Here is a 57,671-nt window from a genome sequence, read left to right on the forward strand (position 1 = left end):
TATATTCTTCCTCAAAAATATTTTTAGCCTATGAAGTTAATATAAATAAAAAACGACGCTGGCGAGATTTGTCCACCAACGTCATTTATTGTACAACCGAATTTAAAAATACACACGCCATTCCAAAGTAGAAATGGCGTGTGTATAATATGCTAATTTGATATTTATTTCCAAAGGGATCGAGAGAAAGTCCTATATTTTATGCTCCAAATGACACACGAGAACCGTCCCCATGTTTCACTGTTTGTGCATATTGTGTTCGTTTATGATGTATGTTGCGTTGTATTCTGGTAGTAATAGTCGTCCGTTGTCTGGTACTAGGCGTTCTGGGTGGAAGCTGTGCAATGGAACGAGTATTTTTGGGTCTAACTTTTCTAATACGTATTTTAAATGTTGTGGCATTGCGTGTCCGCCTGTGCCAACGACGAAACGTTCTAGTCCGATGTATTTCAAAAGCTTTAATAAGTTATGATATGCTGGATCATAATCCCCAAGTGGTGTACCGTTTGCGTGGATATAAGCGCCATTTTCCACGTTCCAATCTAATAATTCCAGCGAGTTTTCATATGTTGTTTGTACAAAATAACCTGCAGGATTTGCATTCATATCTTTTGCTTCAACATGCTCGTATTTTTCAAGTAAAGCTTGTTTCCATTCTGGTAGCGTACCAGCAGCATGTTCCATTTTTGTATCAGCTGAAACATATACTGCAAAATCTTTCGAATCAAGTAATTGATCAGCAACATAAGCTGTTTCTAATTCGAAGACAACTTTTCTGCCAGACGTATTTTTTAAAGCAATAATATCCTGCACACGCTCGACATTACGATGATAAATATTAAATAGTCCAAGACCTGTAGTTTCCTGCAAAATAGCTTGCATTTTTTCAACTACTTCTTTTTCTTTCGTTAATTGATCCGGTAATGTTGCATCAGGAACGATAAGATTTTTACTTTCTTCAATATCTTGTAATGTTGTTCCTTCCATAATAAGTACATCAAACGCCAATTCTTTTGCTTTTGTAATCGCTTGTTCAATCAACTCTGGATGACGACCATGCAATCTGAAGTCACCTGTATAGAAAATCGCACCATCCGGTGTTGCGATATGAAAACCGCATGCTCCAATTACATCATGATCAATCGGGATTGGTGTAATTTTAATTTCGCCTACTTGAAATGTCTCATGAAAATGGCATTTCTTTAAGTTAGGTCGATGTCCAGGTACTTTTTCACCGATTGTTTCTAACGTTTCATACAAGTCTACTGTTTCATCTGTTAAATAAACCGGAATTTGTGGGGAAAGCATTCCCATGCCCCCCATATGATCGAGGTGTAGATGCGAGATGATTACTGCAGTTTCACGGTTATCTTCTTCTACAGACAACAGGCCATCCAACGCTGCAATATCAGACTTTTCATATACACCATCAATAGGTGGCACAAGTCCTAACTTCACATAATCGTGAACAGTGTTTACATTTCGTTCCTTAATTTTGCCATCAAAAATACTTGAAGCAGGGCTAAAAATTAAACCATAGTCAAAAATAACACGTGCGTCTTTATATTGTACTGAAATGATAGTCCCACCTATCGTTCGTAGACCACCCCAAAATTTTACCTCTGTATGTTCTAAATTCATTTGATCACTCCTGACAAAAAATATGTAATCTTGTTAATTAGTTGCTCAAAATCCCGTTTTATCACAGATTTTTTATAAATAGCAAGAAGGGAGCCCCTTAAAAGGTTCCCCCCTTACTTTAATCCTTATTTATTTGCTTTATCAACAGCAGATTGTGCAGTACTTTGTAAGTCTGCTAAACCTTTATCAACATCTTTTTGTTTTAAAAGAACTGCCTGGATTTCTTTTTTCAATGCTTCGTTAATACCTGATTTCCCTTTAATATGTGGATCATAGTAACCAGCATCAAATTGAGATGCAGCAACACCATATTCAGGGTTTTCTTTCACATAATCTTTCCATTCAGGTAAGTCTAAAGCAGATGTACGTACTGGCACATAACCAGTGTTTTTAGCCCAATGCACAGTTTGTTCAGGGCTAGCTAGAAATTTCATATATTCCCAAGCTGCTAATTTTTCTTCAGGTGTAGCAGAGTTATACATTACTAGGTTTGTGCCTTGGAATGCAGTTGCAGCTTCTTTCCCTTTTGGTAAAGGCGCAACATCCCAGTTTATTTTTCCTTCTGCTTCTGCACCAACAAAACCGATACCTGCTGATGATCCAACATATAATGCAACATCTCCACGACCAAATGGTCCGGACATAAAGCCATCTTCACCAGCTAAACGGGCTGTACCTTCTGTAACCATGTCATGTAAGAAAGTTAGTGCATCTTTAGATTCTGGTGTATCAAATGTTACTGATTTTAAATCTTCGCTAATTGTTGTTCCACCAGCTTGACGAACATAAGTAGGGAATGAAAGACCAATTGAGTTTTCTAGACCTAAACCAATCACTTTTTTGCCGCCTTCGTTTGTTGTTAATGCTGCAGCAGCTTTTTTATATTCATCCCAATTTGTTGGAACATCTAAGCCTTTATCTTTCAACATATCTGTGTTGTAATATAATACTTCTGTACTTTTATTAAATGGCACACCATACATTTTGTTGTCCCATGTGTTTGCATCACGGAAAACTTCGACGATATCATCAAGTTCTTCTTTTGTCCAACCATGATTTTTATCTTCAATATAAGGAGTTAAGTCAGTAATTAAATCATTTTCAACGTATTGTGTCATCCAGTCTTCATATGCTTGTGACATAACTGGAGAAGTTTTTGCTTTCGCAGATGCCATTAGTTTTTTAGATAAATCATCGTATGAACCTTGGCTTACTAGTTTAACTGTAATCTTATCTTGTGATTTATTAAATTCATCTGTCATTTCTTTTAATGTTTCTTCTAAACCACCAGTCATTGCATGCCAAAATTCAATTTCTACAGGTTTATCTAACTTCTCAGGAATGTCAGCAGCTGATTCCTGTTTATCATTTGATTTCGCTGCATCGTCCTTTTTACTTGCGTTTCCACAAGCTACAAGACCTACTGCAAGAACACTTGCTAAAATTAACAACAAAAATTTCTTCATCTTTCGTTCCCTCCACATGCTGTATGTTTTTTTATCTATAATAATCTCAAGTTTATACTTAAGAATTATTAACCTACGAAAAAATTTAACCTTTAATACCAGCTCTTGCAACACCTTCAATAATGTATTTTTGTAAGATGATATATAAAATAATCATCGGCAAAATAATCATCGTGGAAGCTGCCATTAATAATTCGTATACCGTACCTGTTTCCGTACTAAAAGCAGTTAAACCGACCGGTAGTGTACGCATATTTTCAGAATTCGTTACAATTAACGGCCATAAGAATGCATTCCAGCTACCGATCGCTTTTAATAGAGCAATCGTAATAAGTGCTGGTTTTGCTAATGGGACCATAATGGACCATAAGAATCGAAAATCACTACACCCGTCAATTTTTGCAGCATACGATAGTTCTTGTGGAATACCTAAGAAAAACTGACGTAATAAAAAGATTGAAAAAATACTTGCCAACCATGGAACAATTAATGCTTCATAATGGTCAATCCATCCGAGATTGGACAGTGTTACAAAGTTTGGAGTTAATAAAACTTCCCCAGGTACCATCATCGTTCCTAATAAAACTGCAAAAACAACATTCTTGCCATAAAAGTTAATTCTTGAAAAAGCATAAGCTGCCAGTATTGTCGTGATCAATTCTCCGATAGTACTTACAACTAATACAAAAATACTGTTAAATGCATATCTTCCAAATGGGGCAACTTCAATTGCTTTACTATAGTTATCCCATTGAAAAACCGATGGAATCCACTTTGGAGGCATGACCATCACTTCGTTTGAAGCTTTTAAGGATGTACTAATCATCCATACAAACGGAAGCAGCATTAAAATAGCACCAAGAGCTAACAAAATATAAATTGTACTTTTTGACAGTGCTTGTTTCGTCGTCATATTTCCAAGCCTCCTTTAGTAATTCACTTTTTTCTTTCCAACATAAAGTTGGATTAAAGTAAAGATAAAGATAACTAAAAACAACATATAAGCTGCAGCTGAGGCAACACCAAAATCCCAATCCCCATAAAAACGATTGAAGATATAATATACAATTGTTTGTGCACTACCAGCTGGGCCAGGTTGTCCACCAAATAAAGCAAATACTTCATCAAATACTTTAAAAGCATTAATGATTGAAATAATCGAGATAAAAAATGTTGTTGGTGAAATCAATGGTACTGTCACATGTTTAAATCTTTCCCACTTAGAAGCACCATCAATTTGCGCTGCCAAATAGTACTGCGGATTGACATTTTGTAACCCAGCTAAAAAGATAATGATGTTATAGCCGAGCCCTTTCCAAACCGCTAAAATAATTAATGCAGGCATCGCCCAATCTGGATCTGTTAACCATTGAATTGTATCGATACCAAAAAAGCCAAGGAAATAGTTCAAAATACCATAATCTGTATGGAAAATCCAACGCCATACAATGGAAACTGCTACAACAGACGTGACAAACGGAATAAAGTAAATCGTCCGAAATAGTCCGCGTAATTTAATATTTTGATTGAGCATAATGGCAATCAAAAGTGATAATATGATTGAAATTGGCACAACTCCTAATACAAAAATAAAAGTATTGTACATAGAATGCCAAAATTCTTCATCGTGAAAAATATAACTGTAATTATCTAAACCTCGTTCGTAGACAACATCATTAAAGAAGTCATAATCCGTATAAAAGCTCATAAAGAATGATTTGACAATCGGATATAAGTTAAAAACTCCTAAAACAAGTAATGCCGGTGCTAAATATAGAAAGGCTTTTAGCGTTTTTTTGGCGGTAGGCTTGTCGTTCAAGTTTCATCCTCTCCTTTTACATAAGAAGTCATATTTATCTTTGCAATAAACTCTCGCCATCACTTGCTTTAAATAAATGTAAATGACCTGGACGAATCGACAATTTTACATCATCACCATCATTCACTTTTGAATCTGGAGAAACAATCGCTCTCACTTTATTTTGTCCAACTTGTACATTTAATAGATAATCTCTGCCAATTCTTTCTACCATTATTGTCTTTCCTTGAATTCCTTCTTTTTCTGGATCTGTTTCGATAAACAAATCTTCTGGTCGGATACCAACGACAAAGGACTCATCTATATTCACTTCTGGTTTTACAGCTTTTGAAAGGTGAAGAATATCTCCTGTTTCCGTAATCTTCACTGTATCTGTTTGCCCAACAAATGTTGCTAGCAACGTATTAATAGGTGGGTTTCCTAAAAATTGTGCAACAAACTCGTTACGAGGATGATCATAGATCTCCTGTGGTGGACTAAATTGCTGATATTTTCCGTCTTTCATTAATAATATTTGATCTGAAATACTAAGTGCTTCTTCTTGGTCATGCGTTACAAAAATCGTCGTAATTCCAACTGCTTGTTGTATCCGTTTAATTTCTTCACGCATTTCCAAACGTAAACGCGCATCTAAATTTGATAATGGTTCATCAAGTAAAAGTAACTGAGGCTTTTTAACCAACGCCCTTGCAATTGCTACCCTTTGTTGTTGGCCCCCAGAAAGTTGTCCTGGTTTACGGTCCAATAAATGGTCAATATGTACTAATTTCGCCATTTCTGTTGCCCGATCAATTGCTTCTTGCTTCGGGACTTTCTCCATCTTTAGTGGAAACATAATGTTTTTTAAAACTGACATATGAGGATATAACGCATAATTTTGGAAAACCATTCCAATTCCGCGCTTTTCAGGTTCAACCTTATTTACCAATCGATCACCAAAATATAATTCACCAGATGTCGGTTGATAAAGTCCTGCCAGCATAAAAAGTGTCGTACTTTTTCCACAACCACTCGGACCTAACAACGATACTAAAGTCCCTTCTTCTATCGTTACATTTAAACGATCGACTGCTGTTACATCATCAAACTTCATCGTGAGATCTTTTAAAACAACCTTCACTATGGACCCTCCTTAAAGGTAAAATACGCAAAATATGACATTAACTGTCAATTTATATCGTTTTCTAATAAATCTATGTTGAATTGATAGATTTGTGTATAAAATTTCGATATAATTAAGGGCTATGGTAAATTATATCTATTTCATACCTTTTATATTATCTATGAATGTGAGCTAGAATGCAATACTATATTTGTAAAATAAACATTAAATTTGTCGATTTTAGTCATATTATGTTGACACTATCATGGAATGTTACATAACAATGAGGATAATTCAATGTAATTAACACTTGTATGACCTTATTTTGACTCTATCCGCATCATTTTATGTGATAATCGAATAGTTTGAATTGCGGGGTCAGACCCCAAATGCAAAAAAGGGGTCTGACCCCCTATGAGCCAGACCCTTAGCTAGTTTTAAATTTTTATGGTGTGTAGGTTACGATAAAGGATTCAAATCCTGCATTTTTTAAACGGGTTACTTGCTGTTCTGCGTTTGCACGACTTTGATAAGAACCTGTAATTACGCGGTAGTAAGTTGTACCTGATTGCTGATAAATTTCAATGAAACTTTCAAACCCTTTCGCTTTTAACGCATTCACTTGTATATCTGCATTTTGTCTTGTTACAAATGAACCAGTCACGACACGGTAGTAAGTACCGCTCCCAGATTTTTGTTTTAAACCAAGTGCTCGTGCCAATCCTTTTGCATGTCCACGTGCTATGCTCGTTAAAAATGCATCACTTTTCAACTTGCTTGCATCAGCACTATGATCAATGAAGCCATTTTCGGTAAGAACGGAATGCATATTAGATTCACGCAGCATATGAAAATTCGCTTCCTTTTTTCCACGATTTTGAAAGCCCGTTTCACTCACAATCGCGTCATGCACCAGTCCTCGTAAACGATTTGTTTCCGCTTTACCAGCATAACTTCCATTATAAATATACGATTCAAAGCCTGTTCCGCCCCCTGCATTAATATGAATCGACACGAGATAGTTTGCTCCCCAGTTGTTCGCCATTGTTGTACGTTCCCCTAATTGCAATGTTTTATCCGTTGTTCGCGACAGTAGGAGAGAATGCCCCTCATATTCGTTATTTAAAATATTACGGAGCTTGAGGGCAATACTTAACGTCAAATCCTTTTCCCTTAATCCATTCGCCTGTGCTCCTGGATCTGTACCACCATGACCTGGGTCAATAAAAATTTTTGTCATCCTTTTTCCTCCTCATTTTTTTGTAATCGTTCTTCACTATTACAATCGAATGAATGACAAAAGAGGAGGCGTCCACGCTTCATTTTATAGTCAACTAGCAGTTTCTCGATATCACTTTGTTTATGTATTGCCAATGTACAAAGCTTTTCCAAGCATGGCTTCCGTTTTGTGAAGCAAGATTATGCTAAAGGCCGAATAACAGCCCGCACTGGACTTCCGTCTGCACCTTTTATTTTTAATGGTAATGCAATTAATTCATAATCTCCTGGTGCTACATGTTCCAAAACTATATTTTCTAAAATATGTATGCCTTCAATTGCCAAAGCATGGTGTGCATCTAATGTTTTACTATCCAATGGATCGACAGATGGTGTATCTACACCAATAAGCCGCACACCTTTTTCTTGTAAATAACCCGCTACATCTACGTGTAGAACGGGATATTCCTCAGGAAACTTTCGTATATCTCTATTAGGTAACATCCGTAGCAATAAGCGTTCTACACCTTCTAGTTCAAATGATGTTAATACATCCCGATCAATCGTTTTAAATGTTGTTACATCCAAAACTTTTGCCTTTCCTATATAAACCCCAATGTCAATTTCGTCTATTTTCTTTCCTGTTTGATCAAAATGAAAAGGTGCATCTACATGTGTTCCTGTATGGACGCTAGTTGTTAGTTTTCCAATATTAACAGAAGTTGATTGCTCCTTCGTTACACTCAATCCAAATGAAAAAGGTGTGTCTCCTGGCCAAACTGCTATATCATTTGATAATGCTTGTGATATATCAATCCATTTCCTATCCATTTACTTCACCGTCCAAATTATAATTTTGTTCGCAAATCCCATAACTCTGGGAAAAATCGATGATCTAATACTTCACGTAAATAATTTACGCCCGATGAACCACCCGTTCCCATTTTAAAACCAATAATGCGCTCGACCGTTTTCATATGACGGAAACGCCATTGTTGTAACCAGTCTTCAATATCAACTAATTTTTCAGCAAGTTCATATAGCTCCCAATATGTATCAACATGTAAATACACTTCCTTCCAAGCAGCTGCGACCGTCTCATCCCCTTCATATACTTGAGAGAAATCACGTTTCAATAAAGCGGAACGAATAGGGAAACCTGCGCGTGCTAAAGCTGCAATTGCCGCATCATAAATACTCGGTTTATGAATTGCCTGCTGCAAAATATTTGAAACTTGTTCATCCTTTTCATAGATTTTTAAAACATGCGCTGTTTTATACCCTAACGCAAACTCAATTAATCGATATTGATAAGACTGAAATCCAGATGCCTGACCTAACTCATCTCAAAATTCCAAATATTCCGCTGGCGTTAAAGTGGAAAGTACATCCCAAGCTTGAATGATTTGCGTTTGTATTCGTGAAACACGCGCAAGCATTTTAAATGCAGCTTGTAATTCATCATTCGCGATTGCTTTTATTGCAGCTTGTAATTCATGCAAAATTAATTTCATCCACAACTCACTTACTTGATGAATAACAATAAATAACATTTCATCATGATGTGCTGATAAGCGATGTTGACTTGATAAAATTTTATCTAAATGTAAATAATCCCCATATGTCATATTATTTTTAAAATCTGTATGAATCCCAGTTTCTTTCTTTAGCTTTTCTTGCAGATCTGAAATAGATTTATTCATGAACATTCATCCCCCATCCCTTGTTATTATTCAACCTTCTACCTATGCAATGACATCCCTAGTATTGGTAAACTTCCTATATAATTCTTTATCCATAATAGTATGTAGCTTATCCACACAATCCCACACTTCGGAAAATGTATTGTACAAGGCAACAGGGGCTAAGCGGATACCACTTGGGGCTCGAAAGTCTGGTACAACATTCATATTTTTAAGTGCTTTACATATACTAGCCGCTTCTCTATGTTGTAAAAAAATATGTGCACCGCGTTGTGTGTCACCATATGGATTTGCAATTTGAAAGCCAAATTCACCTAATCTTTCCTCGACTAACATCATCATATATGCGGTAAGTTGTAACGACTTTTTCCGAATCCTTTCTATACCGATTTCTTGAAAAATAGTAAGTGAACCTAAGAGTGGTGCGGCACTTAATACATGTGGAGTACCAATTTGATATGCGCCAGCATCTGGTGCCGGTGACATCGTATGATCCATATCAAACTGTTTTTCTTTATGCGATCCAAACCAGCCTGCTAGCCCTGGCTTCATACCAAAGTGTTTTTCATTTACATACAATCCACCTACAGCTCCTGGTCCGCCATTTAAATGTTTATATGTACACCAGAAAGCAAAGTCCACATCCCAATCCGTTAGCGCATGAGGTATTGCGCCAATGGAATGGCATAAATCAAAGCCAATTAAAATACCTTTTTCATGCGCTGCCATTGTAAGCCTTTTCACATTTAATATCTGTCCACTACGGTATAACACACTCGGTAATACAATGAGGGCTACCTCTTCTGTCATTGCTGTAATAATTGCTTCCTCATCCAACAGATGACCGTCAGCACTTTTCACTTGGATAAGATGTTCTGCAGGGTCAAACCCATGTATCAAAAGCTGGCTCTTTAACGCATAAATATCTGATGGGAAATTTAATTCGTCCGCTAAAATTTTAGTTCTGTCTTTTACCGGTTGATAGAATGTTGCGACTAATTGATGTAAATTTGTTGTTGTTGACCCTGTTATGACAACCTCTTCATGCTTTGCACCAACAAGTGGTGCACACATTTCGCCCAGTCTTTCTGATAAATAAAACCATGGTTGATCACCTGACGTCCATCCGTCAATCGCATGTGATTTCCATGAATCTAATAACTCCATCGCCTTTGTTTCTGCCCGTTTTGATAATAAACCGAGTGAATTTCCATCAAAATATATGTGGTCTGGCTGAATATAAAATTCTTTTCGGTATGAATGAAGCTCATCCTGCTTATCTAATGTAAGTGCATATTTCTTTGTCACATCACGTGTAATTTCCAGCAATCCCCATCCCCCATTTATCTTATGATATGTAGATAAGTTCATCATATCATAATTTTGGAAATAATTTAGTTTACTTTTCCTTGCATTTGACGGAATTTGCACACGCACAAGAATTCATTCAAATTTATTATCATGTGAAATGTACCAGAGGGGGTCTGACCCCTCTAGTTAGCTTCCTACCCAAGTGAGCAGCCATTCATCTAGTTCTTTTTCATCTGTACGGTCGTGGATATGATTGTATTCTATAGTTAGGTTGGAGCAACCAACAACTAATTGAATATCTTCCAGTCCTTGGAGTTGTTCCCAATCTGCTTCTTCCCGTAATAATATCACTTTATCACCCTGCTGCTCTTTAAATCCTTCTGCTAATATTACATCCGGCTTACTTTGATGGGCCAACTCTATTAGTCTTGTAAAGTCAGGATTCTCATGGAGCATCATTTGAACTGTTCCTCCACCTGCAATAATAGACGAATCAGCCCCGTTCAAGAAAAATTGCATGGAATCTGTCTGTTCATCTGGCATTTTTAATTGACCGTTATGACGATGTTGTTTTAATCCAACAACGCAAAGTCCTTGTTCTTTCAACAATCGAATCCATCTCGAAACGAGGGTTGTTTTCCCGCTATTCTTATATCCAATAATATGTAGCCTTTTTATATGTTCCACGTACTCACTCCCTGCTCGGATCCGAGTAATAATAGTTTAACCTTTGCTCCTCTTTCATACCCATGTTCACCTGGTGGCAGCACAATGATACAATTCCCGCGTGCAATGGAGGAAACCGCATTTGTTTTATTAAACCCTGCTGGTCGAGCAGTTACTCCATCTGCACCGAACGTCCATAATCCACGCATAAATCTTATAAATGGATTGGCATCTGGAATCGCTTCGTCAAGCTCCGCTTCTATTTGTGGTAAATATGGCGCAAGGCTACCCATCATTTTCTCAATTGCTGGACGAACGTAAAGCTCAAATCCTGTAAAACAGGCGGATGGATTTCCTGATAATCCAAATAACAATTTTCCATTTAAAACGGATACCGTTGTGACACTGCCCGGACGCATTGCAATTTTATTAAATAATACAGTTGCGCCTAAGCGTTCATAGATGACAGGTAAATAATCATAATCCCCAACTGAAACACCACCTGTTGTAATCAAAAGATCTGTTTCAGCAAGTGCTTTTTCTACCATATGCTGACATGATTCCAAATTATCTTCTAACATACCGTATGATTGATACATCATGCCCATCCGTTTTAGCTGCGCTTCCACCATCGGACCGTTAGAATTACGGATTTTTCCTGGAGTGAGTTCGTCTCCTACATCTAACAATTCTGTCCCAGTCGATAAAATCCCTACTATTGGACGTTTGGACACTTTTACCTTTGCATAACCAAATGTTGCTAGTAAAGCAGTTGTCCCTGGATGGATTTTTGTTCCTGCTTCCATAAGTGTTTCTCCTTTTTGAGCATCTTCCCCTTGAAAAGAAAGATGCGCTCCAGGTTGTACAGATTCAGAAATGGTAAAACCTTTTGCAGTTTCTACTGTTTGTTCTAACATGATGACTGCATCCGCTTCAGCAGGTAGGATTGCCCCTGTCATAATACGATATGCCTGAAATTCCCCAATTGGTTGATTAGCAACATGACCTGCGCCTATTTCCCCTATAACATGAAAATGGATGGGATTCTCTGACGATGCTCCGATTGTATCAACAGCTCGAACTGCAAATCCATCATAAGCGGACCGATCAAATGGTGGAACATCGTGTTTCGCGATAATTGGCTCCGCTAAAATTCTTCCATAAGCCTCTTCAAGTGACACAGTTTCTGTTCCAAGCAATTCTACTACTTGCATGATACGTTCTAAAGCTTCATTCACTAAAATAGGTTTCCGTAATTCAACCATGTACATGCCCACTCCCCTCATATTCTTCTATCAATCTACTATATATTAACCAAACAATTGATGATACAATTTTCGTCCTGTTGCCATGTCTTTTAATCCATGTATGAGCATCCGGCCATTTTTAAATAGAATACAGCGATAATCTTCTATGTAAAACTCAACAAAAAACGGTGTAACACGATAATGTGTGCCTAATTGCTTTGCTACCCGTTCTCCATCTGTTATCGATATCGGCCGATTTTTATCTGGAATAATTTGTACCGTGTCTCGCCCACATAATACTGCATAATGTGTTCCTTCGTTAATTTGTAAAGCCGGATATGTTGCTTGTTCCGAACAAGTTTCACAATATTCCTTTTTAACACGTGAAAGACCGATTTCTACTTGGCTATTATGCCAAACGTCCATATGTAATAATTTTTTACGCATTGCCTTTTTGTTTCCCGTTAACCATTTGAGTGCTTCAGCTGTTTGGTTTGCAGCTGTCATTTGTACAGCAGGTGCGATAATCCCAACAGTATCACATGTTTGATTCACTGCAGGAAGTACTGGTAACAGACACCGAAAGCATGGTGTTTCTCCAGGTATAAATGGAAAAACAACACTTGTACTACTTACACAAGCACCATAGATCCACGGTATTTGATATTTCCAAGCAACATCATTTATGAGTAAGCGTGTTTCAAAGTTATCTGTTGCATCGATGATAATTTGTGCATGTGCGACAAGTTGTTCTAATAGAAGCCCATCAACATGATCTAAAATCGTATCAATTTCAACATCAGTACGAATTTCCTGTAAACGGCGTTTTGCCGCAATTACTTTTGGTATTTTTTCTCTTGCATCTTGTTCCGTAAAAAGTTGCTGTCGTTGTAAATTAGATGCTTCCACATAGTCACGATCTGCAATTGTCAACTTTCCGACACCTGCGCGAACAAGAGATTCTGACACAGCAGAACCTAATGCGCCACAGCCAATGATAACAACGTGAGCTTTGTGGAGCATCGCTTGCCCCGACACTCCAATTGGTTTAAATATTATTTGTCGTGAATAGCGTTCATCCACAAAACCACCCCATCCCCAATAACATCGTATGATTTATATATAGTCTTTTCTTTATCTTTCATGAACTACAAGTATATTTCCCGCAAAATTGGTGATACGTGTTGCTTACATGAGACGCATCTATAAACTACAGAAGTAAGCTGCTAATACATTTAAAAGGCGTTATACGAACTGTTCATGTGCTAACGATATACCCGGCTTATGCTAAGCATGCACGTACTAGACCACTTAATCCAGAATAAACCTCTCAAGATTTTAAAGTGCCTCTCATTCTGCAACAACACCCATACCCTGATTTCCCTTTCAAACTTGAACTAATCGATATTTGGCGTAATATCGCTAAATGTCCCTACATATCTTGTGACATCACCAGAATCATCTTTAACAGAACTAATTGTAAGTAATTGCAAATACTCGTTCCCATTTTTCTTCCGATTCCAAACTTCACCTTGCCACAGGCCTTGTTCGTGAATTTGCTTCCACATGGCATCATAGAATGAAGCATCTTGTTTACCAGAACTTAATACGTTTGGATTTTTCCCGATTACTTCCTCTTCAGTATACCCTGTTAAGCGCGTAAATGCAGGATTAACAGTGATAATATGACCCGAAGGATTTGTCACTAATATTCCTTGTCCCGTTGAATCGAACACATCTTTCGATAATGACAATTTATCCATATAATACAACCATAATACGAGCACAAAACTTGCTAGTGAAACTTGAGAAAAAGCCATAAATCCAATGGAGTAGGATCCTGTGAGTGAAAATATAGCCGATAGTAATAGCGGTGGAAAGAAACCACCTAAGCCACCCATCATCGACACAATGCCATTTGCGGTTCCGGCTTGTTTACTAAAATAGAAAGGAACTAACTTAAATATAACACCATTTCCAATTCCAGCAGTGAGCGCAATGAGCATCACGGCAATTGTATAAAATAACATCGTGGGCGAAAAAGCCAAAATGAAGGAACCTAATGTTAGCCCAATAAAAACGGCCATTAAAATAAATAATGGTTGAAACTTATCTGCTAAAAGTCCTCCAATTGGTCTTACTAAGGTTGCCACAACAATAAATCCGGCTGTACGAATCCCTGCATCCACTTTACTCAAATTAAAAAAGTCAACGAGAAAGTTTGGCAAAAAGACAGTGAAGGCAACAAAGGAGCCAAAGGTAATAAAATAAAACAATGAAAAGAACCAAAGCTTTTCATTTTTAAATACAATTTTCATTTGTCCTACAATCGGTTCTTTAGACTTCTGCTCTTTACGATCTCCAAGAAAAAAGTTTAATGCAGCGAAAATAAGTAATAAAATTAAATACAATTTAATCGTTGCAGACCAACCTATTTTCGTTGCAATAACAGGAGCCGCAAAAGTTGTCACCGCTGTACCAGCATTTCCCATTCCATAAATCCCATTAATTAACCCATGTTTTTCTTTTGGATAATATTTTGGTAGAGATGTGACACCGACTGAAAATATCGCGCCACCTATTCCTAAAAATGTTCCACCGATAATGAGATCGGAAAAGGAATTTGCTTCACTTAAATAGTACACTGGAAACAATAAAACAATAAAGCTAAGTAAAAACATGATCCTTGCACCAAAAACATTTGCATAATATCCCAATGGAATTCGTAATACAGATCCGAGTATAACCGGCACTGCTGTTACAATTGCTAATTTTTCCGTAGGTATTTCTACATCCGCACGAATAAACGGAAGTAGAGAGGAGATTATTACCCACACCATAAAACCAACAACAAGGTTTGCAGTTTGTAAAGGTAATTGTAATTTTCGTGTCATATTCAACCATCCATTTCTGTTTTATCTTTCCTAAATATGTTTTATAGTTTTTAGCACAACTATTGCGATTAACATGACCTTAAAAGAAGACTTTCATTACTCGAATTTGGTATCAACGTGTAAGTCATAGACATTAGACCGTGTCTATATTCCGCGATACCAAGTCTCAGTTAAGACATATAAAAATGTACATTTTTAGGATATGCAATCAAAACGGATACATACAATTTTTTATGAAAGTGGATATCTCCCTCTAAAATTTCCTTCAAGATGTAGTAAAGCTCACGTAAGACAGGCAATTTTCCAATATGATGGTATAATCAAAATAGTACTTATTACCTACAATAAGTATGAAATATCATTCGGGGAGTGTCAGCTGATGAAGCAAATCAAAACGATATGGTTGCTTGCTGTTTTATGTTTCATTCTTGTTGGATGTAAGCAACCTACTACTACGGATTTTAAAAATGATGACTCATTTACAGAAGAAACAGCAACTGAGGAAGTAAATCACAACTTTACAGAAGATGAAACAGCAGCCGAAGAAAATAATGAAGAGGATCACACCGCGCGACATACAGATAGCGCGCAGAACATCGGAAGCGAAACCAATCAAATAGCTTCTTCACAAGAAAAGGAAGAAGTAGAACAAAAGTATGAACCAGATAAAAAGGAAATGAGCACGACTGAAACAGGTAAACCAATCATATATCAAAATGAAAAATATCAATTTTCATTAACGCTACCATCTTCTTGGAAAGGCCATTACAAGGTGGAAGAAGTGCATTGGAATCCTTCTGCAGATGTCGTCATTGATTTCAATTTTACATATCAAGGCGAAGTGTTGAGTACATTATTTAGTATTCATATTTTGAGTGAAGAACTTGATGAAGAAGCGCCACTTACCTATATTGCTTCCAATGATGAGAAAACATTTGCATATACGAAAGCACTAGAGATTCCTGAAGCTTTTTATGAAAATGAACAATTAAAAGCTGAGCAAGATCAATTCTTACATATGATGAATCAAGATGTTCCACAAATTATCGAGAGCATGCAATTTGAATCATAATAAGTGGCAGATCCATTTTACATTGGGGCATTGCGGCCTGTAATATTTACGTTAAAATATTGCGATTGCAATTGTTCCATTATATGCACGGAAGAAAATGCAATGACTAGAAAATCAAATGAACAGTGTATTTTTTTATTTGCACATTATAATAACTCAGAACACTTGTTCAAATAAAGGTTATAACAGTACCTCAAACAGGTATTCTTGCCCATCATATAAATATGATTAATCTGGAATAGAATCGCCACTTTCATATTTAACATGATTTTTTGTTGTATAAACGAAGTAAATAACGATTGCCGTCATTGCAAGAACGACCCAAAAGTAGATGGATACCTTACCTAAAAATAAAGCTTGATATGTTAATCCACCGAGCGCTCCACCTAATAGCGGCCCAATAATAGGAATCCAAGCATACTGCCAATCTGAACCGCCCTTACCCGGAATTGGCAGTATGAAATGGGCAATTCTTGGTCCCAAATCACGCGCTGGGTTAATGGCATATCCTGTTGTTCCACCAAATGCCATCCCGATTGCAACAATTAATAAACCAACGATAAGCGGGTTTAATCCTTCTATATATTCATTTGCTCCAATAAACAACAATCCTAAAATTAAAAGGAATGTACCGATCAACTCTGACAATAAATTAGAATATGAATGTCTAATGGCGGGAATTGTTGCAAATACACCAAGCTTTGTCGCTTGATCCGATGTTGCTTTAAAATGAAGTAAATAATGCATTGACACAATGGATGCACCAATGATTGCACCAAGCATTTGCCCCAGAATGTAAGTCGGCACATCTACCCAAGAAAAAGTGCCAATCATTGCAAAGGAGACTGTCACTGCTGGATTGAGATGCGCACCACTATATGTTCCAACAGCATAAATTCCCATTGTTACAGCAAGACCCCAGGCAATGGTAACAACAACCCAACCACCACCATTTGCTTTTGACTTATTGAGTGAAACACCTGCCACAACGCCGCACCCAATCATAATTAAAATTGCCGTCCCAATTAATTCACCTAAAAATGCTGACATAAATGACGTATTCCTCCTTTTTTTATTTTTAGACAATGAAATCCAGTAAAAAAAGGACACATTATCCTTCCCTCATTCAAATGAAGGTAGTCTATGTATCCCCATTTTCCCCATAAATTATTTACTGATTTCCATCTCTTCCGCATGAAACATGAAGGATAATTTCAATCCGTATTGTGTACTATACTTCCTTATTAATAGTGGAGTGAATCCGGATTTTCTATTGACCGATTTCAAAATTCCATGTTTATACAATTTCAAGCCATTTGGTAGCAAAATAGCTGTTTATGGTGCCTCTTCCTAGCAAAAAATTAGTCAACAAAAAATTCCCCTTTAAAATAAACGAATAACGCCTACTTAAAGGGGAATGTAGTTCACTTATATTCTTTCTTTATTCTTCTTCCTCATCAACTAACTCTACACCATTTTCCTTCGCTAAACTTTCTAATTGCGCTTGATAATCACGCATTCCTCGTCTTGCTTCTTCAAGCATTTCATTTGCCTCTTCAATTATTGCAAAGTCCCCTTCTTCCAATGCCGACAGAATTTTTCCAAAAGCATTGAATTGTTTGTTTGCCGCACTTATGTACGTTTCATGGACTTCTCTTACTTCCGGGGTTTCTAACTTAATTGCCTCCAATTTATCTATGAAATCTCGATATTTCGGTAAAACAACTTCATCAATATGTGTATACGTTTCGTAATCATCTGTATGATTATCTCCAATTACACTATCGTATTCGGCAATTACTTCATCTTCCATATCAGCTAGTGGCTTTAAATCCTCATTTACATACCTTTCAATTTCCTTTGCAACAGGACTTGCGCAAGCAGCCAGTGCCAATAAACCAACCATCATAAAAATACCAATAATCTTCTTCATCTTCCCCATCTCCCTCATTTTTCTATACCCGATGTGCTGCACTTGATGAATATATCTACACAAATCGCAATTTTGCAACTTTATATTACAATCAGAGCGTCATAAATAGAAAAAGTAAAAGTCCATTCCATACGAACAGCAGCCACAGGCTATTATGATAATAGCAACTTTCTGTCATGATTACTATGGTACCTTAGGTTTATTTATTCGAATACTACTGCATAATAAGTCCCCATTATCTCCATCATATAACTATGTTAATAAACGTAAAATGTTACCTTTTACAAAAAACAAATTTATCTTTGTATCCCATTGATTGGAGGCTTACCCTTACAGCGTATGGCTTTCACATATATGATATGACTTTTATTATTCATTTTTCCTTACAGCACGCACTTCACTAGCTCATCATTTTTTAGTTGCGTTACATTATTTATTTCTTCTTTTGTCATGCGCCATCATTCCAGCATATTCCTCATGAACTTAACGAACGGACGAAGCAGCAATTACTATGCCTCTTCAAGGTCAAGTAACTTTTTGTAACATTAAATTTACATAAACTTTTTCATAAATACTTCACAAAGAAATAAAAAAGCCGATAAAAACGATAGGAAGAAAGGACTATCCAAGATGTAAAATAGTATAATTAGACTACTATACCGTATATCCAATCCATAAATCATCGCATAGTCTTTCGATATTCATGTTTTTCTACATTAGGAGGTTAACAAGTGACGGGATCTTCATCTAATCGAAATAAAACGATAACTGATTTATTAAACGCAACTTATGTATCACTAAAATCAGTTGTCCCTCTCCCATACCAAATTTCAAAACCAGCCTTATTAGGTAAATCCTTATTGATTGAATTTGGGGTCCTTATTGGAATTACTGGAGATATAAAAGGTAAGTTAATTTTAGGTGGGGAACAGGCTATTTTCCAAACCATTGGCGAGTCCATGTTTGGAATGGCTTTAGAAGGAGAAATGCTTACTTCCTTTAGTGGGGAATTAGGCAATATGTTAGCAGGAAATTTGGCTACCAATATCGTGAAAAGTGGTATTAATACTGATATTACTTCACCTACCATTATGGATGGTCAAACGTCGATTTCCGGATACAAACAAGCACTCCAACTCACTGCATTGTTTGAGCAGGCTGGAGATTTAAATATTTACTTATTAATGGATTAACTAGCAATTATCTATACCATAAGAGGTGAATCATAATGGAAAAATACATTGTATTTACGTTACAAGATCAGTCCTATGCGGTTCAAGTGCAACATGTCGTTTCAATTGAAAGGCAACTCAAAATAACACCACTGCCAAAAACTGCCGATTTCATAAAAGGAATTATTCAGCTGCGCGGCGAGACAATTCCCATTATCGATTTAAGTGAACGGTTAAGTATAAAAAATGCTAGTACAGACGATGACAAGCAGATTCTTATTTTAAACGTTGACTCTGTCGTTGTTGGATTTATTGTAGATACTGCAACAGACGTATTAGACCTTCGTCAAGAGGAAATCAATCCGGTTCCAACGTTGTTTAATGGAATTGATAAAAACTTTTTGCAAGGCATTGCCTACAAAGAGGATGATTTTATTTTATTGTTAGATTTACATTATATCATCGACCAAAACGAAAAGAATGCACTACTGCAAGTCATTCATGATTAGGGGTCTGACCCCCTATTGAAAAGGAAGTGAGGCGGATTCATCTACGGATGGCTGCCCTCACTTCCTTTTATAATTTCTATGTTATATACAGATTGTTTTTTCGCTGTTATATAAGATAAACTCTTGCTTCATATGGTTGGAGCGTTAATTTTTCTGTTTCATGGGCTGTTATTTCCGCATTATGAAGTAGTATATTTTCATTTTTTAACACAATACCATCGTATGAAAACATTACTTTTTCAGCAGAAATATTCGTAATAACAAGTACTTTCTCGTCTTGTAATGTACGTGTATAAGCAAATATATTCGGATCATCTTCTAAAATGAGTGCAAACGTTCCATAAACAAAGACTGGTTGCGCTTTACGAAGTTGAATCATTCGCTTATAAAAATGGTAAATAGATGTTTTATCGTGTAATTGATCTGCAACATTAATCGTTCGGTAATTTTCATTTACACGAAGCCACGGTTTGCCAGTTGTAAAACCAGCATGTTCTTCTGTACCAGACCATTGCATCGGTGTACGTGTATTGTCACGACTTGTTTTCCATATCGTTTCCATAATCTCTTCATGACTTTTACCAGCTTCACGCTCCAAATAATATTGATTCACTGTCTTTACGTCATTGTAATCCTCAATTGTTGAAAACTGGACATTCGTCATGCCAATTTCCTGCCCTTGATAAATAAATGGCGTTCCTTGCATAAAGAAATACATCGTCGCTAAAGCAGTCGCACTTTCTTTCCAATAACGCTTGTCATCTCCTAAAGCAGAGACGACACGAACTAAATCATGATTTTCAATAAACAATGCATTCCAGCCATTATTCTCCAAACCTTTTTGCCATTTCGCTAATATTTGTTTTAAACGAATGAGATCAATTGTATCGCTTGCGCCCGTATTCCATAAATCTAAATGTTCAAATTGGAAGATCATATTAAACTTTCCATGTGCCTCGCCAACCCATTCGTCCGCTTGCTCCAAACTTACACCATTTGCCTCGCCGACAGTCATAATATCATATTTGGCAAATGTATTTTCCTTTAATTCTTGTAAAAATGGTTGGATTCCTTCCACATTCATATGGTAAGGAAAAGAAGGTACATATTTTTCACCATTAGGATTAGGTAAGTCAGGTAAGCCTGGTTCTTTTTTAATATGGCTAATCGCATCTACGCGGAAACCATCAATACCTTTATCTAACCACCAATTTACCATATCATACAAAGCATGACGTACTGCTTTATTTTCCCAATTTAAATCTGGTTGTTTTTTAGAAAAGAGATGTAAGAAATATTGTGCTGTTTTCGCATCATATTTCCATGCCGAGCCACCGAAAATACTTTCCCAGTTATTCGGTTCTTTACCATCCTTCCCATCACGCCAAATATACCAATCCCGTTTCGGATTATTTTTTGAAGATCGCGATTCGATAAACCATGGGTGTTCATCGCTTGTATGGTTAATAACTAAATCAATAATTAATTTCATTCCACGTTTATGCACTTCGTCTAGCAATTCATTAAAATCAGCCATCGTTCCAAACTCAGCCATTATCGCCTGGTAGTCGCTAATATCATAGCCGTTATCGTCATTTGGCGATTGATACATTGGACAGATCCATATCACATCAATTCCTAAATCTTGTAGATAGTCTAGTCTTTTGATAACGCCTTGTAAATCACCTATACCATCACCATTTGAGTCCATAAAACTTCGTGGATATATCTGATAGGCAACCGCCTCTTTCCACCAAACTTTTTTCATCTGAAGACCTCTCTTCTCGCATTCTCTTGTTGCTAATATCCAATGTCCCACTTATGATATAGACAATTGATATACTCTTGCTTCATACGGTCTTAAATTAAACTTTTCTATGGATGCCGTTACAGGAACATCATAATTTGCAATGAGCAATGTTTGTGCTTTAAATTGCACTTCATCTGGTAATAAAAATGGAACTTCTGATGCTGTAAAGTTTAAAATAACAAGTAACTGTTCATTTTCTAATGTTCTCGTGTATGCATAAACTTTTTCAGATTCAGGCAATAATAAATCATATTTTCCATATACAACGACATCATTTGCTTTTCTTAACTGAATAAGCTTTTTATAATAATGAAAAATAGAGTCTTCTTCTTTTAATTGCTGTGCTACATTAATTTTAGGATAATTTGGATTTACTTGTATCCATGGTATACCTGTAGTAAAGCCAGCATGATTCTCATCATTCCATTGCATTGGTGTACGTGCATTATCACGACCCTTTGCATAAATTGCTTCCATCACCTTATCGTGATCAAGCCCCTGCTCTACAACTTTGTCCTTGTACATATTTAATGTTTCAATATCTTTATAATCATCGATGGACGGGAATTTTACATTCGTCATGCCAATTTCTTCACCTTGGTAAATATATGGTGTTCCTTTTAACATATGTAAAAAGGTAGCGAGCATTTTGGCTGATTCTTTCCAATACACGCCATCATCACCATATCGCGAAACAGCCCGTGGTTGGTCATGATTATTCAAATACAAACTATTCCATCCAACTTGATCAAGTCCATTTTGCCATTTTGTAAACACATGTTTTAAATCTAGTAAAGATAACGGCCGGAGATCCCACTTTCCATTTGGACCGGAATCTAAATCAACATGTTCAAATTGAAATACCATATTTAATTCATGTCGGTCTGCACCTGTGTATAATTTAGCATCTTCTACGTCGACATCAGGTGTTTCACCAACTGTCATCATATCGTAATGAGCAAGCACTTCACGGTTCATTTCTTGTAGAAACTCATGCACACGTGGGCCATTCATAAAATACGGTCCACCAGAAGCTAATGTTTTTCCAGCAGTTGCTTTTGCATCGGGGAGTTCTGGATGTTTGGAAATCATATTAATCACATCCATTCGAAATCCATCAATTCCTTTATCAAGCCAAAACTTCATCATTTCATAAACTTCTTGTCTTACTTTTTCATTTTCCCAATTTAAATCAGGTTGTTTTTCACTAAATAAATGTAAGTAATATGCTGCTGTTTGTTCATCATATTTCCAAGTCGACCCACTAAAGAAAGACTCCCAATTATTTGGCTCCTTCCCATTTTTAGCTGGTCGCCAATAATAATAATCACGATATGGACTGTCTTTAGATTCTCGCGATTTTTGGAACCATTCATGTTCATCTGACGTATGATTGACAACTAAGTCCATCATGACTTTCATTCCACGTGCGTGTAGTCCTGCTAGCAGTTCATCAAAGTCTGCCATCGTTCCGAAATCTTCCAAAATACGACGATAATCACGGATATCATAACCATTATCGTCATTTGGAGAATCATAGATTGGTGAAAGCCAAATAACATCCACACCGAGTTCTTGTAAATAATCTAGTTTTTCTATTATCCCTCGTAAGTCCCCCATACCATCCCCATTTGAATCACGGAAACTACGTGGATAGATTTGGTAGACCACAGCTTCTTTCCACCATGCATTACTTTTCATTCGTAACAGTCCTTTCCTCACAAATTGTTTCTATCTTCCAAACATAAAAAGCGAAACTTCAACAGTGGGGGTTTATAGCTCCCATATGATGTGTGTTAAACGAATCAGACTTTTACTAGTTGTCGCTCTCCCATTTATCATTTTATATCCCTATGAATTTTTAAAATGCGGTTCTGAAACGAGTTAACTGCGATAAATAGTCCAAGACTATACTTTTTCCTGACATGATTTGCGATAAATCATTTGTCCCGGAATTGTAATTCGCTTCGGTAATGTATCTGGATTTTTCAACATTTCAATTAAACAATTTGCTCCTTCTAAGCCTAATCGAAAGATATGAATATCTACAGATGTTAATGGTGGATGAGAATACTCACATAAAGTAATGTTATTAAACCCAACCATAGAAATATCTTCTGGAACACGGATACCGATTGAATTGAAAAAGCTAATGAACTGTATCGCTAGAAAATCATCTTTGATTACAAATGCGGTTGGCCGATTTGGCAATGCAAGTAACTGCTTCATCTTTTCTTCCGCTAATTGTTCATCTTGTAAAAAGGCATCCGGGATAATATAGTCCTCGTTAAATGCAATCTGAGCCTCTTCCAAAGCTTGTTTATAACCCTTTAAACGATCGATTGTAAAAACAAATTCCGTATTAGCACCTAAAAAAGCTATTTCTTTATGACCAAGATCTATTAAATGTGTTGTAACTTGTTTTGTTATCGATGTATTATCATTATCCACAAAAGTAATTCGCTCCGCATTTTCAAACGGACGCCCAACGACTGTAAAAGGAAATTTCTTTTCAAGTAAATATTTCATAATTTTATCGTCGGTTCGAGAGTATAGAAGTATAATTCCATCTACTCTACGTCCCTGTACCATTTGTACGACTTCATCATATATTTCTTTTTCCGTCGCACCTGTTGATAAATAAATACCAAACTGATGTTCACGTGCTTTCGTACTGATTCCCCGTAACACTTCCGGAAAAAAGGGATCTTCTAACACTTTACTTGCCGAATTTGGCATTACTACACCAATTGTCTCCGTACTTCTTACTACTAAGCTCCGTGCTTGTAAGTTAGGATGATACCCCAGTTCTTGCATCACTCCACGTACCCTATTTTTCGTTTCTTCGCTAATTCTTGGGTGATCGGAAATAACACGGGAAACAGTAGATGGCGAAACACCAGCAGCTTGGGCAACATCTTTAATCGTAATCGTCATCGTCATAATTCCTCCATAACCATATCTACTCTCATTATAGTGCTTTTAAGAGACTTCGCACCTATTTTACGGATCCTTCCGAAACCCCTTTGATAATATGCTTTTGGAGGAAGAAATATAAAATTATAACAGGAGTAATTGCAATCGTTAAACCTGCTAAAGCTAAATGCCACTGTTTCGTATATTCCCCAAAGAAGAAGAACATTTTTAGTGGAATGGTTTCCATACCTGCTTTATTAATAACAAGTGATGGTAATAGGTAATCATTCCAAATCCAGATGACGTTTAAAATAGCCACAGTCACCGTAATTGGCTTTAACATTGGGAAAATAATATACCAGAATACTTGAAGGCGATTTGCACCATCGATTGTCGCAGCTTCATCTAATGATTTCGGAATTCCCTTTAATGTTCCGTGGTATAAAAAGATTGATAAACTGGCACCAAATCCTAAGTACATAAAAATGATACCAATACGATTTAACATTCCAACCTTACCAAATATGGACACAAGTGGAATCATTACAGATTGAAACGGAATAAGCATAGCCGCTGCGAAAAGGAAAAAGATAAAACCACTCAGTTTTCCCCCGCGTCTTGACAATGCATAGGCTGCCATGGAGGAAAAAATGATGATGATAACAACACTAACGGATGTAATCAGGACAGAGTTAAAAAATGTTCTAACAAAATCTAATCGTTCAAATGCTACGGAATAGTTTTCGAACGTAAACACTTCAGGTAACTTTAGTACGTTTGTAAATATTTCCTTCTTTGTTTTAAATGAGTTTACAATCATCAAATAAAATGGGGATAACCAAACAAGCCCTAATATCACGCCAAATATGCCAATGAGTAGTTTACTCCGATGTTTTGCTTTCATTACATCTCCACCTCCCGTTTTTTATTGTAATAAACTTGCGTTAACGAAATTGCTGCTACTAATAAGAAGAAGATAACCGCTTTTGCTTGTGCATACGCCATTGTATTTTGCGTGAAGGCAGTTTTATAAATCTCCATCGCCACCATTTGTGTAGAATTAAATGGTCCCCCTGCTGTTAGTGATAAGTTCTGGTCATATAGTTTAAATGAGTTTGAAAGTGTTAAAAATAAACTAACAGTAAATGCAGGCGCTACAAGTGGAAATGTAATATTTCTAAAGCGTTGAAATGCATTTGCACCATCTATTTCAGCAGCTTCCAACAACTCCTGTGGAACACTCTCTAAGTAGGAAATATAAATAACCATAATGTAACCGGCCATTTGCCAACTCATCAAAATAACGAGCGCCCAAAAACCTGTAGTTGTTGTGGATAGCCAACCTTGTAAAGCTTCCATTCCAATTTGTTCACCAATCGCAGAAAATACTTTAATAAAAATAAATTGCCAAATAAAACCTAAAATAAGACCACCAATTAAGTTTGGCATAAAGAAAATAGTCCGTAAGAAATTACTTGTTTTTAACTTTTGTGTAACAAGTAACGCTAACGATAATCCAAGAAAATTAATCATAAATACCGATACTACAGAGAACTTCGCTGTAAACCATAAAGAATTCATAAAGTCCGTATCATGAAATAACTTCTTATAATGTTCAAAGCCAATTACCTCGGTGATTTGAATACCATTCCAATTTGTAAAAGAGTAATAAACCCCAAAAATAAGTGGTAAAATAACGACGATTAATAGTGCAATTACTGCCGGGCCTATAAATAACCAATACCATAGTTTGCGGCTTTCCATACATATACCTCCAATGTTTAAGCCTATTTTCATCTACCTTTAATACGATTAGGTGTGAGATCTTCATATATTAAAAAACTTGGTCATCCGCCAATCCTTTCATAGCGAATGGCCAAGTTCTACTGATGCTGAAACAACGTTAGCAGTGCAGTACATCCTATAAACAAAGCAACTTTTTAGAAGTTGCTTTGTTTACGGTTGTTGGTACTCATTATTTACGATCTGCTTCCCAATCTGCTTTCGTCTCTTTTATCAATTCATCCCATGTCATATTATCACTGAGGTATTTTTGGATGTTAACACCTAAACTTTCTTGGCCCCATCCAGTTGGATAACCCATGAATACCCAGCCGATTGTCTTTCCTTGTTCAGCGTATTCATAAACTGTTTTTGCAAGTGGATCTGTTAGTTTACTTGCATCATAACCTTCATATGCTGGTATAAATTTAAAGTCATTAATAACAGCATCTTTTCCTTCATCAGAAGTATACATCCAATCTAAGAATTCTTTTGCTGCCTTCACAACTTTTTCATCTTTATTACTATTAACAGCCCAGTACATTGGAACACCGACAGGTAAAGCATCTTCTTTAAACCCTTTTACCGGAATTGGAATCATTCCAACATTATTGCTTGCAAATTCTTCATCAATGTCTGCAATTGAACCGTATACCCAGTTCCCTTGTTGGATGATTGCTACTTTACCAAGTGAAAATAATTCTTCTACTTGTTGTGAATAATCTAAGCTAACAGTAGGTTGTACGGAATATTTATTTTGCAAATCAAGAATTGTTTTAAATGCATCACCATATTTAAAATCAACTGTATCCGCTTTATATGCATCTGCTACATTTTCATTAAACTCTGGAGATAAAAATGTATTTGATAAATGTAAACCTGTAACCCAAGTTTCTTTACCAGGTAGCGCAAATACAGCTTGTAAGCCTAATTCATCTTTCTTACTATCAAGCGTTTTCACCGCTTTTTCTAATGCATCTAGTGAAGTGATATCATCTGGATTAATACCAGCTTTTTCAAATACTTCTTTATTGTAAAGAAAACCATAACCTTCTTGGTTAAATGGAAGGCCTAAAGCTTTTCCATCTTCTGTAACACCATCTAACGTACCTTCAAGTGCTGCAGATGCTGCTTTCGTATCTGTTAGATCTGCAAGTTTACCTGTCCAATCTTCCACATCTTGTGGACCACCAATGTTATATATTGCTGGTTCCTCACCTGAAGCAAATTTTGAACGTAAAGATGCACCATAGTCTTCTCCACCACCGACGGTTGTAATATTAATTTTCACACCATCGTGAGATGCTTCATATTTTTTTGCAAGATCTTCAAACTGATCTTTAAATTCTACTTTAAATTGAAAAATATCTAATGTTACATCATCACCTGATGCCTCATTCCCACCAGATTTGTTTTTGTCATCATTACTGCCACCACACCCTGCAAGAACAAGACCAACAATCATAAGCATGATGAAGGCTACTGAAAACTTGTTTTTTAAACGCATGTTGAACCCTCCTATTTTCTATTTTTAATAAAAATCCGGCGAAAGTTATGCAAACGTTTTACTCGTTACAAACAAAATTACAGCTCATATTATCGTATATGTACACTTAAAAACAACATGAAACCGTATACATCTACTTCCTAACAATAAAACGAGACAAAACTCACGTATTAGTGTGCTTTCTTGTCACATTATTTAGTGCAATCGATTGCGCAACTTTCATTTTCAATATAACACGGTTTTCTTGAAAACGCAATCAGTAACTTTTTGATGTTGTAAACTCAACATATTGTATAGAGTTTACTTAACCTTAGTAAACGCCTCTATTATGCTCCTTTCGCCAGCTATGTGTAGATTTCCACACATTTTTAACATTTATGTACACTTTTGCTTTTTTAGTTTTGGTAAATATATCATGAGTTAATCATCAAGGTGCATAGCAAATGCATCTTGGAATAAAAGGGGATGATGAAGAATTTGTAAAGCTTAAAAGTATAAAGTGGACTCAAACATTTATTAAGCGGATTTTTGCATCTTCTCTACTGTGATAAAACAAACCTTCATATACATAGATGAGGATTGAGCTGCAGTACCACCCAATCCTCCATCTAGTTATTGCTGTAATTTTTCCTGTAAAACTTCATTTAAAACCTTGCGTAACTTTCTTTCTACTGTCCATTGTTCCATATTTTTTGTTTTACATATGATACGGATATCCATTTCTGATGCACCCAACGCTTGGACACCAATTACATCTGGTCCTTCTAAAATTGCTTCTTCATTTTGCGCTACATGATCACATGCTGTTTGTAAAACTTTAATTGTCTCATCAACATTTACTTCATTTGAAATTGTAATATCAACAAGTGCTTGCATATTCCCTCGTGAATGGTTACTTACACTCGTAATTTGCCGGTTCGGTATAAAATGTAAAGTACCATCAAACCCGCGTAATATTGTTGTCCGTAAGCCAATCTCTTCAATAATACCGTCGTAACCTGCAACAGTAACATAATCTTCTACATCAATTTGCTTTTCTAATAGAATGAAAAAGCCCGTTACAACGTCACTCACTAATCCTTGTGCACCAAAGCCTATCGCTAAACCAACAATTCCGGCTCCAGCTAGCAACGCTTTAATATCTAGTCCAAATAAATCAAAAACAATGCCTAGTAAGATAAACAGCAAGAAATATGAAAAAACATTTAATAGAATCGACTGTAATGTTTTTGTTCTTCCAGCGTGTACTTGATCTTTTTCTGCTTTTTTAGCAAATACTTTTTTTATCGCCTTATGTCCAATGGACTTCACAATAAAATAAACAGCAATCATCACGACGAGTTTTAATATCATTATTCCCCAATCTACAATCAGTTGTTCCCAATTAATTGCTTCCAACCATTTATACACTTTATCACCCTCCATATTTACAAATAAATACCCAATCACTATGTATATGTCATGTAATAATCTAGCGAGATTATCTTCTCTACTATTACCCTTTTTTCATCATGTCTAATCTTGTCGTTTTCTACCTTACTTGATGCATAATTATTTGACATGCCATGCAGTTTTTTACTTTAACATTTCTACTACATCTCGTAAACTTGGAACAACTTTATATGCTTTTGCTTTCATTTCTTCATTTGGTTCAATTAAATCTGGAACTAAAATACATGCAATATCCGCTCCATGCGCCGCACGTAAACCGTTTAATGAATCTTCAAGGACGAGGCTTGTTTCAGCTTCTTCACGTGCACGTCGGCATGCCTCGATAAATATATCTGGATTCGGCTTCCCTCTTTCCACTTCCTCACCACTCATATAAAAATCAAATCGATCACTTAAATGAGTCATTTGTAAATAGGATTGAATTGTAGATAGCGGACTTGATGATGCAATACATTTTTTAATTTGCTTTTGATCAAGTATGTCTAACAATTCATGAACTCCCGGCATCACACGGATACCTTCCGCTTTTATAATGTCGTCAAACTCCTTACTTAACGGTGCTTGAATTGAAGTTATTGTAAAGGTATCACCATACACACTTTGTAAAATCCGTTCATCTTCATCGCTCCCAGCACCGATAATTTTTCTATAAATGTCCATCGTAAATGGAAATCCCGCTTTATCCATTACTTTTTTCATTGCTCGGTAAGCGACTGTTTCTGTATCAAAAAGTAATCCATCCATATCAAAAATAACAAATTTTATTTGATCCATCCTACTCACTTCCTTATTCATCTTATCCATATGCTTCCCCTATTATTTTACCCGTTTCACTAGTTGAATTCTAATTATAACTAGATTTTGCCTAGACGGACGGCTGGGATGTTGCATTATTTTTTGAAAGACATCCTTTTTAACTTCTCATCTTCTAGCAGTACCTAAACAGTTCGCATCACTTTTACCAGTAATTCTCAATATACATTCACAATCTTTTTCATCTTTTTATAGATAGTTTCACTAGAGTAGTTTATGATATTAATAAGATAATAGATTTACGAACAATTAGGAGTTATTCACATGACAAACACACCAAGGAAACGACATCAATTAAATAGACGCGGTAAACGTGCATTACTATCATTAGCTGTAACACTACTTCTCATCATCATTCTTTTTAAAACGGGGAGTTCTACGCGGGATTTGGAAGTAAAGAATGCGCATCTACAAGATCCTCCACATTCCAATATGCAAAATTCACAGGACAAACAGATGACAACCGCACCAAATAAACAGAAAGATCGTAAAGCTAAACTAAATAGTGCAGAATCAACAAATCATGAGCAATTATTATCTAAACTAAATAGTAAGATGAAAGATGCAGTAAAGCCAAAAACGATTCATCCTGAAATTGGGAAAGTAGCATATTTAACATTTGATGATGGGCCACATACCACTGCTTCCGATGAAATATTACGTTTACTCGACAAATATCATGCAAAGGCAACCTTTTTTATGTTAGAACCACATATGATGCAAAATCAAAATATCGTGAAAAGAATGGTTGATAATGGGCATACCGTTGGCGTTCATGGTGTAACACATTCCGTTTCGAAAATTTATCAATCACCTGAGAGCTTTACACATGAAATGAAACAAGCCATTCAATCGATAAAAAAAATAACAGGTGTAGAAACGCATCTTATTAGAGCACCATATGGCTCAGTACCATACATTACACCTGCGTATAAAAAAGCAATCGATAAAGAAAAAATGATACTTTGGGATTGGAATATTGACTCAGAAGATTGGAAGGTTGCAAACAGTAGTTTCGTACAAAAGGTCATGCAACAAGTCCATAACCTCTCTGGTAATCGACCATTGGTTATACTTTTACATGAAAAGCCGAATACGGCAGCCCATTTAGAAAAACTACTACAATATTTACAGGCAAGTGGATATGAAATGAAAGCTATTCAAGAATATATACGCCCCATTCAGTTTCGATAAACCGATTGGAAACATCGTGATAAATGAACTGTGACACCTGTAATACATTCATTAGCTTTAGTATCATTGTGAAACATAAAACCACATGAATTCAACAACATATGAGTTGATTTCATGTGGTTTATTTTCATAAACTTATAAATAAATCATTTCCGCATACATGCTAGTAGCTCATTCGACATACAATCATTCCTGAATAGGAGTCGTGTCTATTAATTTATTCACGACATATCCATCATCTACTTTTTTTAAGTGGACGATCGTGCGATACGTTTTCTGTTCGGAACGGTCTGGCCAATGGATTTGAAATGTATCTTTAACTGTAACTTTCATTATATGATCATCGACCTTTTCAACTTTCTCTAATTCTAAAGAAACAAGGTCTTCAAAAAGATCCTTTGAATCAGCATAATCTATATAGTTCATCGCATCTTTTTTACGCGGGCCATCTTCGTCGATATAATCTTGTACAAAATCATAATCACGATAATTAATTGCATCTACATTTGCTGCGGTATAATCATACATAAATTGTTCAATCGTTTCTTCCAAATCTTGTTGTTTAGCATTTGCAATAGCTTGTTTACTTGGACCATATAATTTCTTCGTTCCATCTAATTCATCAGTTGGATCAATAGCTTCCCATGGTCCTTCATCCATTGAACCTACAATCCACTTTTCTTTGTCCTCATTGTAAGATAAACCAATTGTCCATCGTCTCGTCGTTTCCAAAAGCTCTGGTTTCCCCGTCAATTCGTGATACGCTTCTTCAAATCCATATTCCGCATAAAGAAGAATGCTCGCTTTATCGGATTGATTTGTTGAAATTGATTGACGATCGACTTTAATCGTATTTAATTTACCTGAGTAGAAATCACTGTTAGAAATTTCATCCGTTAGATCTTCTTTTACAGCTTTATTTGCTACCGTTAATGGCTTCGTACTTTTGTCTGCCAGCACTTGTACATATTGTTCACCAAAGTCTTTTAGAACATCTAATACACCTTTATATTGTTCATCTGTTAAAAGATTAGCATAAATTCCCATATACGGATTCGTTACAACAATTGGCTCAGACGTAACTTCACCCCACGGCATCGTCACCACTACTTTTACCTTTTGATCCCCTTCAAGGAGTAATGGACCGATTTCTTTTGTTTCTCCAGCTTCATCTAATGGTAGTTTTTCATCATTAATTAAAATATATGCTTGATCCGTGTCAAGCTCTTCATAGTTATTTACAAAGAAAGTAACAAGGGATATCGGTAAATCAATATCCATTACCGTATCGTTTTGTTCTTCATCGGCAAATGTGATTGTCGCTTTTTTTGACGTTTCTCCATATTTCCCAGTAAAAATTGCTTCAACCTGATACACTCCTGGTGCAAATGGACCATATACAATCGTTTCATTTTCAGTGATCTTTTCCGTTAACTTTACCCCATTAAACGTAAAATGCAATCCTTCCATGATGTCATAGGTGGCAAATTGATTCATCACTTTTATTTTATGTGCATCAAAGATTCCAATAAATTTCCCCTTTTGTACAGTTGTATACAAGCTTTTTATATTTTTCAATCCATCACGCTTGGCAAGTTGTAAAAAAGCTTTTGCTTCAAAATCTTTCATGCTTGTTCCATCTTCATGTACTACTAATTTAGTTAATGCTTTTTCATCTTGCTTATCAATTGCGGTCTCAAAACGCTTATGTACAGATTCTGCGGATTCATAAGACTTTGCCCATATGCTAAATCCAATGACGCAGATAACAAGTCCAGCAAGCAGTCCCCAAACTATTTTCTTCTTTTTACTTAATGGCTTTTTTGACTTATTTGGAATATGTCGCTGTTCTGTTTTACTAACACGCGTATCCTTTTTACTATGAATCCCTTCTTTTTCTTTTATCTCTGACGTCGTTTCTACCTCGTGTATTTCTATTTCCTCGATTTTTTCTACATGATTCGTACTACCTTGTATTTCTTTTTCTTCTACAATTGGTGTTCCACAATGAACACAAAATTTCTTTGTTTTTTCCAATTCGCTACCACAATTTGGGCAAAAGTTCACTAGATTATCCCCCTAGTCCATGTCATTTTCATTTTTTGTAAAAGCGACTGTGTTATAAAATGTAGTATGCATCATTCCCTTTAGGCACGTATTGCTATGTCTGAAGTCTATGACAGACTTGCAATGAAAGGACTTGACTGATTTATCCATGGTTGAAAAGAGCCCTGCATGATAAAAACGCGTTCATTCATGCTCAACTATTTAACATACATAAGAAAATTATCCTTCCGACCTAAATTTTATCATAAAATAGGTCTTTTCTCACAGTTTTTTTAGACTTATTTCTTTCCAATAATGACTTTATTTCATTTCATTCGGATGTTGGAGATTCGGGCTCTCGGGTCGAACTTTGCCGGTCCGATGTTGAAGTTCGCGTGGCCCATGTTGAAGTTCACGCGACCCGGGTTGAAGTTCGCGCACTCCATGTTGAAGTTTATTTTCTATCTATCATGACAGCAAAACACACTGTCAGGGGGGACTTCACTCTCCCGACAGTGTGTTTATATTTTTTACCTATTTCTTCATTACATCAGTGATATTTATAGGCTTGCCACTTTATCGTCAACATCTTCTTCCACGTATTCTACTTTCGGTGCCTTCGTTATAAACCCAAGGCCCGCTGCAACGAGTAAGAGGATTGCTGATACAATATAAACCATATCATATCCGCCTGTTGCATCAATAATTCTTCCTGCCATTAACGGTCCGACAAGTCCACCTACACCCCATGCTGTAAACATCAATCCATAGTTTGTTCCGGAGTTTTTAAGTCCAAACCAATCCCAAGTTGTTGCTGGGAATAATGCTAAAAGCGCACCATAGGTTGCACCTGTGACAATTGCTCCGAATGTGAGCATCGGTCCGGATGTATAGGTAATAAATGCAAACATATTAATAGCTTGTAAAATAAACACTAAAATCAATGTAGCTGATCGGCCAATTTTATCTGATACTGCACCTGTGACAATACGTCCACCCGCATTACCAATTGCCAATAATGCCGCAAATAGGAAACCTGTTTCAAGCCCACCCTGTGTCTGGGCAATTTTAGCTACGTGTCCAATAATGATAAGTCCCGCGGAAGCAGAAAATGCATACATGACCCACAATGACCAAAACTGAAATGTCTTCATCATTTCACCTGGTGAATAATCCTTTCTTACTACTTCCTTTTCTTGCTCTCCGTTTGCCTTTATCTTCGGTTTAGGAGGTTCCCCACCAACTGGCTTCCATCCTTCTGGTGGCGACTTCATAAACATGGAAGCGATTACAATTAAAATAGTAAAAAAGGCACCAAGATAATAAAAGGCGTTTGCAACTCCAAATCCTTGAATCAGATAATCTGCTAATGGTGAAACGTATACAGCCGCAAGTCCATATCCTGATACAACAATTCCCGTAATTGTTCCTCGTAAATGGGGTTTAAACCATTTTGCTGCAACTGGTGTTGGTGCTGCGTACCCAAACCCCATTGCCGCACCAGCAACGATTCCAAATCCAATTACAAGTCCAACAACATTTAATGTAAGACCCGCGATTACAAAACCGATTCCGATTAAAAATCCAGATAATAGTAACAGTAAACGCGGCCCTAAGCGGTCAAGCATAATGCCAGCTGGAACCATAAAAAAAGCAAATAGTGCAATGGCCACACTATATGGTAACGATGTCTCTGTTGCTGTCATTCCTAACTGATCTTGGAGTTCCTTGGAAAAAACACTCCATGCATAAAGTACACCGAGACAAAGATTTATTACTGTTCCAGATACGGCAACCATATAGGCTTGTGAATTATTTTGATGTTGTAATTCAGTCACTAAATGATCCCTCCCAATTATTTTGATTCCTGCATGCAACTCTCGTTTTATACACATATACCATATTAGCTAGGTCCAACAACTGCGAAATATAAATTAACATATTATACTTATCTATTAACTATGTTTTTTATACGTCAAGCCGTAGAAAACATGCTTAGATTCTTTATAATCAAACAATAGTATGCTAATGGAAATTGAGAAATCCCCGCTACAATGCATGGACGGGGATTTTCTCATCTTCTAGTTATATGTTGGAATCAGCGATAGTTTCTTTCGCTTCAAGATGAACCTTGCAGCAAATCCACCATTCTATTATTCTTCGTCACTACCACGGTAACGATTATAAGGTAATGCGTTCCACGTCCGGTATGCTAAATCCTCTTCACGGAATGGCTTAGGAATATCATCTAAGATTTTCTTTGCAACTTCTAGTTCACGTCCAGACTCTTCCTTATCTTGATACATAAATTCATCTGAGGCTTTGTCGAGTGCATTTTCAACTTTCCCCTCAATATATTCCACAACCATTTCTTGTTGTGAACGAATGGATTCGCGTGTATCTGCCACCCATTCAGGTTGAACGGAACGCTTTGTATCTGCCAAATAACTAAACTCATCAAAGATATCTTTATAGATTCGTGTCGCATTTTCCCGCGTATCTAGAACAGCTCGCTCTAAATCTTGGATTGTTAGCTCCTCAATTGCTAATGGTTGTTCACGCTTTCTTCCGCCTAATCTCGTATGGCTTAAATAGAATGGAAAGACACTCTTAATAGTTTTTCCAACAGGTAAAACTGCTTCACCATTTTCATCCACACCTTTTGGCTGTACACCTTGCATCGCGATACGAGCCGATTCTGGACGGACAATTTCTTTTGGTGGTAAAATTCCATGTCGTAAGAGTTCTCTAATTCCAGTACCAGAAATATTAATTCTAAAGCGCTCATCGTGTGGGCACGTTTGCTGTGTTGCCTGGCTGTCACAACGTGTGCAATAAAACACTTCATAATATAAGCGAACGTCGATTCCTAATTCTTCTGGAGTAAACTCATCAAAAATGGTGTGGCTTGCGTATTTGTCATAATAATCACCAATCCCTGCATGGTCACGCCCAATTAATGCATGTGTACACCCATAGTTTTTCATAATTAAAGCATGTAGTACCGTCTCGCGTGGTCCAGCAAATATATAGGTTACGCGAAGTGGCGCCATAACAGAACGCTCTTTTGGATAGTACGTATCGAGTACACTACGGTAAGCTAACATGCGAAACTCGTGACGTGTATATTCCCGTTTAGCCATTTCAACAAGTGGTTGCACTAATAGCCCATCTAACTCTTCTAGCGCATTACGATGAATATATTCGTGTCCACGGTGAAGTGGATTTGCCCCAGTAATAAAACCTCCAACAGAACGGAACTTCTTATCCTCATAAAAGAGCTTCCAAGTTTGTTTTGGTTCCAAGCGCAAGCTTTCAAATGGCCCCCAATTTACACGGCGAAGCAAAGTAATAGGCCCACCTAATGCGGTATCTCCCATACGTCGGTAAATGGCATCTACACCTGGATGGTTCCGGTCATTCGTACCAAAAAGATGCTTGGCACGAAATGCCTTATCATATTCGAAAATATCATCAATTTTCAAGATTGCTACTGGTTCCTTTGTTTCATCAGTAAGTGCAACCTCATCCCCAACGGAAAGTGATTGAATAATTTGGCTATTTCGATCCCCAATAGGTGCAAAACTTAAAGGCACAGGCCAAACTAAACCATTTTCCAAACGTCCTGTCGTTAAAACAGATTTGTAATCAGCCTCATTCATGAAACCCTCATTAGGTGACAATACACCAGTAGCAATCATTTCCAGTGTAATAACTGCTTCTAAGTCTACCATAATCATTGGCAGTTGCTTTGCTCTTTCTAGTTCCTTATCACGTTCTTCACCTGTTAATACACGATCAACCAACTTTCCCCCATGTGGTTGTTGTGGGTAACTTGCAAGTTTTTCCTTATCCAGTACTAAATTTTGAGTCATCATATCTTCCTCCCTATATATACTTTGCTTTTTTAATCCATCTTTGTTTATACAAAAAAACAGCAATAAGTTTTCGTTTAATAGATACGTTGTAAGTTTCGTAATTATGTCCTTTTTGTGACCCATAATGTTATATTCATAAGAGTCAGTCTATTTAAGAGAGAGGTATGCTCTCTTTAATTTGGATTATGAATACACGATAAAATAATCACTAACAATACCAGAAAACAATTCCCTCCTTTACGCAATAACAATACTGATCATGTATAAAAATCAACTTTCATCATGGAACAATACAGTTCCTCGTGTTGAAAACGCTATCATTCCTTTGCATAAACGTTCAACAAGCTCTGCCCTTTTGCATGTTTATACGTTTTATTCGATAGCTCTTTCATTATTTACTTGGTGCATGTGGGTGTAAACGTTTCCATTACTACCAAATTAAACGAAAACTTATTTAAAACCTACAAAATTAATTGTAGTTTAAATTATGAATATTACTATATACATAATTTATAGAAAAGTCAAATCTGTATTTATAGTATGCTATGCGTTGTCTTGTTTTATATTACTAAAAACAAATAAGAACTATGCTATACTAACAATGTTTGATAGATTTTAATTCGTGGAGGGTTGTAACTTGATTGAAGTGTATACAGATGGTGCTACTAGTGGTAACCCTGGTAAAAGTGGTGCTGGTATTTATATCAAGGCGAACGCAGTACATGATGAATACGCGTTTCCGTTGGGAATCATGACGAACCATGAAGCAGAATTTCATGCTGTGATTCAAGCATTAAAAGTGTGCAAAACTGCATTTCCAGGTGAGATTCTTTCCTTTCGTTCCGATTCACGTACTGTTGTAGATGTAATCAACAAGGACTTCACTAAAAATCCAGTTTTCCTTCCTTTACTTGAGGAAATTCGGGAATTAACAAGCGCATTTCCATATTTTTTTATCAAGTGGATTCCAGAAAAGGAAAATCTCCACGCAGATCAATTAGCAAAGAAAGCATTAAGAATGTTATGAACTTGATATTTTTGTTAACTTTAAAACTACTTGCATAAAATCATGTTAAAACACTAATAAGCAGGAATTTGAATACTTACAAGTTTTCAATAATCAACAGTTGGTAGATACAACTGTTCCATGAGTACTTCTATGATTCCATAAAAATTGGTTCTGCTCATCGCATACTGGTGATCAGAACCAATTTTTAAGTTTAATGATTCCTTAAAAAGTTTCTTTTAACAAAACAACGAACAATCTATATCATGTTCTTTTTACTTTGAACGTATTTCTTCCCGCATCCTTCGCCTCATATAAGGCTAAATCTACATGTTTCATTAGCAAGCGAATATCTGTTGTCGCAATTGTCGCGTTGACTATTCCAATACTAGTGGAAATAATTGTATCCTCCCCTTCAATTAGCCAAGGTTTGTGGACCGCACTTATAATATTCTTTGCTAATTGAATGGATTCATCTTGAGAACGAGCCTCTGGAATCAAGATAACAAATTCATCTCCACCAAGTCTTGCTGCTACATAGTCAGGCTTGATAACTTGCTGTAAACGACGTGCAAACTCTCTTAATACAACATCACCTATATCATGACCTTTTTCATCATTAATTGATTTAAAATGATCGATATCCATCATGAGTATGGCAGGATATCGATCGTGCTGTGATTTTCCGCCTAGTGACTTTTTTAACTGCAATTGAAAATAACGTCGATTTGGTAACCCCGTTAAAATATCATGGTTTGCCAAATATTCTAGCTTATCTTCATACTGTTTACGATAAGTAATATCTCTTGCAACAGCAACCATATGTGAAAATTGATTTTGCTCATCATATGTCGGCCGCCCATTTAACTCAATCCAAATCCATCCCCGTGTTCGGTGTTTTTGTTGAAACTTGATGTCCCATGGTTCCCCATTTTCGACTGACTTCCAAAATGTATCTTGTATAACTTTTTGATATGCTTCGTGTAAATGTGTTTTGAAATGATTGCCAATATATTCACGGAATGAATACCCTAGTATCCTCTCACATGATGGCGAAACATAACTTATCATACCTTTTTCGTCAATGAGAAGAATTAAATCTGAGGAGTTTTCCGCAATAATACGAAATCTGTTTTCGCTTTCTATATTTTTCAAAATTAATTTATATTCTTCCGTTATATCTTTGAAAACACCATACACACCGACAATTTCATCTTGGACAATAATTGGCGAAAACTTAATGGTGATTTTGATAATATCCCCATCTCTTCTATAGAATGAAACATCACAGTTTGTCGCTTTCCCCGCTACAGCTTGTTTAAAATGACTTTTTATTTCCTCATTATCCTCCGATATGACAAATGTATCATAAAGTGTATCTGATAATTCTTGTATATTATATCCTGTAATCACTTCTGCCATATGATTGCCAGTCAGTCTTTTACCTGTTAAATCATACCGATAAATGCCATCAGGATTATGTTCGTAAAGGGACTCATATGTGTCTTTACTTTCACGAATGACTTGAGATGACGCTTCCGAGGAAATTTCCGCTTGACGGCGCAATGTAATGTCTTCTACAACTGCGACAATATGTGTACACACATTATTTTCATCCATCAAAGGTGTTAATATTGTTCTAGTATAGTATGTTTTTCCTAACCGCCTTTTATAAGAATCCTCGTATTCAATCTGTTCCTTTGATACTGCCGCTTCCCGATACTTTTCCAACATAAACTGGACCATATCTGCCGGCACTACATCTTCAATTCTTTTTCCAATATCATGATTTCCAACTGTTGTACGGTTTCTAGCTTCTTTATTTATAAATTCATATGTAAAAATTGTCCCTTCTTCTACCTTGACAATAATTACAATATCACGTATCCCATTTGCTAGTGCATCATAAAATAGGCGATTCTCCTTCAAAATTTATCACCTTCCTGTAAAAGATCAACGGTAAACGCTAGCATACAACATATTATCATGAACCACCTAACGTAACTGTATCCTCTATTTTAGTAGGAGAACATCTTCATTTCAATAGAATATAATAAAATATCTTCTACCTTTATGATACCGATACTTTATTATATTTATAGCTATATATACCTATTTTTCATTGAAAGTTTGATAGGAAGTTGTCATAATGGTAAAAGGAGGGACTTATAGACTATGCTGTCGTCATCCCTTTTAAGAAATAAAGAGGGGAAAAGAAAAACATGTCAGAATCAAACATCACATTACAGAATTTCACTAATTCTGATCAAAGAGTAGGTATTTTTATATTAGATGTAAACCATGATTCTCTTACTTTTTCATTTGCAAACGACCATTTCCTCCAATATATGCAAGTTCATGAAACACATGTTATCCATCATAGATTAGAGGATGTTTTACCAAAAGAACACATGCCAATATTTCTTGCAAAATGTAACCAGGCCATCAAATGGAATAAAGAGCTCTCCTTTACACATGACATCACACAGATTATTTTGCTACCTATTCAAAATGGGCAGCAAATCGTCGGTGTTTTATTTGCAGGCTCAAATAACGCTGTTTCTCATAATCTACCATCAAACATTAGCAAGGAATTTATCATGCAAGCTATCGATAATATGCCATTAGCGATGAGTATTACAGATAAAAATAATAACCTGTTATACGTAAATGAGGCATTCACAACATTGACCGGCTACAAAACGAAGGAAGTCATTGGAAAAAAGCCGAATATTTTACGTTCGGATACATATAGGCAGGAATTTTTTGAAAATATGTGGACTAGTTTGCGAGAAAGCGGAAATTGGTCAGGAGAAATGTGGCATAAAAAGAAGGATGGCAGTTATGCTTTAGTAGATATTTCCATTCAAGGGCTTCGAGATGAAAATGGTCTAATCCAAAATCATCTTTCAATCTTTCGTGATATTACAGATAGAAAGAACTTGGAAGAAAAAGTAATGTTTCAAGCTTATTTCGATGAATTAACGAAATTACCTAATCGGAATTCATTGTTCAAATATGTAAAGCATGATATTCAAGAAAGTAAGGATCGTAATTTTGCTCTTATGCTACTTGATTTAGACAATTTTAAAGATATTAATGACTCCCTTAGCCACAGCATTGGGGATCAATTGTTACTTGCTACAACAAAACGACTGCAAAAACACCTCCCAGAAAGTGCATACATTACGCGCTATGGTGGGGATGAATTCGCGATACTATTTCAAAACATAGAAGATACATCTGCATGTATACCGATTGCCAATCAGATTATGGAAATATTCGAGGCTCCTTTTCAATTGGATAACTATGAACTATATATTACTGCAAGTATTGGTATCGTGTTGTTTCCACAGGATGGCCCAGATGATGAAACATTACTCAGAAATGTGGAGACTACGATGTATCAAGCAAAACGAAATGGTAGAAATACATTTATGTTTTATGATAAAGCATATAATCACCACGCCAAGGAAAAACTTTTATTAGCGAGTGATATACGTAATGCAATCACGCATAATGAGTTCGAATTATACTATCAACCACAAATTTGCCTTGTTACAAATCAAGTGATTGGATTAGAAGCGTTACTACGCTGGAATCATCCAGAAAAAGGAATGATTTCTCCAGGAACCTTTATTCCAATAGCAGAAGAAACTGGGCTTATTCAAAATATTGATAAATGGGTCTTATTACATGCGTGTTTACAGCAAAAACAGTGGCAGGAATTGGGGTATCTTCCTATCAAGGTGAGTGTCAATCTTTCTATGATTCAGTTTCAGCAGCCTGATCTTTTTGATGTCATACAGTCAACGTTAAAACAGACAGGGATAGCCGGTCAATATTTAGAAATTGAATTAACCGAGAGCGTCATGATGAATAATCCTAAATTAACTTTAAATAATATTGAGAAGTTAAATTCCATCGGTGTGGAAGTATCATTAGATGACTTTGGAACGCATTACTCATCCCTCAGTTACTTAAAAAAATTATCGCCAAATCGATTAAAAATCGATCAATCATTTATTCGCGATATGTTGCATGATACAGATGGGCAAGTCATTGTGCAAGCGATGATAAATCTCGCACATAATTTAAATTTAAAAGTAATTGCAGAAGGAGTAGAAAACAAGGAACAAGTCAAATTTCTACACTCCCAGCGATGTGACGAAGTCCAAGGTTATTACTTTTCGAAGCCTTTGCCTGTTGAAAAAATTAATACTTTTATCCATAAACGAGCACATCTACCTAACTAAACGTTCGTCATTTGATTTGCTATATGTTTACAATCGAGCCAGGGGTATATGTCGGAGGGGCTTTATCTCAGCCTATTTAATATCTATAGGGCTGAGATACCCTTACAGTCCATTTTCTGTCAAGCGCTGCATAACGCTTGCTAACAAACATGTTCTTTGTACAAGCGTCGGTATTTCTAAATATTCGTTTTCACTATGCGCATTACCACCTACTGGTCCAAGACCATCAATCGTCGGAATCTTTGAAGCTGTAAAGGACGCATCCGATCCACCACCTGTAGCTGTATCCGTTATTTTTAACCCCATCTCATTCCCAACCTGCTGAACAACATGTAATAATCTTTCAGTTTGCTCCGTTTTTTCCATTGGCGGTCGTTCGATACCACCTTCTAATGTAATGGTTGTTCCAAGCACATCAGGAGTAGTGCTCAATTCTCTCATCTTTTCCTCTAAAACCTGCGCTTGACTTTGATTACGAATACGTAAATCCACATGTGCTATTGCTTCCGAGGCAACGGTATTAACGGCTGTTCCACCTTCTATTAAACCGACATTCACATTTATTCCCTTTTCCTGACTGGAAAGCTCATGTAATTTAACAATCTTATGGCCTAATTCCTCAATGGCACTTTTCCCCCGCTCAGGTTCAATTCCCGAATGGGCTGACTTCCCTTTTACATAAATCGTATAACGTCCCCCACCCCATCTAGCAGTAACGACAGAGCCGTCCTTACGAGCAGGCTCCATAATTAGAGCATACTTACTTTTTGCTGCATATTTTTCGATTATATTTTTTGAGGTCGGCGAACCTATTTCCTCATCACTATTTAAAATAATTTGGATGTTTTTATATCCACACATTTGAAACGCTTGTAACGCCTTTACCGCAAAAATTAATGAAACAAGACTTGACTTCATATCAATGACACCCGGACCGTAAGCCCGATTTCCTTTTATTTTAAATGGTCTCGCGCTGGCAGTACCTTCAGGAAAAACTGTGTCCAAATGTGCAACGAGAAGGATTTCTGGGTCAACCGCATCCTGATGTCGTAAAATATAGTGATTGCCTACTTCCCCTTCTTCCACCACTTCCACGTAAAAATTCAGTTTTTCATATATTGATTTCAATATACTCCCGACTTGATCTACGCCATTTTTATCGTGCGACCCACTATCCATATTTACGAGACGCGCTAATAACGAAAGCATTTCTTCCTTTCTTTCATTCAAATAATCTTCCATTTCCTCATCATCCTAATTTCTAAGTTTTAGCTATGCTTCTATAAAGGGATTGTATCTATATTTATGATAATGGCATTAAAAAAATACCTCTGTGAATAAAGGTACATTTATCCGCGTGTGTCATCATAACAATATGTTAATATGATAAAGACAAGAATGGAAAGTTGTAGAAATAAAGAAGACTGGCAAATAACACAGCCGCGAGGTGTTAGCCAGTCTTTTTGGATTGCTTATATAACAGTGTAATACCAACTATCAAGCATATGATTGTCGCGATATTTACCCATATAGAAGGATAACGAAATACATCACTCATCACATGGCTTTCTTTTATGACAATAGACATTTGTATAAATAGTACGTATAGGCTTTTTACAATGAGAAAAAGGTATAAATATTTCCACTTACTCTTAGCATCCTGCCAAACACGCCAAAGTGCATACCATGAAAAAACAACGATAAACAAATCGATTATAAAATATGCCGTGAGTGACATGAGTATCAATACAAATATAGAAGGTAGAAATTCCAGTAAATTTAACAGTGATTGAAGCGTGTAACACAGTATCGCAATAAAGCAAAACATGAATCCGTACAAATGTGACGTTGCCTTATTTTTTATTTTTTGTGATAGCCGCTGTCGTTTAGCTTGAACTGGCATATCTGTTTGCTTTAAATGTCGGGACGCTTCCAAATATCTTTTATTGGAAATCAAATATAATAAAGTGAATAAATTATATAAAACAGCAAGTAAAACAGGCAGAGAGAATATACCAAAATGCTGCGCTATCCAAATAGCCATCAGCCCATACATAAATAGTGGAATAACCCAGCCTAAACTTCGTCGGTGCACAACATAATAAAATCCAATCCATTTTATTGCTTCAATCAGTATGGGGACAGCCCCTATTACTAAAAGAGACCAGACCTTGCTAGTTTGACTTGAACCACTCATTGCAGAAAATGCTAGTAAAATAAAGACCATATATAGTGTACCAACCGAAGCAAGGATGTTTAAAATAAAAAATACAATTGATTGCACCCTTTTTCCCATCATTTCAACCCTTTCCCTAATATTGCATTTATAGTTTGCATTTAGGATGAAAATATACCATCTCTACACTACTACAAATTGCTTTGTGTCACAATCATACAAAAGTCTCACATTGTGCAAAGGTATGTTAACGAGAATAGGGTTCGCAATTCGCTTACTTCGTCACGAAGTTTTCCGTATAATATGGAATAGACTCGTTGTCAAAAGCGACACCGACGGCTAAAACTTTGTAATCTTCTTTTAATATATTTTCACGGTGACCAAGTGAGTTCATGAGCCCTTCATGTGCAAATATACTACTTGATTGTCCTGTAGCTAGATTTTCCCCTGCAATTCGGTAAGTAATCCCATCTCTTTCCATGCGATCAAATGGAGAGAGTCCTTCTAAATTAGTATGACTAAAATAGTGATGTTCAGCCATATCTGCACTATGGTGACGCGCCGTATCCCTTACCGCATCATCCCAAGTTAAAGCGGAAAGTCCCCGCCTTACTCTTTCTGCATTTGTTAAATCAAACAACTGGTATTCAAATCCCTCTTTTAGTTGCGTGTTTGGGACACCAAAAAATCCGGTCTTTTTCTGTTCGAGATTACTAGAAATAATTTGTATAGCTGTTACAGTTTGTGCTTCATGTTTATCATAAAAAATAGTGACATACTGGTCATCGATTAAAAAGGTATCAAATTCATCCGTTTTTTCAAATTGATAATGAATAAATCCTTTCCGAATACTTGTCAATGGATCCTGTAATTGAGCACGTACCGATTCCCTGGTTGTTCCCATTTTTATATCATAAGTAGATGTCAGTAAGTCCTGGTTCGTATAGAGTCCAGCAACATGTTCTGCCTGATCATAAGCGACCATTATAAAATGATGATAGTTTTCATGATATGCTACCCAATCTACATCATATTCATTAAGGGAGGAGCGCTTCGGTTTTCCAACTTCCTTTTCCACATTCACACGCTTTTCACCTATTTCAATATTATGAATTGAAAACGACTCTCCTGTTGGTGCATGTAACGGAGGTTTTTCCGGCTCGGGAGATTGCGTTTCTTCACCTTCATTTTGTTTATCCATCAATCTAGCAAACAAAGTTTGTATGTCATGATTTATTGTTTCTATCGCTTTTTTTATCGTTTGATTTTCCTTTATATCCTGTACATCCGTACGTACTTTTTCCATGACACCGGTTATACCTGTTTGTTGGAACGTACTTCCATATGCAGACCAACATATCCACACAATTGCGATTAATATGATGAATTTACCCAACTTACGCATTTTTTCCAACCCCGTTTACCATTCTGATCTATTTCTATATTAGCCAATACACGTATCGCTTAATCAATGAAACTATTCTAGTTTATAACAGTATATTCACAATGACCATCTTTGATTTGCTTATCATACCTTTTGCAATGGACCCAAACTGTTCAGTAGTGAAAACTTGCCTTTAAACTTAATTAGCTCGCTGCATCGCTTCGGCAGAATACTTCGCTTTCCGCGGGCACGGCCTCAGCCTCCTCGCGGAAAACCACCGCTGTGGGGTCTTCAGACTCGTGCTGTTCCCGCAGGAGTCTACGTATTCTGCCTACGCTAAGTGACAGTATTTAATAAAGGGTAAATTCCCTACCAATGCATGCAAATCAATTGTACACAAGTATTTTCCCTTTGAAGTATGTTTCTTAAAAGACTTACAAAGATTGACTAGCATAATCACGGCGGTTGTTTGGAGCGGAGGACCGTTGACTCCTCATAAATGCAAAGTACGCATTTTAATGTGTAAAATCCGAATATCTAATTAATTAATGAGCAATAGATTTCACAATTTAAAATACAAATACTAGCGGAGAAAATACACGAAGACTCGAAAAAGATAAAACGTCTTTTCCTCGTACGATGTCATGTTGCCGAAGCATTCCTTGTCCTGTGGGAGGTCGGCTAAAAGCGGTCACGTCCTGTTGGCCCGAGGCTCATCAGCCACCCGCGGAAAGCGCAGTGTATTTTCGGAGCAAGTTATATGCTCCTCTACTAAAAAGATAGTTACGAGATAGTTTGGTTTTATTGTGTGAGATAAGGTCATTCGTTTGATGTAAAAAAAAGCCGCAAATATGCTTCGCGGCCATTACTTAATATTTTTGTAAATCTGCTATAGGCGTTTGCACAATGACCGGTTTTTTAGCAGGATTTAACCACTTTAATATTTTCTTCACATTCGCCTCAGATGTCGCAATACATCCCATTGTATAATGATCACTCACATGAAAGAAAATTGCACTTCCTTTTTTAGGAACACGTTTCGTATTATAATTAATAACAAATCCATACTTATACAAGCGATGATTCATACTTTCAGCGCTCTTCCATTTCCCTTTTGTTTTCTTTCTCGATTGCCATGTGTTGTATAACTTTGATTTTGAATCATCAACCCATACATCATCATTTGTAATCTTTCGAAAGGCTAATTTTGTACCTGGATTCCCTTTTTGACCAAACGCCGTTCCAATCGAATATTTACCTACCGGTGTTTTCCCATCACCTTCCCGTTTGTTTTTTGCAAATCCTTTTTTTCCAACATGCCCTTTTACTTTCATAACTGGAACCCATTTTCCCTTTGCGTTTTTTTCAAAGGTTTGAATATCCGCAGTTGTGCTATTATAATGTTTGGAAGTTACGAGAATTAATTGTTTATTTTTCCCTACCTTTTTTAATTGGTCCGCAATATTTTTCTTTGATGTTGTAGACTTTTTCTTTTTTGTACTTTTTGGTTTCTTCGTAGTTAAATATTTACTAGATACCCAGCCCGTCTTTTTACTTAGTTTTACTTTACTCCATGCGCCCTTTTTCTGTATAACTTTTATGGATTGGTTCTTTTTCACTGTCGTTATAACTTTATATTTTGTACTTGGGCCAGTACGAACATTCAATTTACTTGCTGTTACATATTTCGTTTGGCTTGCTGCATGTACAACATGCATGTTACCTATGCCTGCAACAATCAATCCGACTACACTTAAAAGTAATAATACTCTTTTAAACATTTTTATCCACCTCTGTTATAAATATCCAATTATCAACAAGAAAAAGGACAGCAATTCCTCTGTCCTTCGTTTTCATTATCTATAATTTCTTACCAATAAAAATATCCATCTATTAAATTACCAATAGTTGAATCGATAATAATACTGAAGTAAATTAAAAATACAATACCGGCCATTACAATGTACACAATATAACCATAAAATGCATCAAGCGATTTTGATTGTTTCGTTAATAAACTTGCAATTAAATATAGCGGTACAGTTGTAAGAATAAAACCTAGTGAAACCATTAATAAAATGCCACCGAAACTATAAGAATTTAATAATATTAGTAAAAGAGATAATAATGCTATAACGATTACTGGAACCATATGTACACCATAAACACTGACCATTTCACGGAAAGTCACTTGTCCACCAAAAAATAAGTTAACAACAAATAATACCGCAATAACAAGAATCATGGAAATGGCCACAAACACGAAAATACTTGCAAATGTCGAAAAGAATGGGATACCAGACCAAGACATATCGTCTACCATAAAATAAAAACTCAAGGACATGATAACAGATAATAGGACGAGACTTATCATTCCATTTTGAAACTCATGACCCTTTTTAGAAAATATCTCCGATGGGTGTTTTAAATAATTAACAAAATATTGCCCAAACATTTTAGATGTTTCCTTCACTTTTTCGATTGATTCATTACTCGTATTGTTGCCATTAGCTTCTGTTCCAGCCTGAGTAGAAGATGTCACCAATACTTCTTGCGATTCAACAGAAGTTGCTGCTACTTCTTCTTGCGGCGTATTTTCAGTAACATGTACATTTTCTTCTAGTGGACCGCCACATTGACCACAAAACTTCCCTTCATTTTGCTCATTACCACAGTTTTTGCACTGCATAAGCATACCACCTTCTCTTTATATTTAGTACTATTATACTAGGTATTTAATACTAGAATAGCGTACCACAAATAAAGGCGGACGACAATATAGAAAAAAGGGGGATCATTCCCCCTTTTTTACGGTGTTAAAATAAGTTTCTTTCCGGATGGTTCTTTTATTCTCGTTACATGATAATTTCCTTCTACCCAATCTTCCATCTGGTCATGGTACCACTCACTTCGGAAATGTCCTGATTGGCCTGGGCCGACAATATGGTGTCCTACTTCAGTTTGATCCATATCAATAACAAAGCGCCAAGACGCGCCGTGATCGACTTCACCGGTATCTTTATCATATGCTGCAGCCATCGGTGTTACCGCACTCCCGCCGACAGGCATTGGTTTCTCACGGTTAAAAAAGAAAGCAAGGACGGGATGTACACTTGATAGCGGATGATAAAATTGAACTTGATGAAAATCGCCCCATTGCCATGTCTTCATATCTTTACCATATTCATCAACTAATTCGGTAATCGCCTTGGATAATGAAGTTTGCAGCACCTTTTCCAGTCCACCATTTTCCTCCATCCATACCGATTTTTCACCATTCATTGCCTTTCGAATTAGCATATCTGTTGACTGGCCACTTCCTTTAAAAAACTTCATCATCGATTCTGGTATCGCATCATCATATAAAATGCTGTCAATCTCCTCGAACCAACGATGGAAAATGAGTGGTTGCGCATCGTTTATTTCATCTCTATAATCCCAATCTTTTAGCAATGCTAATGCCTCTTTTTCATCGTCACCTCGTTTTTCATCTTTTATTATTTCTAAAAATGCTGGAACAAACTCCTGTGCCCGCATGTTCGTAGTATCCATTTGTAAGTTTTTCATATCTTCAACTGTTAAATCTTGACGAGACTCTAGCACGTCTGCAATCCGTTCGTACCGATACGGTTGTGCCCAATTATTGGAAATATGATAAGGATAATTGTCCCCAGCAACTTTATTATTAGCCGTTGCAATAAAACCTTTCTCTGGATTTACGACACGTGGTAATTCATCATATGGGATAAAATCTTTCCATTCGTATTTCGCTTCCCATCCTGGTAATGGTAAAAGCGCATCATCACCATTTTCATAGATTGGAATTCTACCATTCGCTTTAAATGCGATTGTTCCATTCTTGTCAGCAAACACAAAGTTCTGTGTTGGCACAAGGAATTTTTCTAAACCTTTCTCAAACGCTTCCCAGTTTTCTGCCTGGTTGATTTCAAGAATTGCCTCTAACTCTGTTGTTGCATCAAGTGCCGTCCAACGTAAAGACAATACTGTATCTGTGCCACTATCCCCAGCAAATTCAGAAATAACTGGTCCGTGACGCGTTTCCAATACTTGAAAGTCTACTGTCGCACCATCTTTTACTTTAATTGGCTCATGATGGATTGTTGCTCGTTCCCATTCCCCTTCAAACATAAACTCCTCATGATTATCTGGATTACGTTTTTCCATATATAATTGTTGCACATCAGGCCCTGTATTCGTTACACCCCATGCGACATTTTCATTATGACCAAGTATAATACCTGGCACTCCAGCAAATATAACCCCACTAACATTCATCTCCGCTGTTTCCAAATGCATCTGTAGCCATATGGATGGTGTAGCTAAACCTAGATGTGGGTCATCTGCTAATAATGGTAAACCAGATGCAGTTTTTTCCCCACTTACGACCCAGTTATTGCTTCCATTAAATGCATGAGGAATCACCGCATGGTCAAATAAACCGGCTATATCTATTTCATCATCCGTCATAATTGTCGGTTTATTTTCAGGATACGTAGGGAATAATTCCAATGCCTTTTCCTCAGGAAATTGTTCAAGCAAATAATAATTGAACGCCTGTCTTTCCCAGTGTCCACCTAGATCAAATGCCATAAACTTCCCAATTGTAAGTGAATCGATTGTCGTCCATTCTTCTGGTTTCACACCGAGTAATGTGTATTCAACTGGTAGTTTCTTCGATTCGATTGCTTCTTTCATATAGGCGTTCACACCTTCTGCAAACCAATCTAGCACTTGTATGCCATCTTCTGAATAAATATCATACGACTTCTCAGCAGCACGCCTTAATCCGAGCGCACGAAAATATTTGTCATTGTTAACTGCCTTTTCTCCAACTACTTCACTCAATGTTCCCGATGCTTGCCGTCTTGATAAATCCATTTGAAACAGTCGATTTTGCGCTTGCACATAGCCTTGCGCAATGTATAAATCGTGATTATTTTTCGCCTTTATATGTGGTACACCTTTGTCATCTGTTATGACAATGACTTCATCCTGTAACTGAGGTAGCACAATTTCCCCCTCAATTTGCGGTAAAGATTTGTTCACGTATGCGTTTACATAAAAGAATGCCCCAAGTCCTAAAATAAGAAGCACGAGCAAGACATAAAGTATGATTTTTTTCCATGGCTTCTTTCTTTTTGTAAGGACTTCTGCTTGCGGTAATGATTGTTCCATTCATTTCTCTCCCTCACCTGAGAAGTTTAAATACTATCTTTCGCCCCATTTTCTAACTAAATTATAAAATGAAACTACAATTAGTTGGGTTCTCATACTCTCCCTACTAATTGTAGTTGAAAGAATCGGTTTTTACTTTGCTGTTGCTCCACGTTTATTATTGTTGAATTTATTTTTGAATCCCCTTGAATACTTGAAATCGGGGATCTTACAGCTCTAGTTAACCTGCTTGTTATGATATAGGTGAATTGCTTCCTATAATAGGTGAATGAATACCTGCTAAAATTTGCTTGATTCTTTGAAGGCTACTTTCTAACAGTCTATCATTTCTTTCCCGTTTTTAAATAATGAACCGCTTTTCTTGTTTCATCAATATGCTTCACTGTTTCGTCGTATCTTGCTGAAGCCACACACATAAATAAAATATCAATCACATGCAATTGGGCCATTCTTGATAAAGTCGCAGCGCTTCTAAATGTAGGTTCTTTTGTAGCTGAAGTGTATAATTTAATTTCTGCTTGATCAGATACGATGGATTGCCCATACTTTGTAAGGCTAATGGTATGCGCTTGTTTTTCGTTCGCAATTTCAAGAACCTTAGCAATCTCTGGTGTCTCCCCAGAAAAGGAAATACCAACTACGACATCATTTGCCTTCGCAGTAGCGACAAGCGTAGTTGCCATATGTATATCCGCAAAGGCATATGCTGTCTTATTAATTCTCAAGAATTTTTGTTGCGCATCTTGGGCAATAATACTCGAGGCACCGACACCAATAAAATGAATCCGCTCTGCATTTATTAATACGTCAACTGCCTTTTCCAATTGTTCCTTACTTAGTAACTCGATAGTTTCACGGAGGGTTAATATGCTATTATTTGTCATCTTATTAATAATTGATGTAGCTGACTCATTTGGCTTAATATCATGGATTCCTTCCACTGTTGTTTTTTGTAAATCTCCCGCAAGGCGCAACTTCAATTCAGGAAATCCCTTTAAGTTTAATGATTTACATAGCCTAATCACAGCCGCTCCACTTGTGGCACTTCTTTTTCCGAGTTCATTTGCTGTTAAAGAAAGCGTCTCGTCTGGGTGACTGATAATATACGTGGCAATCTTCTTTTCTGAAGGTGGTAATGAGGACAACATTTCCTTTAACATCACAAGTCCACCAGTTGTGTTTGCCATATGTATCAACTCATTTCATTTTCAATGTATGTAGTAATTCGTACAAATTATATCATTTCTCGTCAAAATTACACGGCAGTACATACATTTTTTTCTAATCCGGTACACCGCCACAACTACAGATGAAAGTGAGCGTTGTAAAGCCGGTTAATCTGCGATAAATTCGCGATTTCTAACAACAAGCATTACTTTTCAAATTCTTTTATATAAGTTCGATAGCTCTTCCAAATATCATAACCTAATTTTTTATAAAAATCGACTAGTCCCGTCCAGTCAATTACAATTGTATTGATTCCTCGTCGACGTAAAAATGCAAGACCAGCTTCCACGATTGCTAAACCATACCCATGTCCACGTTCATTCGCATCGATCCCTAATGGCCCAGCTCCACCCATCGATTGTGTAAATAACGGTGACCAATACATATTTTGTGCAATGAATGGGGATTTCGCATCATTTATACGACAAAACCCAATTATTTTTCCTGCCTTTTTAGCAATTACAAATTCCCGACCAGTTCCACCCTTTTGGAAATAGTGCTTCGCTTCATACTCCCAACGTCCGGGGAAACAGCGTTTTAAAAAATGTAAGAGTTCATCTTTTTCCTGTGCATTTAATAGCGAAAATGACACATTCTCAATTGTAGGGAGTGCTGTACCTTCATCAACTTGATAATGGCGGATAAGGTCATACTCGGTAGTTTGATATTGATACCCTTTCTTTTCAAACCACCGCATTGTTTCTTCGTATTGCATCGGGATACCTGGAAAATAATGATACGTATCTTTTCCGAGCCATATTTGTTCCACTCCTGCTGCACGTAATGTTGTCTCCGCATGCTGAAGAAGCCTCGAACCAATACCTTGATTACGAAAATCCGAATCAACAACTAATACTTGAATCCAGCCAGTCTTTGGATTCATTGGCACATCCATTGTTTCCTGCCAGCGTTTCGCAATGATAAAACCAACAAGCTGATCATTCGAATCCATCGCCAAACAGGAACTCTTTTTACATATATTTTCATCATCGAAACTATTTTGTTCGAATAGAGATTGGCGCATCGGAAAATCTACTCCCATCTCTTTTTCCCATAAAGACAATAACCCTTCTAATCTACTTTTTTCTAACGGTATGAACTTGAACATGTACTCACCCTTTATTTAGATTGGAATGTATCATAAAGTAAAGCTTGCTATCCGGTAATCTACGGTACATTCTACTGTCATGCAATGATTGCACACAAAATAGGTCACACACATATGTCCCTGCATGCAATAGCATACGTTATTTCTCTACAAACGGTCCACTACATTACTTCTATCGTAGCCGTCGTTGTCTTTCCAACGATTGAAACTGTTACTTGCGTCGTTCCCTTTTCCTTGGCATATAAGACTCCACACATATCTACTGATGCAATATGCTCGTGACTAGATTTCCATTTCATTGTAATGGCTGGAAAATCTATTAAATCAACATCATATTGCACGTCTAACATTTGAAAATACCCCCGGACATGTAAGCGAAGCTTCTCTCCCTGTTTGATTTTGAAATAATTCATGGCAGCTGCATGTTTCGTGAAAATTTCCAAGCCCATTACGAAAGGTTTAAATTCATAAGTGATTCCCGACGGGGTAATGTGCAATATTCCGTAACCATGGATATTCCCACGCTCTTTTGTAACATAACCTTTTGGTGCCGCATTACCTGTAATTACATAATGCACGCCATCTTGTTCCCACATGTTTAATACATGAAGGTGACCAAAAAGAACTGTAATGGATACGTCTTGATTTTTCTGTTTAAAATCACGTAATAGATTTTTAAATTTGCCGGCATCTTCTTGCTCCATTTCATGTGCTGTGCCAAACGTATCTTTTACCGGGACATGGGTCGCGATCACAATACTTTTCTTATTTGTACGTGCTAGTAGCGTAGCCACATAATGCAATTGTGTTGCATCAGATTGACTCATACTTTGGTCATAAGCCGAATGAAGCACGATGAATAACGTATTTCCATATTCTAAATGGTATGTGGGGGATCCAAAATGCGACATAAATAAATCTAGATTCCCTTGAAATGCCTCATGATTTCCAGCAACAGCTAGTAATCTCTTATTTTGTAATAAGGAAGTTGCCTTGATAAATTGCTCATATTCTTCATTTATGCCGGCATCCACCATATCACCCATATGCATGACAAAAGAGACGTCTTCGTTTGCAATATGCTGAAAGACAAACGCTGCATACGCTACTGCATGTGTATCAGGTATCACTGCAATCCGGAAATTTTCCGTGTTAATAGGTGCTTGTATCTCACGTATAAAAAACCGTCTTTCGATTGGACTGCATGTATTTCCTGCTCGATCCTGCGCGGTAATCCGTAAAACATGTTCTCCATCACGCAACTTTTTTTCAGGAAGACTGTACCCCCACCCTGTTTTTTCATCATATGTAACGTGCAATCGTTCCCCATTTAAGGTAATTGTAATGTCATTTTCATCGATTCCACTTTGTTCATCTATCGCATGAAACGTAATTCGTGGTGTTGTCGTATAACATATTTCATATTGTGTCGGTGTCATTTGTGAGATGACGGGACTTTTCGTATCTGGACTTAAATCAATCCAAAGCTTTTTGTCCACACCCGGGAGGGAAATATTCCCTGCTTTATCTTTTGCAGTTATCATGATATGGAGCAATCCTTCATCCAAATCTCGAAAATGATATGAAACGATCCTTTCATTCGCATCATACGCATGTTTTACGAGTTTACCATTTACAAGCATACGAATGGTTGTCGGATCAACTCCAGATTTATCATCGCTAACTTGAACAGATAGTACAAATGCCCGTCGATACATCACATTTTCTTTCGGGTAAACATGATGAAATGTCGGTCCGGTTAAATCCTCATCATCTATGTATACGAAACGAATTTGTTGAAAATAAATGTCACCTTTGTAATCTGCATTTCCAACAAGTGACTTATCAATTTCCACTGCATATATTTTTTCTAGTGTGAATGGCAAGGGCCAAGTCGCATCTAATGGTGCATCAACATATTTCCAGCCAAACCAGTCAATGTTTCCATCCGTTAGATTGATTGTTTTTCGTTGACCCTCTCCATCCACAATCACGGCTCTTAACCATGGGGATTTTCCGTCTCCATGTACCCACATTCCTAGTTTTAATGGTCTAGATTTTGTTATAAGATTGTCCTTGAAAATGATATACATCGCACCATTTCCAGCAGTCCAACCACCAAAATGATAGCTTAATTGTAAACTTTTCCCACCCTTTACATGTGTGTCACTTATTGCTAACTGGTATGTGCGCACAAAAGTAGTATTCTTTTCATATCTTGATAAATCCCCATGTGTAAAATCATCCAATAGTAATTGCTTTTTTTCCATACAACAACTTCCTTTGAACGAATAATTCGTTTAGTCTAGAAGTAGGACCAGATTAATTTCTAATTACTTTTTTGTTTCATCAACTAAAGCAATGGCTTGATGAACAAAACCTTCTGCTTGCGCTATCAGTTGTCTCGCCTCGGCATAGGAAACGCCTGTTTTTAACATGACGATAGCAGGTTTTACTTCATGATTCGTTTCGTTCAACACCCTTTCCGCTTCCTCATTTGAAACAGATGTAATCGTACTAATGATACTTTTTGCCCGTTCTTTCAACTTATAATTACTCACTTTTACATCTACCATTAAATTTTCATATACTTTGCCAATTTTTATCATCGTTGTCGTTGTAATCATATTTAAAATCAACTTATGTGCAGAAGCAGCTTTTAATCTTGTAGATCCGGTTAATATTTCGGGTCCCGTTAACACTTCTATTTTGATATCAGCATAGCGACTTATTTTCGCATGTTTATTACTCGTTAAACTGACTGACGTAGCCCCGATCTCTTGCGCATGTTTCAGTGCGCCTACAACATAAGGTGTCCGACCACTCGCAGCAATACCAATGACAACATCGAGTTCTGTCACGCCTCTTTCTTGTAAATCCGCTGCTCCTTGCGCTTCATCATCTTCTGCACCTTCAACAGCCTGCCTAAATGCGCCATCACCACCAGCCATCACCGCTTGAATCAAATCCGGTGGCGTACTAAATGTAGGTGGACACTCTACAGCATCTAATATACCAATGCGACCACTCGTACCAGCTCCGACATAAAATAATTTACCGCCTTTTTTCATTGATTGACAAAGTACATCAATCGTTTTGCCGATTTCCGGTAATACTTCATGCACCTTCTCTGTCACGGTTCTATCCTCTTCATTTATTATTTTTAAAATATCCATCGTCGGTAAATGATCGATATGCATGGAACTTTCATTCCGCTGTTCCGTTGTTAAAGTTTTTAGTTTTTCCATTCTTTATCAACCTACTTGTATATGAGATATTGTTCTTTCCTATTGCTTAAAGCTACCAGCCTTTCTGTACATTCCGATAAAAGTATTTGCCTTTTTTCTCCATATCACATATCTTCATTTATCGTACTCGCAAGCAAAGAAATTTTATACTTCTACCTTTTCATATTTATAGATGACAAGCGAAGTGCCCCACATTAAAATATATGCTGTCACACTTCCACCAAAGAAAAATAACAATATCGGAATCGTAGCAAATGCAAAATATTGGATTGCAATTGTGATCCCTAGTAAGAAAATTGTTAAAATCGGGTGCCCAAAGCCAACCATGAATGCCCATTTTATATAGCCAGTAATTTTTAAATGAAAGTGAGAAAACATTGGAAATACATAGAGCAAAATAATGGCATACATAAGAAATAACCCAATCACACCGTAACTCGCGATTAAATATGTGACATGTTCTTGTGAGCGCAATATTTGAAACTCAATGGTTAACAAATATCCGATGATAAGGAGGATATAACCTAATACATTACTTTTCACAAACTCCTTCCGAAAAGCATGCCAGAAGGTTTGAAAAATCGGGATATCCGTTTCTTTATTCGTCCATTTTCTAACGACTGCAAACATTGCTGCAGTTGCCGGAAAAAATGTAACGAATAGGAGCCCAAGTGCTGAAAATCCAATCCATAACAAGTTTAAATATGCAAATCGGGTCACCCAAACTGAAACACGATAATAACCAGCTACAAACCCATTCATTGCTGTACCTCCTAGTGTTATCTTGATTGCCTACACATTTTTATTCAAAAAGGACTGAATCATACCAGTCTTTTTGGATACTTTTTTCAAAATGACAATATCATTCCTTAATGGATCCAATTAATACACCTTGCACAAAAAAGCGTTGGATAAATGG

Annotated in this window: 44 protein-coding genes and 1 pseudogene (1 of these 45 only partly in view); 6 read left to right on the forward strand and 39 right to left on the reverse strand. The window is 36.7% G+C overall.

The features are described 5' to 3' along the window. Positions 1-237: 237 nt before the first annotated feature. The 13 genes and pseudogenes from ACFFIS_RS17460 to ACFFIS_RS17520 all read right to left on the reverse strand — a co-directional run bounded on the left by ACFFIS_RS17460 (position 238) and on the right by ACFFIS_RS17520 (position 15,067). Entirely contained in the window at positions 238-1,641 is a 1,404-nt protein-coding gene (locus tag ACFFIS_RS17460) for an MBL fold metallo-hydrolase (protein ID WP_320379919.1), read from the reverse strand. 125 nt (positions 1,642-1,766) lie between these two features. Continuing rightward, positions 1,767-3,107: an ABC transporter substrate-binding protein gene (locus tag ACFFIS_RS17465; RefSeq protein WP_320379920.1), complete on the reverse strand. Its 1,341-nt coding sequence runs from the start codon at positions 3,105-3,107 to the stop codon at positions 1,767-1,769. An 85-nt stretch (positions 3,108-3,192) separates the two neighbouring features. After that, entirely contained in the window at positions 3,193-4,020 is an 828-nt protein-coding gene (locus ACFFIS_RS17470; RefSeq protein ID WP_320379921.1) for a carbohydrate ABC transporter permease, read from the reverse strand. Between the two features lie 15 nt (positions 4,021-4,035). Then, positions 4,036-4,926: a carbohydrate ABC transporter permease gene (locus ACFFIS_RS17475; RefSeq protein WP_390188539.1), complete on the reverse strand. Its 891-nt coding sequence runs from the start codon at positions 4,924-4,926 to the stop codon at positions 4,036-4,038. A 34-nt stretch (positions 4,927-4,960) separates the two neighbouring features. After that, positions 4,961-6,046, reverse strand: a complete 1,086-nt coding sequence (locus ACFFIS_RS17480) for an ABC transporter ATP-binding protein (RefSeq protein ID WP_390188540.1) — start codon at positions 6,044-6,046, stop codon at positions 4,961-4,963. A 427-nt stretch (positions 6,047-6,473) separates the two neighbouring features. Continuing rightward, positions 6,474-7,268: an N-acetylmuramoyl-L-alanine amidase gene (locus ACFFIS_RS17485; protein ID WP_390188542.1), complete on the reverse strand. Its 795-nt coding sequence runs from the start codon at positions 7,266-7,268 to the stop codon at positions 6,474-6,476. Positions 7,269-7,447: 179 nt separating this feature from the next. Next, a complete protein-coding gene (kynB, locus tag ACFFIS_RS17490; protein WP_320379926.1) occupies positions 7,448-8,077 on the reverse strand; it encodes an arylformamidase in 630 nt (209 codons plus the stop codon). Between the two features lie 17 nt (positions 8,078-8,094). Then, positions 8,095-8,949 (reverse strand): annotated as a pseudogene (gene kynA, locus ACFFIS_RS17495) (tryptophan 2,3-dioxygenase). A 42-nt stretch (positions 8,950-8,991) separates the two neighbouring features. Next, a complete protein-coding gene (kynU, locus tag ACFFIS_RS17500) occupies positions 8,992-10,269 on the reverse strand; it encodes a kynureninase (RefSeq protein WP_390188672.1) in 1,278 nt (425 codons plus the stop codon). A 177-nt stretch (positions 10,270-10,446) separates the two neighbouring features. Beyond that, positions 10,447-10,947: a molybdopterin-guanine dinucleotide biosynthesis protein B gene (mobB, locus tag ACFFIS_RS17505; protein ID WP_320379927.1), complete on the reverse strand. Its 501-nt coding sequence runs from the start codon at positions 10,945-10,947 to the stop codon at positions 10,447-10,449. Beyond that, on the reverse strand, positions 10,935-12,191 hold the full coding sequence (locus tag ACFFIS_RS17510; RefSeq protein WP_390188543.1) for a molybdopterin molybdotransferase MoeA: 1,257 nt from the start codon (positions 12,189-12,191) through the stop codon (positions 10,935-10,937). The genes mobB and ACFFIS_RS17510 overlap by 13 nt, the downstream gene beginning before the upstream one ends. Positions 12,192-12,236: 45 nt before the next feature. Then, positions 12,237-13,256, reverse strand: a complete 1,020-nt coding sequence (locus ACFFIS_RS17515; RefSeq protein ID WP_320379930.1) for a ThiF family adenylyltransferase — start codon at positions 13,254-13,256, stop codon at positions 12,237-12,239. 314 nt (positions 13,257-13,570) lie between these two features. Beyond that, positions 13,571-15,067 carry a nitrate/nitrite transporter gene (locus ACFFIS_RS17520; protein ID WP_390188545.1) on the reverse strand — a complete coding sequence of 499 codons (1,497 nt, stop codon included), beginning with the start codon at positions 15,065-15,067 and terminating at the stop codon, positions 13,571-13,573. A 379-nt stretch (positions 15,068-15,446) separates the two neighbouring features. Between ACFFIS_RS17520 and ACFFIS_RS17525 the strand changes: the two genes are divergently transcribed. Continuing rightward, complete coding sequence (locus ACFFIS_RS17525; RefSeq protein WP_390188547.1) at positions 15,447-16,139, forward strand: hypothetical protein; 693 nt, start codon at positions 15,447-15,449, stop codon at positions 16,137-16,139. A gap of 228 nt (positions 16,140-16,367) precedes the next feature. On the opposite strand, the gene ACFFIS_RS17530 is transcribed toward ACFFIS_RS17525, so the two are convergent. Both ACFFIS_RS17530 and ACFFIS_RS17535 read right to left on the reverse strand, forming a co-directional pair. After that, positions 16,368-17,189, reverse strand: a complete 822-nt coding sequence (locus ACFFIS_RS17530; RefSeq protein ID WP_390188548.1) for an MIP/aquaporin family protein — start codon at positions 17,187-17,189, stop codon at positions 16,368-16,370. Between the two features lie 391 nt (positions 17,190-17,580). Next, positions 17,581-18,072, reverse strand: coding sequence for a hypothetical protein (locus ACFFIS_RS17535; protein WP_320379934.1), 492 nt, complete (start codon positions 18,070-18,072; stop codon positions 17,581-17,583). A 731-nt stretch (positions 18,073-18,803) separates the two neighbouring features. Between ACFFIS_RS17535 and ACFFIS_RS17540 the strand changes: the two genes are divergently transcribed. Both ACFFIS_RS17540 and ACFFIS_RS17545 read left to right on the forward strand, forming a co-directional pair. Then, positions 18,804-19,265, forward strand: coding sequence for a chemotaxis protein CheX (locus ACFFIS_RS17540; protein ID WP_320379935.1), 462 nt, complete (start codon positions 18,804-18,806; stop codon positions 19,263-19,265). Between the two features lie 35 nt (positions 19,266-19,300). Beyond that, positions 19,301-19,753: a chemotaxis protein CheW gene (locus ACFFIS_RS17545; protein ID WP_320379936.1), complete on the forward strand. Its 453-nt coding sequence runs from the start codon at positions 19,301-19,303 to the stop codon at positions 19,751-19,753. Between the two features lie 106 nt (positions 19,754-19,859). Here the strand turns inward: ACFFIS_RS17545 and ACFFIS_RS17550 are convergent, their stop codons facing one another. From ACFFIS_RS17550 to ACFFIS_RS17585, 8 genes are all read right to left on the reverse strand, one after another. Continuing rightward, positions 19,860-21,521, reverse strand: coding sequence for a glycoside hydrolase family 13 protein (locus tag ACFFIS_RS17550; RefSeq protein ID WP_390188549.1), 1,662 nt, complete (start codon positions 21,519-21,521; stop codon positions 19,860-19,862). Positions 21,522-21,572: 51 nt separating this feature from the next. Beyond that, positions 21,573-23,264 (reverse strand): glycoside hydrolase family 13 protein, encoded by a 1,692-nt coding sequence (locus ACFFIS_RS17555; RefSeq protein WP_390188551.1) that lies wholly within the window; start codon positions 23,262-23,264, stop codon positions 21,573-21,575. Between the two features lie 207 nt (positions 23,265-23,471). Further along, entirely contained in the window at positions 23,472-24,500 is a 1,029-nt protein-coding gene (locus ACFFIS_RS17560; RefSeq protein WP_320379937.1) for a LacI family DNA-binding transcriptional regulator, read from the reverse strand. A 61-nt stretch (positions 24,501-24,561) separates the two neighbouring features. Beyond that, positions 24,562-25,383: a carbohydrate ABC transporter permease gene (locus tag ACFFIS_RS17565; RefSeq protein WP_390188552.1), complete on the reverse strand. Its 822-nt coding sequence runs from the start codon at positions 25,381-25,383 to the stop codon at positions 24,562-24,564. Next, positions 25,383-26,243 (reverse strand): carbohydrate ABC transporter permease, encoded by an 861-nt coding sequence (locus tag ACFFIS_RS17570; protein WP_320379938.1) that lies wholly within the window; start codon positions 26,241-26,243, stop codon positions 25,383-25,385. The genes ACFFIS_RS17565 and ACFFIS_RS17570 overlap by 1 nt, the downstream gene beginning before the upstream one ends. A 211-nt stretch (positions 26,244-26,454) precedes the next feature. After that, positions 26,455-27,768: an ABC transporter substrate-binding protein gene (locus ACFFIS_RS17575; protein ID WP_320379939.1), complete on the reverse strand. Its 1,314-nt coding sequence runs from the start codon at positions 27,766-27,768 to the stop codon at positions 26,455-26,457. 612 nt (positions 27,769-28,380) lie between these two features. Further along, entirely contained in the window at positions 28,381-29,121 is a 741-nt protein-coding gene (locus ACFFIS_RS17580; RefSeq protein WP_512700600.1) for a mechanosensitive ion channel family protein, read from the reverse strand. 222 nt (positions 29,122-29,343) lie between these two features. Continuing rightward, positions 29,344-30,024: an HAD family hydrolase gene (locus ACFFIS_RS17585; RefSeq protein WP_390188553.1), complete on the reverse strand. Its 681-nt coding sequence runs from the start codon at positions 30,022-30,024 to the stop codon at positions 29,344-29,346. 273 nt (positions 30,025-30,297) lie between these two features. On the opposite strand from ACFFIS_RS17585, the gene ACFFIS_RS17590 reads away from it, so the two are divergent. Continuing rightward, complete coding sequence (locus ACFFIS_RS17590) at positions 30,298-31,227, forward strand: polysaccharide deacetylase family protein (protein ID WP_390188555.1); 930 nt, start codon at positions 30,298-30,300, stop codon at positions 31,225-31,227. Between the two features lie 186 nt (positions 31,228-31,413). Here the strand turns inward: ACFFIS_RS17590 and ACFFIS_RS17595 are convergent, their stop codons facing one another. The 3 genes from ACFFIS_RS17595 to ACFFIS_RS17605 all read right to left on the reverse strand — a co-directional run bounded on the left by ACFFIS_RS17595 (position 31,414) and on the right by ACFFIS_RS17605 (position 37,148). Beyond that, the gene (locus ACFFIS_RS17595) at positions 31,414-33,294 is read right to left on the reverse strand and encodes a zinc ribbon domain-containing protein YvbJ (protein WP_390188557.1); all 1,881 of its coding nucleotides are present in this window, start codon (positions 33,292-33,294) and stop codon (positions 31,414-31,416) included. Between the two features lie 539 nt (positions 33,295-33,833). Continuing rightward, positions 33,834-35,111: an L-lactate MFS transporter gene (locus tag ACFFIS_RS17600; RefSeq protein ID WP_390188558.1), complete on the reverse strand. Its 1,278-nt coding sequence runs from the start codon at positions 35,109-35,111 to the stop codon at positions 33,834-33,836. A 315-nt stretch (positions 35,112-35,426) separates the two neighbouring features. Continuing rightward, a complete protein-coding gene (locus ACFFIS_RS17605) occupies positions 35,427-37,148 on the reverse strand; it encodes a sulfate adenylyltransferase (protein WP_390188559.1) in 1,722 nt (573 codons plus the stop codon). 640 nt (positions 37,149-37,788) lie between these two features. Here ACFFIS_RS17605 and ACFFIS_RS17610 point away from each other — a divergent pair. Continuing rightward, positions 37,789-38,178, forward strand: coding sequence for a ribonuclease HI family protein (locus tag ACFFIS_RS17610; protein WP_390188560.1), 390 nt, complete (start codon positions 37,789-37,791; stop codon positions 38,176-38,178). A gap of 243 nt (positions 38,179-38,421) precedes the next feature. Here ACFFIS_RS17610 and ACFFIS_RS17615 read toward each other — a convergent pair whose 3' ends face one another. Further along, a complete protein-coding gene (locus ACFFIS_RS17615) occupies positions 38,422-40,086 on the reverse strand; it encodes a sensor domain-containing protein (RefSeq protein WP_320379949.1) in 1,665 nt (554 codons plus the stop codon). A 293-nt stretch (positions 40,087-40,379) separates the two neighbouring features. Between ACFFIS_RS17615 and ACFFIS_RS17620 the strand changes: the two genes are divergently transcribed. Next, the gene (locus ACFFIS_RS17620; RefSeq protein ID WP_390188563.1) at positions 40,380-42,413 is read left to right on the forward strand and encodes a sensor domain-containing protein; all 2,034 of its coding nucleotides are present in this window, start codon (positions 40,380-40,382) and stop codon (positions 42,411-42,413) included. A gap of 102 nt (positions 42,414-42,515) precedes the next feature. Here the strand turns inward: ACFFIS_RS17620 and ACFFIS_RS17625 are convergent, their stop codons facing one another. The 12 genes from ACFFIS_RS17625 to ACFFIS_RS17680 form a co-directional block, all read right to left on the reverse strand. After that, the gene (locus ACFFIS_RS17625; protein ID WP_390188565.1) at positions 42,516-43,655 is read right to left on the reverse strand and encodes a M20 family metallopeptidase; all 1,140 of its coding nucleotides are present in this window, start codon (positions 43,653-43,655) and stop codon (positions 42,516-42,518) included. Positions 43,656-43,863: 208 nt separating this feature from the next. Then, positions 43,864-44,709, reverse strand: coding sequence for a hypothetical protein (locus ACFFIS_RS17630; RefSeq protein WP_390188566.1), 846 nt, complete (start codon positions 44,707-44,709; stop codon positions 43,864-43,866). 154 nt (positions 44,710-44,863) lie between these two features. Further along, entirely contained in the window at positions 44,864-45,994 is a 1,131-nt protein-coding gene (locus tag ACFFIS_RS17635) for a CAP domain-containing protein (RefSeq protein WP_390188567.1), read from the reverse strand. A gap of 848 nt (positions 45,995-46,842) precedes the next feature. Beyond that, positions 46,843-47,754 carry an SH3 domain-containing protein gene (locus tag ACFFIS_RS17640; protein ID WP_320379956.1) on the reverse strand — a complete coding sequence of 304 codons (912 nt, stop codon included), beginning with the start codon at positions 47,752-47,754 and terminating at the stop codon, positions 46,843-46,845. Positions 47,755-47,843: 89 nt separating this feature from the next. Then, a complete protein-coding gene (locus ACFFIS_RS17645) occupies positions 47,844-48,662 on the reverse strand; it encodes a DUF6574 domain-containing protein (protein ID WP_390188569.1) in 819 nt (272 codons plus the stop codon). Positions 48,663-48,781: 119 nt separating this feature from the next. Then, positions 48,782-51,169: a penicillin acylase family protein gene (locus tag ACFFIS_RS17650; RefSeq protein ID WP_390188571.1), complete on the reverse strand. Its 2,388-nt coding sequence runs from the start codon at positions 51,167-51,169 to the stop codon at positions 48,782-48,784. A gap of 323 nt (positions 51,170-51,492) precedes the next feature. After that, entirely contained in the window at positions 51,493-52,356 is an 864-nt protein-coding gene (locus tag ACFFIS_RS17655) for a MurR/RpiR family transcriptional regulator (RefSeq protein WP_320379959.1), read from the reverse strand. 185 nt (positions 52,357-52,541) lie between these two features. Beyond that, positions 52,542-53,504 carry a GNAT family N-acetyltransferase gene (locus ACFFIS_RS17660; RefSeq protein ID WP_320379960.1) on the reverse strand — a complete coding sequence of 321 codons (963 nt, stop codon included), beginning with the start codon at positions 53,502-53,504 and terminating at the stop codon, positions 52,542-52,544. A 161-nt stretch (positions 53,505-53,665) separates the two neighbouring features. Next, complete coding sequence (locus tag ACFFIS_RS17665; RefSeq protein ID WP_390188573.1) at positions 53,666-55,774, reverse strand: metallophosphoesterase; 2,109 nt, start codon at positions 55,772-55,774, stop codon at positions 53,666-53,668. Between the two features lie 63 nt (positions 55,775-55,837). After that, positions 55,838-56,752 carry an N-acetylmuramic acid 6-phosphate etherase gene (murQ, locus tag ACFFIS_RS17670; protein ID WP_390188574.1) on the reverse strand — a complete coding sequence of 305 codons (915 nt, stop codon included), beginning with the start codon at positions 56,750-56,752 and terminating at the stop codon, positions 55,838-55,840. Positions 56,753-56,896: 144 nt separating this feature from the next. Then, a complete protein-coding gene (locus ACFFIS_RS17675) occupies positions 56,897-57,514 on the reverse strand; it encodes a YesL family protein (RefSeq protein WP_390188575.1) in 618 nt (205 codons plus the stop codon). 100 nt (positions 57,515-57,614) lie between these two features. Then, positions 57,615-57,671, reverse strand: partial view of a carbohydrate ABC transporter permease gene (locus ACFFIS_RS17680; protein ID WP_390188577.1) — the 3' end only. It continues 834 nt past the right edge of the window; the window shows 57 of its 891 coding nt (coding positions 835-891); its start codon lies off the right edge, out of view — the gene reads right to left on this strand; the stop codon is at positions 57,615-57,617.

It is taken from the genome of Paracerasibacillus soli, assembly GCF_042432965.1.
Classification (GTDB): Bacteria; Bacillota; Bacilli; order Bacillales; family Amphibacillaceae; genus Paracerasibacillus; species Paracerasibacillus soli.

Excerpts from the sequence above, each read along its gene's own strand:
- ACFFIS_RS17460 (WP_320379919.1), bottom strand. The coding sequence starts at position 1,641 with ATGAATTTAGAACATACAGAGGTAAAATTTTGGGGTGGTCTACGAACG.
- ACFFIS_RS17465 (WP_320379920.1), bottom strand. The coding sequence starts at position 3,107 with ATGAAGAAATTTTTGTTGTTAATTTTAGCAAGTGTTCTTGCAGTAGGT.
- ACFFIS_RS17470 (WP_320379921.1), bottom strand. The coding sequence starts at position 4,020 with ATGACGACGAAACAAGCACTGTCAAAAAGTACAATTTATATTTTGTTA.
- ACFFIS_RS17485 (WP_390188542.1), bottom strand. The coding sequence starts at position 7,268 with ATGACAAAAATTTTTATTGACCCAGGTCATGGTGGTACAGATCCAGGA.
- kynB (WP_320379926.1), bottom strand. The coding sequence starts at position 8,077 with ATGGATAGGAAATGGATTGATATATCACAAGCATTATCAAATGATATA.
- ACFFIS_RS17510 (WP_390188543.1), bottom strand. The coding sequence starts at position 12,191 with ATGGTTGAATTACGGAAACCTATTTTAGTGAATGAAGCTTTAGAACGT.
- ACFFIS_RS17520 (WP_390188545.1), bottom strand. The coding sequence starts at position 15,067 with ATGACACGAAAATTACAATTACCTTTACAAACTGCAAACCTTGTTGTT.
- ACFFIS_RS17525 (WP_390188547.1), top strand. The coding sequence starts at position 15,447 with ATGAAGCAAATCAAAACGATATGGTTGCTTGCTGTTTTATGTTTCATT.
- ACFFIS_RS17530 (WP_390188548.1), bottom strand. The coding sequence starts at position 17,189 with ATGTCAGCATTTTTAGGTGAATTAATTGGGACGGCAATTTTAATTATG.
- ACFFIS_RS17535 (WP_320379934.1), bottom strand. The coding sequence starts at position 18,072 with ATGAAGAAGATTATTGGTATTTTTATGATGGTTGGTTTATTGGCACTG.
- ACFFIS_RS17545 (WP_320379936.1), top strand. The coding sequence starts at position 19,301 with ATGGAAAAATACATTGTATTTACGTTACAAGATCAGTCCTATGCGGTT.
- ACFFIS_RS17550 (WP_390188549.1), bottom strand. The coding sequence starts at position 21,521 with ATGAAAAAAGTTTGGTGGAAAGAGGCGGTTGCCTATCAGATATATCCA.
- ACFFIS_RS17555 (WP_390188551.1), bottom strand. The coding sequence starts at position 23,264 with ATGAAAAGTAATGCATGGTGGAAAGAAGCTGTGGTCTACCAAATCTAT.
- ACFFIS_RS17560 (WP_320379937.1), bottom strand. The coding sequence starts at position 24,500 with ATGACGATTACGATTAAAGATGTTGCCCAAGCTGCTGGTGTTTCGCCA.
- ACFFIS_RS17565 (WP_390188552.1), bottom strand. The coding sequence starts at position 25,383 with ATGAAAGCAAAACATCGGAGTAAACTACTCATTGGCATATTTGGCGTG.
- ACFFIS_RS17570 (WP_320379938.1), bottom strand. The coding sequence starts at position 26,243 with ATGGAAAGCCGCAAACTATGGTATTGGTTATTTATAGGCCCGGCAGTA.
- ACFFIS_RS17575 (WP_320379939.1), bottom strand. The coding sequence starts at position 27,768 with ATGCGTTTAAAAAACAAGTTTTCAGTAGCCTTCATCATGCTTATGATT.
- ACFFIS_RS17580 (WP_512700600.1), bottom strand. The coding sequence starts at position 29,121 with ATGATATTAAAACTCGTCGTGATGATTGCTGTTTATTTTATTGTGAAG.
- ACFFIS_RS17585 (WP_390188553.1), bottom strand. The coding sequence starts at position 30,024 with ATGGATAAGATGAATAAGGAAGTGAGTAGGATGGATCAAATAAAATTT.
- ACFFIS_RS17590 (WP_390188555.1), top strand. The coding sequence starts at position 30,298 with ATGACAAACACACCAAGGAAACGACATCAATTAAATAGACGCGGTAAA.
- ACFFIS_RS17605 (WP_390188559.1), bottom strand. The coding sequence starts at position 37,148 with ATGACTCAAAATTTAGTACTGGATAAGGAAAAACTTGCAAGTTACCCA.
- ACFFIS_RS17620 (WP_390188563.1), top strand. The coding sequence starts at position 40,380 with ATGTCAGAATCAAACATCACATTACAGAATTTCACTAATTCTGATCAA.
- ACFFIS_RS17625 (WP_390188565.1), bottom strand. The coding sequence starts at position 43,655 with ATGGAAGATTATTTGAATGAAAGAAAGGAAGAAATGCTTTCGTTATTA.
- ACFFIS_RS17630 (WP_390188566.1), bottom strand. The coding sequence starts at position 44,709 with ATGGGAAAAAGGGTGCAATCAATTGTATTTTTTATTTTAAACATCCTT.
- ACFFIS_RS17635 (WP_390188567.1), bottom strand. The coding sequence starts at position 45,994 with ATGCGTAAGTTGGGTAAATTCATCATATTAATCGCAATTGTGTGGATA.
- ACFFIS_RS17640 (WP_320379956.1), bottom strand. The coding sequence starts at position 47,754 with ATGTTTAAAAGAGTATTATTACTTTTAAGTGTAGTCGGATTGATTGTT.
- ACFFIS_RS17645 (WP_390188569.1), bottom strand. The coding sequence starts at position 48,662 with ATGCAGTGCAAAAACTGTGGTAATGAGCAAAATGAAGGGAAGTTTTGT.
- ACFFIS_RS17650 (WP_390188571.1), bottom strand. The coding sequence starts at position 51,169 with ATGGAACAATCATTACCGCAAGCAGAAGTCCTTACAAAAAGAAAGAAG.
- ACFFIS_RS17655 (WP_320379959.1), bottom strand. The coding sequence starts at position 52,356 with ATGGCAAACACAACTGGTGGACTTGTGATGTTAAAGGAAATGTTGTCC.
- ACFFIS_RS17660 (WP_320379960.1), bottom strand. The coding sequence starts at position 53,504 with ATGTTCAAGTTCATACCGTTAGAAAAAAGTAGATTAGAAGGGTTATTG.
- ACFFIS_RS17665 (WP_390188573.1), bottom strand. The coding sequence starts at position 55,774 with ATGGAAAAAAAGCAATTACTATTGGATGATTTTACACATGGGGATTTA.
- murQ (WP_390188574.1), bottom strand. The coding sequence starts at position 56,752 with ATGGAAAAACTAAAAACTTTAACAACGGAACAGCGGAATGAAAGTTCC.
- ACFFIS_RS17675 (WP_390188575.1), bottom strand. The coding sequence starts at position 57,514 with ATGAATGGGTTTGTAGCTGGTTATTATCGTGTTTCAGTTTGGGTGACC.